Below are 57,671 nucleotides of genomic sequence, written 5' to 3'. Positions count from 1 at the left end.
GCTGCGCGGCGCGGTGGACGGCCTGTCCGTCGTCGCCCCCTACGGCGAGCGCGACTACGCAGACAGCCGCCCGCAGATCGCCCTTGGCGCCCCTGGCACCGAGGACGGCCTCATCAAGCTTGATTCGCTGTTCGGCCTGCACCCTTCCTTGAGCCCGCTCAAGCGCCATTGGGACGGCGGCCAGCTGGCCTTCGTGCATGCCAGCGGCTCGCCCGACCCGACCCGCTCCCACTTCGACGCGCAGGACTACCTGGAATCCGGCACGCCGGGCCGCAAGTCCACGCCCGATGGCTGGATGAACCGCCTGCTGGCCACGCTGCCTGGTGAGCCCGCGCCGACGCGCGCCATCTCCCAAGGCAGCACGCCACCGCGCATCTTTGCCGGCAGCGCCAGCGTCGCCAGCCTGGGCCTGGGGCCCAATGCCATGCAGCGCCGCGCCATCGACAACCCGCAGATGCAGGCCAGCCTGGCCAAGCTGTACGCCGGCGACGCCCAGCTCAGCGGCACCCTGCGCGACACCACGCAGGGCCGCGGCGACATGGCCAGAAGCATGTCGGCCGCCGAGCCGCGCTCGATGGACCCGAGCGCCGATGCCGGTGCGCCGTCAGCGCGCAGCTTTGCGGCCGATGCGCGGCGGCTCGGCACGCTGATCCGCAAGGACCCGCACACCCAACTTGCCTTCACGGCGGTGGGCGGCTGGGACACCCACGTCAACCAGGGCGCCGCGCGCGGCCAGCTCGCCAACCGGCTGGCCAGCCTGGGCGAGGGGCTGGACGCGCTCAGCTTGGGCCTGGGCGATGCGCTGAAGGACACCGTCATCGTCGTCGTCAGCGAGTTCGGCCGCACGCTGCGCCAGAACGGCAACGGCGGCACCGACCACGGCCGCGGCAACGTCATCTGGCTGCTGGGCGGCCCGGTGGCCGGCGGCCAGGTGCTGGGTGAGTGGCCGGGGCTGGACCCCAGCGCGCTGGCCGATGGCCGCGACCTGGCCGTGCGCACCGATTTCCGCCAGGTGCTGGGCCCGCTGCTGCAGCGCCACCTGGGCCTGTCGGAAACCGCACTGGCAGCAGTGTTTCCGAATGGCCCGCAGACTTGGCGTTATTCCGACAAGCTGTTGCGCGCCTGATTCCACCCCCTCACCGACTGGAGAACCGCATGAGACGCAACTCGACCCCATTTGCGCTCTGCCTGGCTGCAGCGGTGTTGGCCTATTGGTTTCTGGTGGCGACGCTGAGCGTCTGAGATCGTCTACGCGTTGCCCTTGAGATCGATGCGCACCTCGGTCTGACCGCCGGCCTGCTCGAAGGCGAGCCTGCCGCCGTGCTGCGCCAGCAACCGCTGCACGATGCCCAGGCCGAGGCCTGATCCGCCCGTATCGCCGGCGCCCGGGTTGCGCAGCGACAGGCTGCCGCGCTGCCAGTCGATCTCGATGCAGCCGCCCGCCTGACCTTGCGTCAACGCGTTGGCCAGCAGGCTGGCCAGCACCAGCTGCAGCACCGGGGCGGGCAGCGCCAACGCATCGGCCGGGGCGAGGCGGCAGTCGATGCGCAGTGCGCGGGCGTCCAGCGCGGCGGCATGCGCCAGCACCCAGTCCTCCACCAGCGGCAGGATGGGCGTGGGCGCCACCGGTGCCGCGGCCGGCTCGCGGGCCAGCATCAGCAGCGTCGCGACCGTCTGCTCCATCAGCCGCACCGCCGTCTGCAGTGGCAGCAGCTCGCGGCGCTGGGCGTCATCGGCTTGGGGCTGCAGGCGGTCAAGGCCGATGCGCAGCACGGCCAGCGGCGTGCGCAGCTCGTGGCTGGCATCGCGGCTGAAGGCCTGCTCGCGTTCGATGAAGTCGCGCGTGCGTTCCAGCAGCGCGTCCAGGCTGCGCGTCATGTCGCCGATCTCATCACCCGGTGCCCCGCCGGGCAAACGCGGCAAGGCCTGCGGCCGCGCCGCACGCATGTGCTCGGACAGCTGCGCCAGCGGCCGGCTGACGCGGCGCGCCAGCAGCCAGCCCAGCAGACCCGCCAGCGCCACCACCGCCAGCCCCCAGCCGGCCAGCCACTGCAGCAGCTCGCCGCGCATCGGCCGCACGATCAGCTGGCTGCTGACTTCGGCCAGCAGCCACGGGGGCTGGCCCTGACGCACCAGCGGCATCAGGTGGTAGTGGCGCCCCTGCGTGCCGGCAATCTCGGTCCGCCGCGGCTCGTCGGCCAGCGCGGCCGCAACGTCGGCGGGCAGCGTGGCGGCGCTCTCATGCACCTGCATCGGCATCGGCAGGCGCATGTCGGCGGCCGCAGCCTGCCAGCGGCCGTGCCGCGCATGCTCGGCGCGCAGCCGGGTGGCTTCGCGCTGCAGCAGCTGCTCGATGAAGCGGTCCTCCACCGAGTAGGTGAAGGCCATCGCGAACAGCCCGAACAGCGCCGCCACCCCCAGCGTGAACGCGGCGAAGGTGAGCATCAGGCGGCGCTGCAGCGTCATGCGGCGTCGGCATCCAGCCGGTAGCCGATGCCGTGCACGGTGGTCAGCAGCGGCCGGTCGAAGGGCTTGTCCATCGCCTGCCGCAGCAGGTGGATGTGGCTGCGCAGCGGGTCGGACTCGGGCGGCTCGTCGTCCCACAGGCGCTCGATCAGGCGGCTGCGCGTCAGCGCGCGCGGGTGGGCCTCCATCAGCAGGCGCAGGATGGCCAGCGGTGTGGGCGGCAGCGCCAGCCGCTGCCCGTCGCGAAAGGCTTCCTGCGCGCGCCGGTCCAGGCTCAGCGGACCGACGCGCAGCAGGTAGTCCTGCCCGGCCTGGCCGCGCCTGGCCAGCGCCTGCACGCGAGCCAGCAGTTCCTCGCTGGCAAAGGGCTTGACGAGGTAGTCGTCGCCGCCGGCCGCAAAGCCCGCGAGCTTGTCGGGCAGGGTGTCGCGTGCCGTGATCATCAGCACCGGCACATGGCTGGGCGCGGCGGCGCGCAGCCGCTCGCAGAGCTGCAGCCCGTCCAGGCCGGGCAGGCCGATGTCGAGCAGCAGCACGTCCGGCGCGTCGCCGAGGGCGGCCTGCAGTGCCAGCCGGCCGTCGCTGGCCTCGGTCACACGGTGGCCGGCCGCGCGCAACAGCGCGGCGATCTGCTCGCGCAGCGGGGCGTGGTCCTCGACGAGCAGCAGGTGCGGCATGCGGGCAAGTGTCACCCGTTGAGCTGGCTGAGCGCGACGCGCGCCTCGGCGTTGGCCGGCTCGGCGGCCAGCAAGGCGGTCAGCACCTCTCGCGCCTTCTGCGGCTGGGCCAGCTGGGCGTAGGCCTGCGCCAGGCCGAGGCGGAACTTGGCATGCGCCATGTGCGGCGCGGCCAGCTCCATGACGGACAGCGCCTGCCGGCGTGCGGCATCGTCCACGGCGGCTTGGGACTGGTAGTAGCCCAGCATGGCGATCAGATCGGTGTTGAAGCGCTTGGGTTCGGCGGCCAGCGCGGCGCGCACGGCGCCCTGCTCGCCCGCCAGCCAGCGCGTCACCAGCTGCATGCTGGCCTCGTCGCGGTGCAGCGTGCGCGGCTGCGGCGTGCGGCCCAGCTGCCTGACGATGGCCTCGGCCACCAGCGTCGTCGAGAACGGGTTCTGGCCGGTGACCAGCGGGCCGTCGACCACCAGCTTGGGCATCATCAGCGGCGCCTCTTCCCACTGCGCGCCCAGCTCGCGGGCTCGCGTCTCCAGCCAGAACGGGTACTCCTTCGCCCACTTCTTGCCGAACAGCTTTTCTTCCTCGTCGCTGAAGCCCGTCATGCGGCGGCCGGCCACCAGCGGGCGGCCGTCGGGCGTCCTCACGTTCAGCAGCGCGGCCGGCCCGTGGCAGACCGCGGCCAGCACGCCCTGGTGAGCGGCCAGCAGCTGCAGCAGCGCGGTATCGCGCGGCAGGTCGAACATCGCGCCCTTGCCGCCGATCAGGAAGATGGCCGCATGCTCGCCGGGCTTCACGTCCTCGGTGCGGCGGGTCTGCTGCAGTTGGCGTACGCCGTCGGCATCGGCCAGGAAGGCGGCGATGTGGTCCTCACGCGGGTTGTGGCGGTCTGCCACCACGGCGCCGCCGGCCGGGCTGGCAATCTGCACCTGCAGCCCATTGGCACGCAGCGTCAGCCAGGCCATGGCCAGCTCGTCCATCTCGAAGCCGGGGCGGTTGATGGTCGTGCCCTCGGCGCGGCCCTCGCTGGAAACGACGAGCAGCACGCCCGGCGCCGTGGTGGCGGCTGCGGCAGGCAGGCCAAGGGTGGCCGCCAGGCTGGCGGCAAGCAGGAGTCGGTGCATGGTGGCGGCCCGGGAAAGTTGAGGTGCCACCAATGTGCTGGGCCGATGTGAAGCCGATGTCAAGAGACGACGGCAGATGGCAGCCCCCGCGCAGGCCCTGCATCGGCAGCAGGGTCTGCGCCTCGGGGTTGCGGCTGCGACCGGTGTCAGTTGCGGTCGGCGCGCGGAGGCAGCGGTTGATCGGTGGTGTAGCCGCTGCTGTTCGTCGCTGTGGTGGTGGTCGCCGTGTCGGTGCTGGCGCTGCTGTTGGCCGGCCAGCGGTTGGTGTCGTTGGGCATCGGCGCCGGGTTGGGTGCGGCCATGGGGCTGCTGTTGTCGGCCATGGACGACGTCGTCGTGTCGGTCGTCGTGCCCGCCAGCGTGCTGTCGGCCGGCTGCGCTGTGGTCGAGGCGGTCGAGGCCGTGGTGGTGTCGCTGTATGGCGTGGTCTCCGCAGTCTGGGCGCTAGGCAGCGTCACATGGGTCGTGCCCGCGGCCGGCTGGTCGAGCGGGTTGGTCTGGCTGACGACGTCCGATTGCCCGGCAGCTGCGTTGTCCGCACTGGCGTTGTCGGACGTGGACTGGCTGGCGCAACCGGCGGCCAGCAAGGCCGCGAGGGCCATGGCAGTCACGGTCGGGGTGGATTTCAACTGGGTGCTCATGATGACTCTCCAACAGTTGGCAAGCCGTTCGCCCTTGGGCGCGACGGTGCGGCGGATGCCGCTGCATCAGCGGGCAACGGTCATTCCTGCGCGGCGGTGCGCAGCGGCCGCCCGACGTCGCCCTGGCGTGGTGGTGGAGGCCGTTGCCCTGGACGTGACCTGCCCGGTAGGCCTGAGCCTACGAAGAAAGCCGCTGTCGATGACGGCCGGTGGCTGCCTGGCCGGACTGTCCGCACACTGTCCGCGGACGCCTTTACATGGGCCAAGTGCTTGATTTACATGCCGGGCGTCGTTGGCACAGGGCTTGCGAAAAGTCAGGCATGAACACCCGCTTCCGCGACACCTCTGAACAGGACCGACCGCTCGCTCCCAAGTCCCGCCGCTGGCCCTTGCTGGCCGTCGCCGGGGTGGCCATCGCCGCGGCCATCGCGCTGCTGGGCGGAGGGCGCGTCAAGCAGATGCTGTCGGCCGATTCGGCCATCAGCACCTCGCGGCTGTCGCTGGCCACGGTCGGCATCGGCCCGCTGACGCGGGACGTGGCCGGCGAGGGCCGCGTCGTCGCCGCACAAAGCCCCACGCTGTTCGCGCCCGGCGGCGGCACCGTGACGCTGGCCGTGCAGGCCGGCGACCCGGTCAAGCGCGGCCAGGTGCTGGCGCGCGTCGAATCGCCCGAGCTGACCAACCGACTCGCGCAGGAGCGCAGCAATGTCGACGCCGTGAAGGCCGAGCTGGCGCGCGCCGAGGTCGAGGCCCGCCAGCAGACCGCCGCGCTGCAAAGCGCGTTTGAGAACGCCCGCATCGACCAGCAGACCGCCGCCAACGACCTGGCGCGCCAGACCCAGGCCTTCGAGGCCGGCGCCACTGCGCGCATGCAGGTCGAGCGCGCGCAGGACGCGCTGGCCAAAGCCAAGCTCGCGCTGGACCAGGCCGCCGGCCTGCGTGGCCTGAAGAACGACAGCCTGGCGCTGGACGTGCAGGCCAAGAAAAGCGCGCTGGCGCGCCAGCAATTGATGGTGGCCGACCTGGAGCGCCAGGTGGCCGACCTGGCCGTGCGCTCGCCAGTGGATGGGCAGGTCGGCCAGCTGTTCATCGCCGACCGCACCAACGTCGGCCGCGACGCGCGCCTGCTGTCGGTCATCGACCTGTCAGCGCTGGAAGTGCAGATGCAGGTGGCCGAGAGCTTTGCGCGCGAGCTGCAGCCGGGCATGCCTGGCGAGATCAGCGGCAACGGCCAGCGCTGGGCGGGCCAGGTCAGCTCGGTGTCGCCCGAGGTGGTCAATGGCGAGGTGGCGGCGCGACTGCGCTTTGCCGGCCAGCAGCCGGAGCAGCTGAGGCAGAACCAGCGTCTGTCGGTGCGTGTGCTGCTGGACAAGCGCGACAAGGTGCTGGGCGTGGCGCGCGGCAGCTTCGTCGACGAGGGCGGCGGCAGTTATGCGTATGTGGTGCGCGGGGGCTATGCGGAGAAGGTGGCGGTGAAGCTCGGTGCTCGCTCGTTGGATCGGGTGGAGGTGGTGTCGGGGTTGGTTGCCGGCGACCGTGTCGTGATCTCGGGCACGGACAACTTCAAGGGCGCGGAGCGCGTCTTGATTGCGGATTGAGTGATGGGTAAGCAGGTTGCTTTCCCGAAGAGTGCGCGCGCTCGTTGCATTGCCGAGAGTCCGTCCCGGCGGCCGGGTAACTTTCTTCTGCGGGGCCAGAAGAAAGTCACCAAAGAAGAGGCCCTGAACCGCACACCAGCACCACGTGTACGAGTTGCGCCGTGCAACAGCCCCTTGGTGGATGGGAAGACGCGACCCGCTGCGCTCTCGCTGCTGTCCTTGTCACGAACATCATCCATCGCACCAACTGCCCGCTTAACGCGCGGCTGCACGCCGTGCTCACGAGAAAACCTAGTGCAGCGTCGCTCGGGCGACGCGGTATCCCCTGATGAGCCCGGCGTGCAGCCGGCGTTAACCGGCGTGAAGGGGCGATGCGTGGCGCTTTTCACAGGGACAGCAGCGAGAGCGAAGCGGGTCGCGTCTTCCCGGAATCGCAGTGACCGTTTTCGCGCGCCGCTGATGGCGGCGCCGCGGTCGTGTGCGGTTGAGCGCCTCTTCTTTGGTGACTTTCTTCTGGCGCCGCAGAAGAAAGTTACCCCGCCGCCGGGCGGGACTCCCGGCACCTTGCCAATAGGCAAGTGCCACTTAGACAACCAAGCCGACGGCAAAAACTGACGACCAGGACAACAACATGCTCCAGATGGAAAAACTGCAGAAGGTCTACCGCACCGAAATGGTCGAGACCTACGCCCTGCGCGACTTCAACCTGACCGTCAACGAAGGCGAGTTCGTCGCCGTGACCGGGCCGTCGGGCTCGGGCAAGACCACCTTCCTGACCATCGCCGGGCTGCTGGAGGCCTTCAGCGCCGGCACCTACAAGCTCGATGGCATTGACGTCAGCCGCATGGGCGACGGCGAGCGCTCGCGCATCCGCAACCAGAAGATCGGCTTCATCTTCCAGGCCTTCAACCTGATCCCCGACCTCAACGTGCTCGACAACATCGAGGTGCCGCTGCGCTACCGCGGCTATGGCAGCGCCGAGCGCAAGAAGCGTGCGCTGGAGGCGCTGGGCCGCGTCGGCCTGTCGGCGCGCGCCAAGCACTACCCGGCCGAGCTGTCGGGCGGCCAGCAGCAGCGCGTGGCCATCGCCCGCGCGCTCGCCGGCGAGCCGCGCCTGCTGCTTGCCGACGAGCCGACCGGCAACCTCGACAGCGCGATGGCGCGCAGCGTCATGGAGCTGTTGGAAGAGCTGCACCGCGACGGCGCCACCATCGTCATGGTCACGCACGACCCGCAGCTGGCGGCGCGTGCGCAGCGCAACGTGCATGTCATCGACGGCCAGGTCGTGGACCTGACGGCCGACCTCACGACGGCCCTGGCGGCCTGAAGCGGATGCGGCGATTGATCCTTGTCCTCGCGCTGCTGGCCGCCACGGCCGCCCGCGCCGACGACCTGCTGCAGGTCTGGGCGCAGGCGCGCGCGGCCGACCCGCTGCTGCGCCAGGCCGCCGCCTACAGCGGCGCGCAGGAAGCCGCGGCCCGCGAGGCCCGCGCGGCGCTGCTGCCGCAATGGCGGCTCAACAACAGCGAGCTGCGCGAGACCGGCGGCGCGCGCTGGAACCAGACCACCAGCAGCATCACCCAGGCCCTTGTCGACCTGGCCGCGCTGCGTGAATGGGATGCCGGCCGCAGCCAGGCCTCGGCCCAGGCGGCGCGCCTGGCGGCAGCCGAGCAGGGCGCGCGCCAACGTGTCGCCGAAGCCTATTTCGGCCTGCTGTCGGCCGAGGCCCAGCTTGCGACGGCACGCGCCAATGAAGAGGCGTTCGCGCGCCAGGTCGGCGAGGCGGAGACGCGCTTCACGGCCGGTATGTCGGCGCAGGTCGAGGCCGACCAGTCGCGCGCCTACCGCGAGCTGGCGCGCGGCAACACGCTGGCCGCCGATCTGAACCTGGCCGACGCCCGCGAGGCGCTCGCCCAGCTGACCGGCACGCCGGCCGCCGCGCTGCAGCCGCTGCGTCGCAGCTTGGATGCACAGCTGCTGCCCGACGACGTGGACGCCTGGACGCAGCGCGCGCTGCAGGCCAACCCCGAGCTGCGTGCCCTGCAGTTGGACGTGCAGGCCAGCGAGCAGCGCATCTCCGCCGCCCGCGCCGGCCATCTGCCGACCTTGAGCGTCGGCGTCGACACGCAGCGCCTGCGCGGCGACGGTGTGTCGGCCTTCGACGCCGGCCGCACGCCGACCCAGGTCGCGCTGCGCCTGACCGTGCCGCTGTTCGCCGGCGGTGCCACCAGCGCCGCCGCCGACCGCGCCGGCTTCCAGCGCGAGGCCGCGCGCGAGCAGCTCGAAGCCGGCCGCCGCGCCGTGCTGCGCGAGGTGCGCGCCCAGCACCTGGCCGTGGGCCAGGGCGCGGCGCAGCTGCGCTCGACCCAGGCCGCCGTTGAAGCCGCCCAACGCGCGCTGGACGCCACCCGCACCGGCCTGACGCTGGGCACGCGCAGTACCACCGACCTGCTGCTCGCCATCCAGACCCTGGCCGGCGCGCAGAACGCGCAGACCCAGGCCCGCCACCGCCATGTGCTGGCCCTGCTGGCCCTGCACCAGGCGGCGGGTTCCCTCGGTGATGCCGAACTCGCTTCCGTCAACGCCTTGCTGGAGCAACGCTGATGTTTCTTCATTACCTCGAACTCGCCTGGCGCAACATCCTGTCGTCCAAGGGCCTCAGCGCCTTGATGGTGTTGGCGCTGGCCCTGGGGATCGGCGCCTGCATGACGACGCTGACCGTCTATCACGTGCTGTCCGGCGACCCGATCCCGCACAAGAGCGACCGGCTCTTCAACGTGCAGCTCGATGCGTCCGACATGGTGGGCTGGAAGGCCGGCGACGAGCCGACCTTCGACCTGAGCCGCTTCGACGCGACGGCCCTGCTGCGCGACAAGAAGGCCATGCGCCAATCCATGTCCAGCGGCTTCAACACCGCCGTCGGCCTGCCCGACGGCGACACCAAGCCGATCTTCTCCAGCGTGCGCTACTCGTCGGCGGACTTCTTCGCGATGTTCGACGCGCCCTGGCAGCACGGCGGTGGCTGGAGTGCCGCCGATGACGAGGCCGAGGCGCGCGTGGCCGTCATCTCGGCGTCGCTCAACGAGAAGCTGTTCGGCGGCGTCAACAGCATCGGGCGCGAGGTCATCGTGCGCGGCCAGCCGCTGCGCATCGTCGGCGTGCTGAAAGCCTGGAAGGTGCAGCCGCACTTCTGGGACCTGACGCTGGGCAGCTACACCGAAACCGAGGAGTTCTTCCTGCCGTTCTCGACTGCGATGGCGCTCAAGATGGGCCACTGGGGCAACATGGACTGCTGGGGCCGCGGCGCCAATGGCGGCACCTCGCTGGACCTGAACGCGAGCTGCTCGTGGATCCAGTACTGGGTTGAATTCGAGAAGCCCGGCGACGCCGCCGCCTACCGCGATTACCTCGTTTCCTACTCGGAGGCGCAGCGCAAGGCCGGCCGCTTCGAGCGCCCGACCAATGTGCGGCTGCGCAATGTCATGGACTGGCTGGGCGCGCAGAAGGTGCTGCCCGCCGATGTGCGGCTGCAGACCTGGCTGGCTTTCGGCTTCCTGGCCGTCTGCGTGGTCAACATGGTGGGCCTGCTGCTGGCCAAGACGCTGCGCCGCAGCGGCGAGATCGGTGTGCGCCGCGCTTTGGGCGCCACGCGCGGCGACATCTTCCAGCAGTTCGTCGTCGAGGCCGGCGTGCTTGGCCTGGCCGGCGCGCTGCTGGGCCTGCTGTTCGCCCAGGGCGGCCTGTGGCTGGTGCGCCAGAGCCCCAACGACTACGCCCGCCTGGCCGAGCTGGACGCCAGCATGCTGGCGCTGACGCTGGGCCTGTCGCTGCTGGCCAGCCTGCTTGCCGGCCTGCTGCCGGCCTGGCGCGCGGCCCTGGTCACCCCGGCCGTTCAACTCAAGGTGTCGTGATGGACCTGCTGCCCATTCTTTCCACGCTGCGCCGCCACAAGATCGCGGCCGGCCTCATCGTGCTGGAGGTGGCGCTGACCTGCGCCATCGTCACCAACGCGCTGCACCTGATCCAGACGCGCGTCGAGGCGCTGAACGCCGACAGCGGCCTGGCCGAGACCGAGATCGCGGTGTTGAACCTGCGCGGCAGCAAGCCGCAGCCGCCCGAGCGCACCGCCGGCATCGTGGCCGAGGACGTGGCGCGGCTGCGCGCGCTGCCGGGCATCAAGGCGGCCACGGTGGCCAACCAGATCGTCTACGGCAACAACAGCAACAACAGCGGCGTGACGCTGGAGCCGGACAGCAAGGGCTTGCGCGTCTCCGCCGCCCAGTACGCCGCCGACGACCAGATGCTGCCCACCTTCGGGTTGAAACTGCTGGAAGGTCGCAACTTCACGGCCGAGGAGGTGCTCGACAGCTTCCAGGCCTTCAGCGTCTCCGACCCCCGCATCGGCCAGCTCATCGTCAACAAGGTGATGGCCGACAAGTTGTTCCCGGGCCACTCGGCGGTGGGCCAGACGGTCTACATCTTCGGCCGTTCGCCGTCGACCATCATCGGCGTGGTGCAGACCCTCACCCCCACGCAGCTGCACCGCTCGCGCTCCGAAGGTGGCGGCGCGGCCATGATCCTGCCCCTGCGCGGCGGCGGGTCCTACGTGATCCGCGCCGAGCCGGGCCAGCTGGACGCGCAGATCAAGGCGGCGACCGCCGTGCTGGAGGAGGGCGCCAAGGGCCGCGTCGTCACCCAGGCGCGGCCGCTGACCGAGATGCGCGCCGCGTTCTATGCCCAGGACCGTGCGATGGCCTGGCTGATGGGCGGCGTCTGCGTGGCGTTGCTGCTGGTCACGGCCATGGGCATCGTCGGCCTGGCCAGCTTCTGGGTGCAGCAGCGCACCCGCATGATTGGCACGCGCCGCGCTCTGGGCGCCACGCAGCAGCAGATCCTGCGCTACTTCCAGCTCGAGAACCTGTTGCTGACGACCACCGGCATCCTCATCGGCCTGGGCGGCGCCATCGCCCTGAGCCAGCTGCTGATGCAGAGCTATGCGCTGCCGCGGCTGCCCTGGCTGTATCTACCGGCGGGTGCGCTTTCGCTGTGGCTGCTTGGGCAGCTGGCCGTCTGGGTGCCTGCACGCCGGGCCGCACGGCTCTCGCCTGTCGCCGCATTGCGAAGTTAGGTTAGGCCCACGCCTGAACGGTTTCTCTCAAGCTGGCAGCATGCGCGCATGCCGTTGAAACCGTTCTTCCGCCGCTCGCGCCTGGTGGGCCTGGCGCTGCTGGCCGCCGCGACGCTCGCCCTGCAGGTGGGCTGCACCACGCTGGACGAGCGCCAGCGTGGCTGGATCTTCCAGCCCGGCGACCGCACCTGGGGCGGCGGCCTGGCTGCCGCCGAGGGCATGGAAGATGTCTGGATCCCGTTCGAGAGCCGTCTTGACGAATCGCGCGGCGCGGCGGTGCGCCTGCATGGGCTGTGGCTGCCCCAGGCCGACCCGAACGCGCCGGTGCTGCTTTACCTGCATGGCGCGCGCTACGACGTGCGCGGCAGCGCGCCGCGCATGCGCCGCATGCACGAGCTGGGTTTTTCGGTGCTGGGGGTGGACTACCGCGGCTTCGGCCGCAGCACGGCGGGCCTGCCGTCCGAAGCCATGGCCGCCGAGGACGCCCGCGCTGCCTGGGACTGGCTGGCGCGCCAGCATCCGGACAAGCGCCGCTTCATCTTCGGACATTCCCTGGGCGGCGCGATCGCCGTGCAGCTGGCCAGCGAGGTCGGCGACGAGAACGGCCTCATCGTCGAAGGCAGCTTCACGTCCATCCCCGACGTCGTCGGCAGCTTCCGCTGGGGCTGGCTGCCGGTGTCACCGTTGATCACGCAGCGCTTCGATGCGGCCGCGCGGGTGGCCGAAGTGGGCTCGCCGCTGCTGGTGGTGCATGGCAGCCGCGACAGCCTCATTCCCTACCGGCTCGGCCAGGGGCTGTACGAGCGGGCCCGCGGGCCGAAGCGCTTCGTGCTGGTCGAGGGCGGGTCGCACCACAACACCAATGCCGTCGGGCAGGCGCAATACCGCGAGGCGTTGACCGAGCTGTTTGGACTGTGAGCGCCGGATTGATGGTGCTCAGCCGCCCTGCAGGCTGCGCAGCTCGGCCGTCCAGTTGGCCCAATGCTTGCGCACCTGTTCGCGCTGCTGCGCGTCCAGGCCGTTGAGCAGCTTCAGCACGCTGGCCATCACCTCCTCGCGATAGGCCTGCTCGGTCGGCAGCGGCTGCATGTTCCGCATCAGCGTGGCCGTGCCGCCGGCCAGGTCCTGGCGCGACCAGGCCCGCAGCGCCTCGACTGTGCGCGTTTGGCGGGCGGCGCGGCCCTGCGACATGGCGGCCAGGTCGAAGTGCCAGGCCTGGGCATCGGCGCTGGCCAGCTTGCGCGTCGGGCGGTCCAGGTCGCCCAGCCAGCGCTCCAGGTTCTTGGTGTAGCGCTTGGCGCGCTCGTCGCTGGCGTCACTGCCGGTCTGTTTCTCGCGCCATTCGGCCGTCTTCTCGTCCAACGTCTTCTGCAGGTGCTGCCACTGCTCGGGCTTGAGATCCGCCAGCAGCGGTGCCGCCAGCGGTGCGGCGTGCTGCAGGCTGCGCTCGGCGCTGGCCCGGGCGCCGCGCTCCAGGGCCAGCAGCTCCTGCCGGGTCACACCGTCTTCCAGCGCGGTCTGGGCCTGGCGCAACAGGGACTGCCACTGCGGCAGTTCCTCGCGCCGGTGCCAGGCCTGGAACGCCAGCAGTTTGTCCTTGAGCCGGGCCTTCTGGTCGCTGTCCAGGTCCAGGTATTTGTCGGCCCACAGGCCGCCCAGCAGCGGCAGCTGGTTGTAGGCCAGGCTCAGGCTGGAGCAGCCGACCAGGCCGAACAGCAGGATGGCGAAGAGGAGGGCGGTGAATCGCTTGAGCACGTGCATCCGGGCATGGTGGCAAGGCCTGCGCAACATAGCAGCGCGGCGATGGCCTGATCTTCCGGTAGGACATGGCGCCGCCGGTGCGCCCGCGCCAGGGCTCAGGGGCAGGGCACCCGCCGCATCGCGAAATCGATGCCGCGCGGCTGGCCTTTGCGCTCGCCCTCGATGCGCGCCGCCAGCTGGTCGGGCGCGGCCAGGCGGTAGATGACCCGCTGGGGGAAGTCGTGCGCCGCGTTCTCGAACACCGCTTCGTTCTCACCGCGGCGCAGCAGCTTGAAGACCGTGGGCGGGCGGCCCTGGGGCTGGGCGACGTAGCTGAGCTGGCCGTCCGGCTCGGCGCGGATCTGCATGAACTCGAACTCGATGACGCGGCCGTTCTTCAGCGTGCGTGACATGCCCAACATCAGCCCGCCGGCCGGCGCCATCCACTGTTCGACCGAGCCCGCCTCGCGATTCTGCTGAGCCCAGCAGCCGGCCATCCAGGCCACAGGCGCGAAGGGGTCGGCCTGGGCGGTGGCGCTGGTGACGGCCAGCAAAAGGGGCAACAGGGTGGCGATGGCCTTCATGCCGCCGATTCTGGTGGGGCCGGTTATCGTGCGTGGCCGCGCAAACCCTAGCCCACCGCCCGTCCGCCCGTGTCCCAGAAGGAATTCCCCCACACTCTCAAGCTGATGACCGTCTGGCTGCTGGTCGGGCTGGTGATTTTCCTGGGCATCAAGGCCTGGGAGCGGCACCGTGAGGCCAGCCGCTTCCAGTTGGCCGGTGAGGTCATCGTGCTGACGCGCGCCGGTGATGGCCACTTCCACTGGCCCGGCCGGGTCGACGGCATCGAGGTGGACTTCCTGGTCGACACCGGTGCCACCGCCACGGCCCTGCCGCAAAGCCTGGCCGAGCGCGCCGGCCTCAAGCCGCTGGGCGCCGTGCGCGCGCAGACGGCGGCGGGCGCCACGCGCGGCTTCGTCGCACGGGCCGACGTGGCGCTGGAGGGCGGCGTGCGGGCCGACAAGCTGATGGTGACCGTGCTGCCCGACCTGGCCGCGCCGCTGCTGGGCATGGACGTGCTGGGCCGCCTGCACTTCAGCCAGAAGCCGGGCGAACTGCGCATCACGCCCGAACCATGATCCGTGCCGTTCTCTTCGGGCTGCTGTTCGTCGGCAGCGCGCACGCGGCCTGCCCGCCCACACCCGCCCCGCCCAGCGCCGAGCAGTCGGCCGCCTGGGCCGCCAAGGCGCCCGACCGCGGCCTGCTGTGGCGCATCAGCCGCGGCGGCCACAGCAGCTATCTGTTCGGCAGCCTGCACATCGGCAAGGCCGACTGGGCCTACCCCGGCCCGGCGCTGCGTGCAGCCTGGGCGCAGACCGAGGTACTCGCCGTCGAGCTGGACCCCGCCGATGTCGGCGCCGCGCTGGCCGCCATGCCCAGGCCCGAGCCACTGGCACCGGCCCAGGCCAGGCGCCTGGATGCTCAGGCCCGTGCCGCCTGCCTGCCGCCGGCGGCGTTGAGCGCGCTGCCCGCCATGCTGCAGCTGGCCACGCTGACGTTGATGGAAGCGCGCCGCGACGGCTTCGACGCCGGCTTTGGGCAGGACATGATGTTGCTGGGCTGGGCCAAGGGCGAGGGCCGGCCGGTGCAGTCGCTGGAGACCGTGCAGGAGCAGCTGGACGCGATGGCACCCGACGCGGCCGAACTGCCCGCGGTCATCGACGGCACGCTGCGCCAGCTGCGCAGCGGCCAGATGCGCGCGCCGCTGCGCCGGCTGGCGGGCGCCTGGTCGCGCGGCGACCTGGCCACATTGGGCAATTACGCGCGCTGGTGCGCCTGCGCCGACACGCCGGCCGAGCACGCCTGGCTCAAGCGCATCAACGACGACCGCAACCTGCAGCTGGCCGCGCGCATCACCGCCCTGCACGGCGCCGGTCAGCGCCTGCTGGTGGCCGTGGGCGCCCTGCACATGAGCGGGCCGCAGGCCCTGCCCCGGCTGCTGGCCGAGCAGGGTTTTACCGTCGAGCCGCTGCTGCCCAGCAAGTAGCATTCAGGCGCCTTCACCGGAGACAAGCCATGACCGACAACAGCTTCACCAAGTTCGTGCCCGGTTTCGAGTTCCTGCAGGGCCTGGTCAAGAACGCCGGCTCGGCCTTGCCCGGCATCGGCCAGTGGGTGGCGCCGACGCTCAACCCCGAGGAGCTGAGCAAGCGCATCGAAGAGTTGCGCACCGTGCAGTTCTGGCTGGAGCAGAACGCGCGCATGCTGGCCGCCACCATCCAGGCGCTGGAGGTGCAGCGCATGACGCTGTCGACGCTGCAGAGCATGAACGTGCCGCTGGCCGACCTGCGCGAAAGCCTCAAGCTGCCGACCGGCGACGGCACGTCCTGGCCCGGCATCCCGGCAGAGCTGATGGCCGCCGCCGCGCCGGCGGCCCAGGTGGCCGCGAAGACGGCCAGCAACACGGTCAAGACCGCCGCCAAGGTGGCCACCAAGACCGTGAAGACGGCGGGCGACGCGGCCAAGGCCGTCGCCGACAACCCGGCCGCCGCGGTCGACCCGACCCAATGGTGGACGGCGCTGAGCCAGCAGTTCACGCAGCTCGCCACCTCGGCCATGAAGGACACCGCCACCGACGCCGCCAAGAACCTGGCCGGCACCCTGGTCAAGCAGAGCTTCGACGCTGCCAGCGACACGCTGCGACGCGCGGCCAGCGTGCCGGGCGCCGTCGTCGGCGGCGTTGCCAAGGGCCTGGCGGGCGCTGCACCCCAGCCGGCCGCCAAGTCCGTCAGCAAGCCGGCAGCCAAAGCGGCGAGCAGGACCACCGCCAAGCCGCGCCCGACCGCTGCTCGCCGCAAGACTTGAACTCACCCAACGACCTCCCCACCCGCCGCGCCGCGCTCGTCGCCGCGTTGGCGCCGCTGCTGCCGGCGCACGCGCTGCTGTACCAGGCCGAGCAGACGACGCCCTATGAATGCGACGGCCTGACGGCCTACCGTCAGCGCCCGCTGGCCGTGGCCCTGCCCGAGACCGAGGCGCAGGTGGCCGCCGTGCTCAAGGCCTGTCACCGGCTGGCCGTGCCCGTCGTCGCGCGCGGCGCCGGCACCGGCTTGTCGGGCGGCGCGATGCCGCATGAATTCGGCGTCACGCTGGCACTCGCCAAGTTCAACAAGATCCTGTCCATCGACCCGCTGGCCCGCACGGCGCGCGTGCAATGCGGCGTGCGCAACCTGGCCATCAGCGAGGCCGCCGCCGCACACGGCCTGTACTACGCGCCCGACCCCAGCAGCCAGATCGCCTGCAGCATCGGCGGCAACATCGCCGAGAACTCGGGCGGCGTGCACTGCCTGAAGTACGGCTTGACCCTGCACAACGTGCTGCGCGTGCGCGGCTTCACGGCCGAGGGCGAGGCGGTGGAGTTCGGCTCGGAAGCGCTGGACGCGCCGGGCCTGGACCTGCTGGCCCTGGTCATCGGCAGCGAGGGCATGCTGGCCGTCGTCACCGAAGTTACCGTCAAATTGGTGCCCAAGCCGCAGCTGGCGCGCTGCCTGATGGCCAGCTTCGACGATGTGCGCAAGGCCGGCGACGCGGTCGCGGCCATCATCGCGGCCGGCATCATTCCGGCGGGCCTGGAGATGATGGACAAGCCGATGACCGCAGCCGTCGAGGACTTCGTGCATGCCGGCTACGACCTGGGCGCCGAGGCCATCCTGCTGTGCGAGAGCGACGGCACGCCGGAAGAAGTGGCCGAGGAGGTCGCCCGCATGGAGGCCGTGCTGCTGGGCAGTGGCGCGACGGCCGTGCAGGTCAGCGCCGACGAAGCCCAGCGCCTGAAATTCTGGAGCGGCCGCAAGAACGCCTTCCCGGCGAGCGGCCGCATCAGCCCCGACTACATGTGCATGGACTCCACCATCCCGCGCAAGCACCTGGCCACCATCCTGCTCGACATCCAGCAGATGGAGAAGAAGTACGGCCTGCGCTGCGCCAACGTCTTCCATGCCGGCGACGGCAACCTGCATCCGCTGATCCTGTTCGATGCCAACGACCCGGATCAACTGCACCGCTGCGAGCAGTTCGGCGCCGAGATCCTGGAGCGCAGCGTGGCGCTGGGCGGCACGGTGACCGGCGAGCATGGCGTGGGTGTCGAGAAACTCAATTCGATGTGCGTGCAGTTCAGCGAGCAGGAGCGCGAGCAGATGCTGGCGCTGAAGGCCGCCTTCGACCCCGCCGGCACGCTGAACCCGGGCAAGCAGATCCCGTCGCTGTCGCGCTGCGCCGAGTACGGGCGCATGCATGTGAAGCGGGGGCTGCTGGCGTTTCCTGAGTTGGAGAGGTTTTGACGTTCGACGATCTTCAAGCCCGCATCCGCGAGGCGCGCACGCCGCTGCGCATCACCGGCCACGGCAGCAAGGATTTCTACGGCGAGGCGCCGCAGGGCGAGCCGCTGTCGACGCTGGCGCTAAACGGCATCACGGCCTATGAACCCAGCGAGTTGTTCATCAGCGTGCTGGCCGGCACGCCGCTCGCTGACGTCGAGACCGCGCTGACCGCCAACCGCCAGCGCCTGGCGTTCGAACCACCGCGCTTCATGGGAGGTTCGGGTGGGCGCGGCACGGTGGGCGGCATGGTGGCTGCCGGCCTGTCCGGCCCCAGCCGTGCCGCGCTGGGCTCGGTGCGCGACCACCTGCTCGGCGCGGTGCTGATCAATGGCCAGGGCGAGCTGCTGAGCTTTGGCGGCACGGTCATGAAGAACGTCGCCGGCTTCGATGTCAGCCGCGTGCTGGCGGGGTCGCTGGGCGTGCTCGGGCTGATCACCGAGGTCACGCTGAAGGTGCTGCCGCTGCCCGCCGCGACGGCGACGCTGCGCTTCGAGTTCGACCAGGCAGCGGCCTTGATGGCGGTCAACCGTTGGGGCGGTGAGCCCTTGCCCATCGAGGCCAGCGCCTGGTGGGACGGCGCGCTGCTGCTGCGGCTGGCCGGTGCGAAGGCGGCTGTCGAAGCAGCGGTGCGAAAGCTGGGCGGCGACGTCATCCCGGCCGACATGGCGGCGCCGTTCTGGACCGGCCTGCGCGACCAGAGCGACGAGTTCTTCATCGGCGCCGATCGCGCGGTAGCGGGTGGTGCGAGGTTGTGGCGGCTGTCGCTGCCGAGCACGACGCCTGCGCTGAAGCTGCATGGCGAGCAACTTGTCGAATGGGGCGGCGCCCAGCGCTGGGTCGTTACGCCGCTGCCGCCGGCGGCTGTGCGGGAGGCGGCAGCGGCGGTGGGCGGGCATGCGACCTTGTTCCGTGCGCAGGACAAGAGCTGTGGCGTGTTCGCGCCGTTGAGCGCGCCGCTGGCGGCGATTCATCGGCGGTTGAAGGCGTCGTTTGATCCGCAGGGGGTGTTCAATCGCGGGCGGTTGTATGTTGGCTTGTGAGATCGGCTTGGTGGCAAGGCCCAGCCGGGATTTCGTCCCGGCGGCCGACCTACTTTTTGCGCCGCCAAAAAGTAGGCAAAAAGCTCTCCCCTGCAAAACCGGCCCTGCGGGCTGCCCTGCGATGCTCGAAGCCCAGGGCTCGCGCAGAACTCGCTTCGCTACGCGCCGCTCAAACAGCTGCGCGAAGTCAGTCGTCGAAGCGCGCTGCGCGCGCGCCCTGGCCTTCTGCGCTTCTCGGCGGTTTAGAAGGGGAGGCTCCGAACAGCCGAATACAACAGCCAAGCCCGACAGCCGTTCCCACCGAGGTATTTCTCTTTCCCCCTTTAGCACCGCTGAGCATCGCAGGGAACCCGAAGCGAAGCGGAGGGCGGTGCGGTCGGGGGCGACTTCTTTGCTTACTTTCTTGTTCGCACAGGAAAACCAAAGGTTTCGGCGAAGCCAAAGTGAGTCGCCCGCCGGGGCGAACTCCCGGCATGGGCCTGGCCTGCAACGCAACTCGTCGCCAAAGCCTCTTTCTACCCAATCGCCATGCAAACCAAGCTAGCCCCCGAGTTCGCCGGCACCTCCGACGGCGCCGAGGCTGAGGCCATCCTGCGCCGCTGCGTGCACTGCGGCTTCTGCACGGCAACCTGCCCGACGTACCAATTGCTGGGCGATGAACTGGACGGTCCGCGCGGCCGCATCTACCTGATCAAGCAGGTGCTCGAAGGTGAGACGCCCACGCGCGAGACGCAGCTCCACCTGGACCGCTGCCTGACCTGCCGCAACTGCGAGACGACCTGCCCGTCGGGCGTCGAGTACGGCCATCTGGTCGACATCGGCCGGCGCGTCGTCGATGCCAAGGTCGAACGCCCGGCGGCCGAGCGGCGTGCGCGCTGGCTGTTGAAGGAGGGCCTGACCTCGCCGCTCTTCAAGCCGGCGATGAAGCTGGGCCAGGCGCTGCGGCCGCTTGTTCCGGCATCGCTGAAGGACAAGGTGCCGGCCAAGGCCCCGGCGACGGCGCACGACTGGCCCACGCGCCAGCTCAACCGCAAGGTGCTGCTGCTGCTCGGCTGCGTGCAGCCCGCGATGGCACCCAACATCAACAGCGCGACGGCGCGAGTGCTGGACGCGGCGGGCATCCAGACCGTCGTGGCCGACGGCGCCGGCTGCTGCGGCGCGATACGCGCCCACCTTGGCGACCACGAAGCCGCGCTGGACGACATGCGCCGCAACATCGACGCGTGGTGGCCGCTGGTGGCGGGGCCGGGCGAACGGGTCGAGGCGCTGGTCATGAACGCGTCGGGCTGCGGCGTGACGGTCAAGGAATACGGCCACGCGCTCAGCGCAGACCCGGCCTACGCCGACAAGGCGAGGCGCATCAGCGAGGTCACCAAGGACTTGAGCGAGTTGCTGCCCGACCTGGTGCCCGCGCTCAAGCCCCGGCTCAAGGCCAAGGGGCGCTCGCTGGCTTACCACCCGCCCTGCACGCTGCAGCATGGGCAGCAGTTGCGCGGTGGCGTGGAGGCTTCGATGCGTGAGTTGGGCTTTCGCATCGCCTGCGCGCCGACCGACAGCCATCTCTGCTGCGGCTCGGCCGGCACCTACTCGGTGCTGCAACCCGAGCTGTCCAAGCAGCTGCGGGACCGCAAGCTGGCGGCGTTAGCCCCGCTGCAGGCCGAGCAGATCGTGTCGGCCAACGTCGGTTGCATCCAGCACCTGCAAAGCGGCACGACGCAGCCGGTGCGGCATTGGGTGGAAGTGCTGGACGACGCGCTGCGAGGCGTCTGAGGCTCGGCCGCTGCATGCCGATGTCGGCTCAGGGCGCCTTGACGACGATCCGGTCTCCCGAATAGCTAACGGCAACAGCTGGCGCATCGAAGTCGACGGTGCGGTCACCGGGCTTGAGGAAGCGGACGTTGAAGGTCCGCTTCGTGACCATGCCGGCATAGCTGCCTGTGCGCGGCCCGATGGTGACTTCGCCGCGCTTGTCGTCGTAGGCAAACGGGATGCGCGTGTACCGGCCGGCCTTGTACGAGTTTGAGACGCCGTCGTCTTCGTAGAGGCTGTAGCTGCCATCGGCGCCGGTGTAGACAAGGACGCTCAGCGGCGCGTCGGGCTTCTCGTCCACGTATTGCGTGACGGGCCCCATGGGGACGATGGCGCCCGCTTTGACGAACAGCGGCATCTGATCCAGCGGGGCGGCCACGGTGTGCGTCTCGCCGCCCTTGACCGTCTCGCCCGTCCAGGCGTTGAACCAGGTCGACGAGCCCGGAAAGTAGACCGAGCGGGATGTCGCGCCATACCGCGTCACCGGCGCCACCAGCATCGATGTGCCGAACAGGTACTGGTCCGCGATCCTCTTGGCCCTGGCGTCTGCCGGGAAGTCCAGCGCCAGGCCGCGCATGATGGGCGCGCCCTCGTAGTGGCTGTCCGCGGCGGCCGTGTAGATATAGGGCATCAGCCGGTAGCGCAGCTCCAGGAACCACACCAGGTTGGCGCGCATGGCGGAGCCCTCGGGCGAGATCTCGTGGATCTCGCGCTTCACGCCTTCGCCGTGGCTGCGCATCAACGGCGAGAAGGCGCCGAACTGCCACCAGCGCTGGTTCAGCTCCTGCCACTCCTTCAGGTCCTCGGCGGTCCGCTCGCCGCCTGCCACGCGGTTCTCCTGCAGCCCCGCGACCGACTTGTCCTGGAAGCGGGCTTCCTGCGAATAGCCGCCGATGTCGTGCGTCCAGTTGGGCACGCCCGAGAACCCGGTCTGAACCCCTGCCGAAATCTGCTTGTGCAGGTTGTCCCAGGTGCCGACGATGTCTCCCGACCACAGGGCGGCCGCGTTGCGTTGCACGCCCCCGAAGCCGGAGCGGGTCAGGATGAAATGGCGGAGGTCCGGTCGGTCGCGTTTCAGGCCGTCGTGAACGGCCTGGGTGGCCATGGTGGCGTAGGCGTTGGTCACCAGCGCACCCGGCCCCATCTGCGTCGGCGTGATCAGCTCGGCGAGTTCTTCGGGGCTGGCGTTGGAGCGCACGTCGGGTTCGGTGTTGTCCATCCACCAGGCGTCGAAGCCGAGGTTGACGAGGGGCTTCTTCATCTGGCGGTAGAAGATGTCCCGCGCTTCCTGGCTGTAGGGCGAGAAGTGGCTGTTGAGATAGCCGGGGCCGACCCAGTCCTTCATGCCGAGTTCGACATTGCGGCGCCACATATGGCCCTTGGCGTCCAGCTCCTGGTAGTTGGCGGTGTTGGGATAGAACTTGCCCCAGATCGAAATCATGATGCGGGCGTTCTGGCGATGGACTTCATCGACCATGCCCTTGGGGTCGGGGAAGCGTGCCGCATCGAAGCCATGGCTGCCCCACTGGTCCTGCGGCCAGTAGAACCAGTCCTGCACGATGTTGTCGATGGGCCACCGATTGGCGCGGTAGGTCTTGAGCACGCCGAGGAGCTCGGCCTGCGTGCGGTAGCGCTGCCGGGACTGCCAGAAGCCATAGGCCCACTTGGGGCTAAGCGGCGGAACGCCGGTGACGTGGTGGTAGCCGCGGATGACGCCCTGCATGGAATCGGCGCCGATGAAGTAGTAGTTCAGGCCCGTGCCGGCCTCGGACGCGAAGCGCAGTGAATGCTTGTCTGCGGCCGGCTCGGGGTCGGAGTGGTGCAGCGAGATCAGGCCGCTCGTCGGCCGCCATTCGACATGCAGGCTGACCGGCTTGCCCTTGCTGAACGGCTGCTCGAAATTGTTGTACCAGCCGTTCCAGTTCATGCGCCAGATGCCGTGGTCGAAGACGGTCTTGCCGTCGACCTTCAGCGTCACGTAGTCGGACGCGAACAGGCGCATCTTGTGCAGCCCCGGCTTGTCGGATGCGGCGGTGCCTTCCCAGACGACCTTGACCTTCTTGCCGCGGGTGGCTGCCTTGCTCAGCGCGGCGTCGGCGGGCCAGTGCTTGCTGACATCGCTGAGGAACTGGTAGCGGATGTCGGGCTCGACACGGGTCAGGATCAACTGATCGTCGACGTAGTACTTGGCCGTCAGGCCGCTGCTGCCGTCCAGCGCGGTGAGCGTCAGGTCGCGGCTGGCCAGCCCGAAGCGCTGCGGGTTGCCGAAGCGCGTGACGGCGTTGTTGTCCCAGAGCACGCCGTAGTTCCTGTCGGACACGACGAAGGGGATGGCGATGTCCATGTTGTGCTGGCGCAGCTCGATGTCTTCGCCATTCAGGTCCATCTGCGCGTTCTGGTGCTGCCCCAGGCCGTAGAACGCCTCGGTCGTGCCCCGGTTGAACTGGACGGAGGGCGCCACGAACGACTTGCCTTCGACCATGATTGGCTGGATGTCGGCTCGCTCGGTCGTCAACACGACGGCACCCCTGGCGTCACGAAAGGTGACCCGGCCGTCCTTCAGCGACACCTGGGCCGACGCCTTGCCGGCATCGAGCGTCACGGTGTCCGCGCCGGCCTTCACGGTGAAGCGCCCGCTCGGCTTGGCGACGGCCATCAGCGATTCCAGCTGCGGCCGCGCCGGATCGTCGACGCCAATGACCTGGATGATGGCCTCGGTGATGGCATTGAGGCGCAGTTCCTTCACGCTGCCCGTATCGGGTCTCACCACGACGCCCGTCGGCGTTTGCTCATAGGTGCCGGCGAAGGAAGCGGTCGTCGCCAGCAGCATCGCGGCGAGCAGGGAAAGCGAAAGGGATGGTGTCATGTCGTTCAGGCTGCGGTGACCGTCAATGTGGTGGTCTTCAGATCGACGCTGTTCGGGCCGACCATGATGGTGAAGCTGCCCGGCTCGACGACGCGCTTCATGTCCATGCCGTAGAACTGGAGTTCTGCCGGCGTGATGGTGAGAGTGACGGTGCGCTTCTCGCCCGGCGCCAGCGTCACGCGGGCGAAGCCCTTGAGCTCCTTGACGGGCCGTGTCACCGACGAGATGTCGTCGCGGATGTAGAGCTGCACCACCTCGTCGCCTGCGCGCTTGCCGGTGTTGGTGACGTCCACCGAGACCGTCACGCTGTCCGCTGGAGCGATGGTCGCCTTCGACAGACGCGGTTCCGACAGCGAGAACGTCGTGTAGCTGAGGCCGAAGCCGAAGGGATAGAGCGGCGTGTTGTCAGCGCCGAGATAGCCGCGGCTGGCCGTCGGTTTGGCGTTGTAGTAGACCGGCAGCTGCCCCACGTTGCGGGGAATGCTGATCGGTAGCTTGCCGCCCGGGTTGGCGCGGCCGAACAGAATGTCGGCGGCCGCATGGCCGGTCTCCTGCCCGAGATACCAGCCTTCGATGATGGCGCTGGCCTTGGCCTGCAACAGGTTGATCGACAGCGGCTTGCCGTTGAGCAGGAACACGACCGTCGGCTTGTTCAGCGCAAAGATGGCGGCGGCCAGGTCGTTCTGCTGGCCGATCAGGTCCAGCGAGTCCCGGTCGCCGAGGTGGGTGTCCGACCACGCCTCGCGGGTGGTCTGTTCGTTGTCGCCGAGCACCATGACGATGGTGTCCGCCGCCCTGGCCGCCTCGACCGCCTCGGCGATGAGCTTGGCGTTGACCGCCGGCGCGATGAAGCGCACTTCGTCCGTCGCCCACTCGCGCTTCTCGGTCAGGCGTACCGCCTCGCGGTACTCGAAGGCGAAGCCCTGCGCCTTCGCCTCGCCGGCCAGCGCGTCGTGGATGGACACCACATGGCGAGGAATGTCGGAGTAGCCGCCGATCGGCGTGTCCCTGGCATGCGTGCCGAGCAGCAGCAGCTTGCCCGCCTTCTTGCCGTCGAGCGGCAGCACGCCGTCGTTCTTCAGCAGCACGACCGAACGCACCGCAGCTTCGCGAGCCAGCGCGACAGCGTCCGGCGTGGCGGTCAGTGCGTCCGCCTTGCTGGCGTCGACATACGGGTCCTCAAACAACCCGGCCAGGAACTTCCACTCCAGGATGCGGCGCACGACCATGTCGATGTCGGCCTCCTTGATGCGGCCGGCCTTCACCAGGTTGACGAGTTCGGAAAAGCCGTCGCTGTCAGGCGTGTCGACGTCGACCCCCGCCGTGAAGGCGCGATACGCCGCCTCCGTGATGTCGGGCACCAGCCGGTGGCGCGACACCATCTCCCTGATCGCGAAGTAGTCGGAGACCGTCAGGCCCTTGAAATTCCATTCGCCGCGCAGGATGGTCTTCAGCAGCCACGGGTTGGCATGTGAGGGCACGCCGTCGATCTCGTTGTACGAGGGCATGACGGCCGCGATCGGCGTCTCGCGGATGATCTTCTCGAACGGCGGAAAGAAGACCTCGCGCAGCACCCGCTCGGAGATCTGCGCCGGCGCGGTGTTGATGCCGCGCTCGGGCTGGCCGTGGCCGGTCATGTGCTTGAGCGTCGCCAGCACCTTGCCCGGCGCGAGCTTGCGCTCCGTGCCGGAAAAGCCCATCACGGCGGCCTTGCCCAGCACGCCCATCAGGTAGGGGTCTTCGCCATAGGTCTCCTCCACGCGGCCCCAGCGCGGATCGCGGCAGACATCGACCACCGGCGCCAGCGCCAGGTTGGCGCCCCGCGCCCGCATCTCGCGCGCGCAGACCGAGAAGATCCGCTCGATCAGCGCCGGGTCGAAGGAGGACGCCAGGCCGATGGCCTGCGGGAAGCACGTCGCGTCGCGCGCCGCGTAGCCATGCAGGCTTTCCTCGTGCATGAACAGTGGAATGCCCAGCCGCGTGCGCTGCATCGCCCAGGCCTGCGCGGCATTGACGTAGGCCGCCGTCTCGGCCGCCGTGCGGTTGGCGGTGCTGGCATCGGCACCGGCGTTGGTGTTGGCCACGCCCTTGCGGTCGCTCGGGCGGCCCAGCATGCCCAGGCCGTGCGGCAGCGCCTGCGCGGCCCGCGCCGCGTCGAAGTCGCCGGCTTCGTTCTGCACGCGGTTCTTGCCTATCCAGATGCACATCGTCTGGGCCACCTTTTCCTCCAGCGTCATGCGGGGGAGCAGGTCGTTCACGCGCGACTCCACGCTCGCAGAAGTCTGCTTGTAGAGCGGCTGATCGGCGGGGGCGGCCGCCGCATGGCCTGCCGTGGCAAGCCCGACGGCACCGACACCCTGGACAAAGTTGCGACGCGTCACACCGGCAGTACTCATGGGGCTCTTTCGTGGGCTGTTCAGTCGTGGCGCGCACGCTACCGCATCGCGGCGGGCGCTGCTGAACGACTGAGCCGCCCCCGAACGCTGCGACCCTCAGGTCTTGAACGTCGACACCAGCTTCACCAGCTCGCTGGCCTGATGCTTCAAGCTCTCGGCCGCCGCCGCGCTTTCTTCCACCAGCGCGGCGTTCTGCTGCGTGGCCTGGTCCATCTGCGTGATGGCCTGGCCGACCTGGCTGACGCCGGTGCTCTGCTCGCGGCTGGCCGAGCTGATCTCGCGCACGATCTGCGCGACGCGGTCGATGGACGTGACGACCTGCTCCATCGTCGCGCCGGCCTTGTTCACCAGCACGGCGCCCTGTTCGACGCGCTCGACGCTGTCGCCGATCAAGCCCTTGATCTCCTTGGCCGCGTCGGCGCTGCGCTGGGCCAGCATGCGCACCTCGCTGGCGACGACGGCGAAGCCCCGGCCCTGCTCGCCGGCCCGCGCGGCCTCGACGGCGGCGTTGAGCGCCAGGATGTTGGTCTGGAAGGCGATGGCATCGATGGTGCCGATGATGTCGCCGATCTTGCGCGAGCTTTCCTCGATGCCGCGCATGCGCTGCACCGCCTCGCCGACCACCTCGCCGCCCTGGCGCGCCACGGCGCTGGCGTCATGCGCGAGCTGGTCGGCCTCGCCGGCGTTGTCGGCATTGAGCCTGACGGTGGCCGACAGCTCCTCCATCGACGCGGCGGTCTGCTGGATGGCGCTGGCCTGCTGCTCCGTGCGCGACGACAGGTCGTTGCTGCCGTGCGAGATCTCGGAGCTGGCCGTCGCGACGCCATTGGCGTTCTCGCGCACCGAGCCGACCAGGTGGCGCAGCGCCTGCTGCATCTGCGCCAACGCCTGCGTCAGCTGCGCGGTCTCGTCGCTGCCGACGCTGCGGATGTCGCGCGACAGGTCGCCGCGGCCGACCTCCTCGGCCTCGTGGATGGCCGCGCGCAGCGGGCCGACGACCGAGCGCGTGATCAGCCAGGCCGCTGCAACCCCGAGGCTCAGGCAGATGGCCGCGAGCGTGCCCATGACCACCTGGGTGCGCCGGGCGGCGTCCAGCACGGCGCGGGTCTCGTCGCGCACGCGTTCGCCCTGGTAGTCCGCAATGCGGCTGATCGTCCCGACATAGGCCTCGGCGGCCGGGCGCATCTTGCCCTCCAGCGTCTGCAGTGCGGCGTCGGATTCGCCGGCCTTGAGCTGCTCGAACACGCCGTTGCGGATGTCGATGTAGGTCTTGCGCGCCGCGCCAATCTCCTTGAGCGTGGCCTTGCCGCGGTCGGTGTCGGCGGCCTTGGTCAGGGCTTCCTGCAGCTCATTGATGCGGGCGCTGGTGGTCTTGATGACGGGTGCGAAGAACTCGGCGACCGGCCCGGCGCCGCCCGCCCGCGCGACGGCGTCGGTGCGTGTGACGTTGAGCTGGGTCTGGGTGCGCCAGTCCTGCGCCAGGTCCTGCTGGCGCTGCAGCTCGACGAGCAGGTCGATGTGTGGCCCGACCGTGGCCATCTGCCGCCAGCTCAGGCCCACGGCCAGGGCGAGCAGCAACAGCACCAATCCAAAGCCGAGCGCCAGCCGCGTCCCGATACGAAGGGATTGCATCTTCATCACCGCCTCCAGTGTTTTCATGCCGGGCCGTGATGCACCCAGCTGGTGCGCCAACTCTACAGGTCGGTGGGTTTGGCGATGCAAAGAAAAACACCGCCTCAGGCGGCGGTGTTTCGTGAGGCAGCCCGTACTTTGCTGCCGACTGCCGGCTTACAGCCCGGCAGCCGCGCGCAGCGCAGCCGCTTTGAGTTCTTCGCTCACATCGCTGCGCGATAGAAACTGCGCCCCAAACCCCAAGGTTTGCTGGCGCAAACGCGTGGCTTACAGCCCCGCCGCTGCGCGCAGCGCTTGGGCTTTGTGGTCTTCGCTCACATCGCTGCGCGATATGAGCTGCGCCCCAAACCCCAAGGTTGCTGGCGCAAACGCGTGGCTTACAGCCCCGCCGCTGCGCGCAGCGCTTGGGCTTTGTCCGTCTTTTGGTCTGCGCTCACATCGCCAGGCGATATGAGCTTCGCCCACGCACCGAACCGCGCTTTGCGCGGCGGCCTTTACAGGCCGGCCGCAGCCCGCAGGGCTGCGGCTTTATCGGTGCGTTCCCAAGTGAACTCCGGCTCTTCACGACCGAAGTGACCATAGGCTGCCGTCTTGGAATAGATCGGGCGCAGCAGGTCCAGCATCTGGATGATGCCCTTGGGCCGCAGGTCGAAGTGCTCGTTGACCAGCTTGGCGATCTGGTCGTCGGGGATGACGCCCGTGCCTTCGGTGTAGACCGTCACGTTCATCGGGCGGGCCACGCCGATGGCGTAGGCGACCTGGATCTGGCACTGGCGCGCCAGGCCGGCGGCAACGATGTTCTTGGCGACGTAACGCGCGGCGTAAGCGGCGCTGCGGTCGACCTTGGACGGGTCCTTGCCGCTGAAGGCGCCACCGCCGTGCGGGCAGGCGCCGCCGTAGGTGTCGACGATGATCTTGCGGCCGGTCAGGCCGCAGTCGCCCTGCGGGCCGCCGACGACGAAACGACCCGTCGGGTTGATCAGGTACTTGGTGTCGGCGGTCAGCCAGGCCTTGGGCAGCACCGGCTTGATCAGCTCTTCGCGGATGGCTTCGTAGAACTCGTCCGTCATGCGGTCGCCCAAGGAGTACTCGGGCGCGTGCTGGGTCGACAGCACGACGGTGTCGATGCTGTGCGGCTTGCCGTCCACATAACGCATCGTGACCTGGCTCTTGGCGTCGGGACGCAGGAAGGGCAGCCGGCCGTCCTTGCGCAGCTGCGCCTGGCGCTCCACCAGGCGGTGGGCGTAATAGATGGGCGCCGGCATCAGCTCGGGCGTCTCGTCGCAGGCGTAGCCGAACATCAGGCCCTGGTCGCCGGCGCCGATGTTGAGGTGGTCGTCGGACGCGTGGTCCACGCCCTGGGCGATGTCGTTGCTCTGCTTGTCGTAGGCGACAAGGACGGCGCAGCCCTTGTAGTCGATGCCGTACTCGGTGTTGTCGTAGCCGATGCGCTTGATGGTGTCGCGCGCGACCTGGATGTAGTCGACGTGGGCGTTGGTCGTGATCTCGCCGGCCAGCACCACCAGACCGGTGTTGCACAGCGTCTCGGCGGCCACGCGGCTGCGCGGGTCCTGCTCGAAGATGGCGTCGAGGATGGCGTCCGAGATCTGGTCGGCCACCTTGTCGGGGTGTCCTTCGGAGACGGATTCAGACGTGAAGAGGAAATCGTTGGCCACTTTTAAACTCCGGTTGCTTTTGATGGCGGCTCGCCGTGGCTCCAGGAGGTGCGGCGAACGCTTTAGCGGGATTTATGGATCGCCCCGCAAGTAGTTCAGTAACTCGGCGATGCGCGAAGTATAGGAAACATGGGCCTCGTCTTTCGTTGGTTGTCCCGGGTGCCGCTGGCGCTTTTGCACGCTTTGGGTGCGCTGCTGGGCTGGGTCGTCTATGGCGCCTCGGGGGACTACCGTCGCCGCTTCAAGGCCAACGTGGCCCAGGCCGGCATCCGCTGGGCGGACGCGCGCCCCGCGATTGCGGCCGCCGGGCGCATGGCCGCGGAGCTGCCCTGGCTGTGGATTGCCACCAAGCGCGAGCCGCTGGGGGCGAAGCTGCGATGGGACGGTGCCGAGCTGCTGGCCGCCACGCTTGAACAAAAGCGTGGCCTCATCGTCATGACGCCGCACATGGGCTGCTTCGAGATGTGCGCGCAGGCGATTGCCGAACGTTTCACGACGCCCGAGGCGCCCATCACCGTGCTCTACCGCCCGGCCCGCCAGGCGTCGATGCGCGAGGTGATGGCCGGCTCGCGCGAGCGGCCGGGCCTGGCCACCGCGCCCGCGTCGCTGGCCGGCGTGCGGCAGATGATCCGCGCGCTGCGCAAGGGCGAGGTCATCGGCCTGCTGCCCGACCAGGTGCCGCCCGACGGCCTGGGCGTGTGGGCGCCGTTCTTCGGCAAGCCGGCCTACACGATGACGCTGGCCGCGCGTCTCGTGCAGCAGACCGGCGCGGCGCTGTTGCTGATCTGGGGCGAGCGGCTGCCGGGCGGCCAGGGCTTTGTCGTGCATGTGCTGCCAGCGCCCGAGATCGCCAAGGACGCATCACCCGAGGATGCGGCGGCCACCATCAACGCCGCGATGGAAAGCGTCATCCGCCGCGCGCCCGGGCAGTACCTGTGGGGCTACAACCGCTACAAGGCCCCCCGTGGCCTCGACATCGGCGCGGCGCCGGCTACACCGGAAGGCTGAGGCAGGCTTCCAGACCGCCGCCGTCGCGCGGCTGCAGCACCAGCGTCCCCCCCAGCGCCAGCGCCAGCTTTTGCGCAATTGCCAGTCCCAGGCCCGTGCCGCCGCTGTCGCGGTTGCGTGACGCCTCCAATCGCACGAAGGGCTGCCCCGCGGCTTGCAGCTGGTCGGCCGGAATGCCGGGGCCGCGGTCCAGCACGGCGATGTGAAGCACGCCATCGCCCGGCGTGACGACCACCTCGGCCGCGCCGGCGAACTTCACCGCGTTGTCGACCAGGTTGCCGATGACGCGGCGCAGTGCGCGGGGTCGGGTCTTGAGAGGCGGCAACAGGGCCGGCATCTCCAGGCTGATCTGCTGGCCGGCGTCCTGCCCGTCGCAGACCAGCCCGTCCAGCAGCGCGGCGATGTCCACCGGCTGGGCTGCCTCCTCGGCTGCATGCGCGCTGGCGGCGTAGTTCAGGCCCTCGCCCACCAGCCCGCGCATCTCGTCGATGTCGGCCAGCAGCTTGTCGCGGGCCTCGGCGTCGGCCAGCAGTTCGCTGCGCAGGCGCATGCGCGTCAGCGGGGTCTGCAGGTCGTGCGTGATGGCGGCGAGGATTTCCGAACGCTCGCGCAGGTGGTGCTTGATGCGCGCCTGCATGGCGTTGAAGGCGCGTGCGGCGCTCGCCACCTCGCGCGGGCCGTCTTCCCGCAGCGGTGCGGTGCCCGGGTCGTCACCCAGGCGCTCGGCCGCGTCGGCCAGGCGGTGCAGCGGCTTGGTGGCCAGCCGCACGGCGGCGACGCCGCACAAGGCCAGCACGGCGATCTGCGCGGCCAGCACGGCGAGCGTCGCACCGGACAGCTTGAGCCGCGGCGGCTGCGCGCGCAGTGCCAGCGCGCTGCCGTCGGCCAGCACCAGCGCAAACACCAGCTCGCCATCGGGCCGCGCGCCAGCCGCGCCGACACGGGCAGCGCCCAGCTCCGCAGCCAGTGTTTGCGCGAGTGACCCGGCCAGTTCATCCGCCGCGAGCGCCTCGGCCGGTGCGCCCAGTTCGTAGCGGTAGTTCGGTCGCTCCAGCGTGGGGAGCCAGGCCGCGCGCTCGGTGGCAGGCAGGCGGTCCAGCACGGCGACGGCCGTGGCCACGTCACGGCCCAGGTAGGCGTTCATCATTCGGCCCATGGCCTCACGGCGCTCCGCCAGCCAGACCAGGCTGGCCAGCGCGTAGGCCAGTAGCAGGCCGACGATCAGCAGGGCCGCGATGCGGCCTGCAAGGCTCATTCGACGGCCTCGACATCGGCACAGAACACATAGCCTTCGTTGCGCACCGTCTTCACCAGCTGCGCCTCCTTGGCGTCGTCCCGCAAGCGGCGGCGCAGGCGGCTGACGAGCAGGTCGATGGAGCGGTCGAAAGGATCGGCATCGCGCCCCTGCGTCAGGTTGAGCAACTGGTCGCGGCTGAGGATGCGCTGCGGGTGGTCCAGCAGCGTGCGCAGCAGCCGGTACTCGCCGCCGGTCAGCGGCACCAGCGTGCCGGCCGGGTCCAACAGGTGGCGCGCCGTCGTGTCCAGCACCCAGTCGTTGAAGGCCAGCCGCCTGGCCTGACGCTGGGGCGTGAGCCGGGGCGGCAGCTGGCGGGTACGGCGCAGCACGGCGCGGATGCGGGCCAGCAGCTCGCGTGTCGCGAACGGCTTGGCCAGGTAGTCGTCGGCGCCCATCTCCAGCCCGAGCACGCGGTCGGCCTCGTCGCCGCGCGCGGTGAGCATCAGGATGGGCAGCGGCTCGACCTCGCGGGCGCGCAGGTCGCGGCACAAGCTCAACCCGTCCTCGCCGGGCAGCATCAAGTCCAGCACGACCAGGTCGATGGCCTCGGCCGCCAGCACGGCGCGCATCTCGCGGCCCTGGGTGGCGGTGCTGACGCGATAGCCGGCGGCGCGCAGATAGTCGGCCAGCAGGCTGAGCAACTGGCGGTCGTCGTCGACAAGCAGCAGGTGGTCGGGGCGCAGGTCCATGGCGGCGCACGATAGCGGACGAGGTCGTGCGTTTGTATCGCTCTTTGTCTGCGCGCCCGGCCTGTGTCCGGTGGCGACACATCGACATCCGGGCGATACCGCCGCTCGCTGCAATGGGCGCCTCTTCCACTCCCACGAGGTGCCTTCATGCGAACCTTTCTTCTCGTCCTGCTGCTTGCCGCCGGCGCCGCCCGTGCGGACGCCGACCCGCGCGGCCTGTGGCTGACCGCCAGCGGCAACCTGGAGGTGCGCATTGCGCCCTGCGGCGCTGCGCTGTGCGGCAAGGTGGCGCACGTCATCGCCAACCATTCCATGAGCCGGCCCGGCGAGGCCATGGCCGAGGGCGCCCAGCCGGCGCAGGAAGGCATGGACATCCTCAGCGACTTCCTGCCTTCCGCGCGCGAGACCACGCCCGACGGCGCCAGCGTCGTCACCGAATGGCGTGGCCGCATCTTCAACCGCGAGAACGGCAAGACCTACAACGCGCTGATGTCCGTCGGCAAGGGCGGCGAGCTGAGGCTGCGCGGCTATGTCGGCCTGCCGCTGTTCGGCAAGACGCAGGTCTGGCAACCGGTGGTGGAGGCCAAGCCGTGAGCGCGCTGTTGCCGCTGACGGCTGCCTTCGGCGCGGGCCTGGCCACCGTCGCCAGTCCCTGTGTGCTGCCGTTGCTGCCGGCGCTGCTCGGCAGCAGCCTGGGGCGCAGTGACCCGTGGCGGCCGCTGCTGATCGTGCTGGGCTTCGTGGCGTCCTTCAGCGCCTTGGCGCTGGCCTTTGCAGCTTCGGCCAGCGTGCTGGGACTGTCGGCCGGCGCGCTGCGCGACATCGCCGCGGTGCTGCTGCTGGCGTTCGGCGTGCTGCTCGTCTGGCCGACAGGCTGGGAGCGGCTGGCGCAGCCGCTCGGCCGCCTGGCCGACTGGGCCCAGCGCTTCGGCCATGGCGGCGGGTGGCTCGGCGCGCTGGCGTTGGGCGCCAGCCTGGGTGCGCTGTGGACGCCTTGCGCCGGGCCGGCCTTGGCCAGCATCCTGGCGCTGGTGGCCAGCGCGTCGGACGCGCAGCAGGCGGCGGCCCTGCTCGTCGCCTATGCCGCCGGTGCCGGTGGGCCGATGTTGGCCGTGGCCTATGGCGGCCAGCGCATCGCGCAGCACCTACGCGCCTGGTCGGGCCGGTTGCGCCGCGGGCTGGGCGTGCTGGTCATGCTGATGGCTGGCGCCAGCCTGGCCAATGTCAGCTCCGCCTGGGTCGCCGCGCTGACCGGGCCGGCCGAGTCAGCGCCGAGCCAGGTCGTTGGCAAACCCGCGCCCGAGCTGAGCGGTACGGGCGCCTGGATCAACAGCCCGCCGCTGCAGCTGCAGGCGCTGCGCGGCAAGGCCGTGCTGATCGACTTCTGGACCTGGGACTGCGTCAACTGCCTGCGCAGCGTGCCGGTCATCGAGCGCCTGCACCAGCGCTATGCCGCGCGCGGCCTGGTCGTCATCGGCGTGCACACGCCGGAGTTCGCGCACGAGCGGCCGCTGGAAAGCGTGCAGGCGGCGGTCAAGCGCCTGGGCCTGCACTACCCGGTCGTGCAGGACAACGGCTACCGCGTCTGGCAGGCCTTCGGCAACCGCTACTGGCCGGCGGCCTGGGTGATCGACAAGGAGGGGCGCATCGTCTACCGCCATGAAGGCGAAGGCGGCGAGGCCGAACTGGCCGCTGCCATCGAGCGGGTGCTGGCAGCCCCTCCCTGATAATCGCCGCCCATGAGATTGCGCTTCACCAAGATGCACGGCGCGGGCAATGACTTCGTCGTCATCGATGCCACCCGCGAGCCGTTCGCGCTGACGGCCGCGCAGATGCGCCTGCTGGGCGACCGGCGCTTCGGGGTCGGTTGCGATCAGATCCTGGTCATCGAGCCGAGCACGGACGCCGGCGCCGACTTCCGCTATCGCATCTTCAACAACACCGGCGACGAGGTGGAGCACTGCGGCAATGGCGCGCGCTGCTTCGTGCGCTTCGTGGTGGATGCCGGGCTGACGAGCAAGCGCGAGATCCAGGTCGACACGATGAACCGCCGCCTGGCGCTCAAGCTGCAGGACGATGGCCGCGTGACGGTCAACATGGGCGCGCCGGTGTTCGAGCATGCGGCACTGCCTTTCGATGCAAGCGGCCTGAAGCCGCGCAGCGAGAACGGCTTCGAGCTCTGGCCGGTGGAAGGCGTCGAGCTGGCCGTCGTGTCCATGGGCAACCCGCATGCGGTGCAGCGCGTGGCCGATGTCGAGACCGCGCCGGTGCTGACGCAAGGCCCGCTGATCGAGCGCCATGCGCGCTTTCCGCGCGGCGTCAATGCCGGCTTCATGCAGATCTTGAGCCGCGACCGCATCGCGCTGCGCGTCTATGAGCGCGACGCCGGCGAGACGCTGGCCTGCGGCACGGGCGCCTGTGCGGCGGTTGTCGCCGGCATCCGCGCCGGCTGGCTCGACGCAGCGGTCGAGGTGCAGACGCGCGGCGGCCTGCTGCGTATCGAATGGGCGGGTGGCCAGAACCCGGTGTTGATGACCGGCCCCGCGACCCAAGTTTTTGACGGAGTAATCGACCTGTGAGTTCCAACCCGGCCGCTGACGCGGTGCAAGGCATCACCGAAACCGACATCGCCAACTACCTGGCGACGACCCCCGGTTTCTTCGAACGGCATTCGGCGCTGCTGGCCAGCGTGCAGTTGCAGCACCCGCATGGCGCCCGCGCCGTGTCGCTGCAGGAGCGCCAAGCCGAGATGCTGCGCGACAAGATCAAGGGCCTGGAGCTGCGCCTGATCGACATGATCCGCAACGGCCAGGACAACGTGGCCATCGCCGACCGCCTGCACCGCTGGACGCTGGCCGTCATGCGCGCTGTCGGCACGCCCGAGCTGCCGCATGTGCTGCTGGCCGAGCTGCGCCACCAGTTCATGATCCCGCAGGCCGGCCTGCGGCTGTGGGGCGTCAAGCCCGAGCACGAGGCCAGCGAGTTCGCGGCCTCGGTCAGCCCCGACGTGAAGAGCTTTGCGTCCAGCCTCAGCCAGCCCTATTGCGGCGTGAACTCGGGCTTCGAGGCGGCGCGCTGGCTGGGCCTGTCCGAGAGCGGCGGCACGGCGACCTCGCTGGCGCTGATCCCGTTGCACCAGCCCAGCGCCAACCAGGACAAGCCCTTCGGCCTGCTGGTGCTGGGTTCGCCCGACCCGACGCGCTACACGGCCGAGATGGGCACCGACTTCCTGACCCGCGTTGGCGAGATCGCCAGTGCGGGGCTGGCCGGATTGCTCGCTACATGAAGGAGTTGGTGCCGGACTTCCAGGAGTTCCTGCAGCACGCTCGCGTGCAGCAGCGCCTGAGTCCGCGCACGTTGCGCATCTACGCCGACGGCCTGGAGCGCCTGCAGGCCATGCTGGCCGAAGCGGCCATCGACGCGCCGACCCTGAGCATTGCGCAGGCCCGCCGTCTGGCCGCCCTGCTGCACCGCGAGGGGTTGGGGCCGAAGTCGATTGCGCTGCTGCTGTCGGTCTGGCGCAGCGCCTACCGCTGGCTGGGCCTGCAGGGCCGTGTCGCGCTGAACCCCTTCGACGGCTTGCGCGCGCCCAAGGCGCCCAAGCCACTGCCCAAGGCGCTGGGCGTGGATGACGCCGTGCAGCTGGCGGCCTATGCGCCCGAGGCACCGGCCGACCCGGTGCTGGAGGCGCGCGACCGTGCGATGGTTGAGCTGCTGTACGGCGCCGGCCTGCGCGCAGCCGAGCTGGTCGGTCTGGACGTGCAGGCGAGCGGCCAAGCCGAAGGCTGGGTCGATCTTCAATCGAACGAAGTGCATGTGCTGGGCAAGGGCGGCAAGCGCCGCAGCACGCCGCTGGGCAAGGCCGCCGCGGAGGCGCTGCGGGCGTGGCTGACGGTGCGGCCCCAGCGCGCGGCGGCGGACGAGGCGGCGCTGTTCGTCGGTGCGCGCGGCCACCGCATCGCGGGCTCCACGCTGCGCAACATGCTCAGCGCGCGCGCCGTCGCGGCCGGCAGCCCAGCCCATGTGCACCCGCACATGCTGCGCCACAGCTTCGCCTCGCACCTGCTGCAGTCCAGCGGCGACCTGCGCGCCGTGCAGGAACTGCTGGGCCACGCCCACATCACGACGACCCAGGTCTACACCCAGCTCGACCACCAACACCTGGCGCGCATCTACGACGCGGCGCACCCGCGAGCCAAGAAATGAGATTCCAAAACACGGCTTTGGCCGCGCTGGCAGCCCTGCTGCCGACGACGACCTGGGCCACGCCCGACGACGCGCCTTTCGCGCGCATCCAGACGATCCGCCCCGCTGCCGTCGAGGGCAACTGGACCAAGATGAAGATGCCCGACGGCGGCCGCACGGCCTTCGCGTCGATCAGCTACCTGATGGCCCTGGACGACGACTGGGGCTTTGGTCCCGGCTTCTACGGCGCGGCCAAGGGGAATTACGGCGGCATCTTCACGGTCGGTTTCACGGGCCAGCGGCGTTGGCGGCTGAGCGGCAACACCCACCTGGCCGCCAGCCTTTACGTCGGCGCGGGCGGCGGGCTGTCGAGTGAGCAACTGCGCTTTGGCGGTGGCCTGATGCTGCGGCCCGAGCTGTCGCTGCGCACCGAGACGGGGGCCTGGTACACGGGCGTCGGCGTCTCGCAGATCCGCTTTCCCAGCGGCAATGTGAAGAGCGGCGTGGGGCTGAGCTTCACGCTCGGCCGTGCCTTGGGCTTTCCGAGCTTCTCGCCCGAGGACGCCGGGCGACCGGCCCGCGCGACACAGCGCACCGGCCTGGGCTTCGACGAGATCGCGCTGACGGGTGGCTTCGAGAAGCCGCGCGGCGGCAGCCGCGACCGCAGCGACGCACCGCTCAACCGCCGCATTGGCAAGGCCGGCGCCGAGCTGCGGCAATACATCGTCGACGGCAGCTGGTGGGGCATCGAGGCCTCGGGCGCGGCCCAGGGCGGCGCCGACGGCTACATGGAAGTGCTGGGCCAGATCGGCCAGGACTGGGCGCTGTTCGGCACGCCGCGGCTGCGCGCCGGGGGCCAGTTGGCGGCCGGCCTGGGCGGTGGCGGGGCCCTGGACACGGGTAACGGCTGGCTGCTGCGCGCCGGGCCGACGCTGCGCTGGATCACGCCCTGGGGCCCGAGCCTGCGCCTGGACGCCGGTTTCACCTATGCGCCGAGCGGCGCCTACAGCGCGCCCTATCTGCGCGCCGTGCTCGCCATGCCGCTGGACCGCGCGCCGACGCTGATCAACGACGCCGCCCCGGGCACGGTGCGCGTGCAGCAGCTGGGCGCCAGCGTCATGCACCTGCCGCGCGTGCGCTTCAAGGATGGCCGCCAGGAGGCCGTGAGCCACCTGGCCATCAACATGTCGCGCGAGTTCTCGCCGCGCTTCTACGGCGCAGCCCAGGCCGGCAGCGCCGCGGCGGGCAGCGCGGGCGCCTATTCCTTTGGCCTGTTCGGCCTGGGCGTGCAGAGTGACCCGCTGTGGCGGTCGCTGCGCGTCGGTGCCGAGCTGCTGGTCGGCGCGGCGGGCGGCGGCGGCGTCAAGGTCGGCGGCGGTGCGGTCACGCAGGGCGAGTTGTGGGCCCAGTGGTCGGTCAGCGAGCGGCTGCGGTTGCGCGCGGGTGTCGGCGAGTTCCGCACCATCCGCGGCAACGACCAGTCCACACCGCTGACGCATCTGCAGCTCAGCTACGCCTATGGCACGCTGCAGCGATGAAGAAGATCACGCTGCGCCCCGGCAAGGAGCGTTCGCTCGTCAAGCGCCACCCCTGGGTGTTCGAAAGCTCCATCGCCCGTGGTGGCGCCGACGCGGGCGAGACGGTGCGTGTCGAGTCGGCCGACGGGCAGTTCCTCGCCTGGGCCGCCTTCAGCCCGCAGTCGCAGATCCGCCTGCGCGCCTGGAGCTTTGACGAGGCCGAGCGCATCGACGCGGCCTTCTTCGCGCGCCGCATCGACAAGGCCATTGCGATGCGCGCACGGCTCGCCGTCGCCTCCGATGCGGTACGGCTCATCCATGGCGAGGCTGACGGCCTGCCCGGGCTGATCGTCGACCGCTATGTCGACACGCTTGTCGCGCAGTTCGGCAGCGCCGGTGCCGAGCGTTGGAAGGCGACGATTGCCGATGCGCTGCTGGCAGCGACCGGCCTGACGCGGTTGTACGAACGCTCTGACGCCCAGGCCCGTGAGTGGGAAGGCCTGCCGCAGCAGACCGGCTGGCTGCGGGGCGAGGGCGACACCGCGCTGACGATTCGCGAGCACGACTGGCAGCTGACGCTGGATGTCGCCGAGGGCCACAAGACCGGCTACTACCTCGACCAGCGCGACAGCCGCCGGCGCTTTGCCGATGCGGTCAAGCAATACGGCGTCAAGAGCGTGCTGAACTGCTTCAGCTACACGGGCGGCTTCTCGGTCGCTGCGCTGGCGGGCGGCGCGACCGAGGTCATCAGCGTGGACTCGTCCGGCCCAGCGCTGGCGCGGGCGCACGCCCATGTGGCGTTGAACGGCTTCGACGCCAGCCGCCACCAGGCGTGGGACGCCGATGTGAATGCGACTTTGCGACGTTGCTTGCAAGAGGGCCGTCGCTTCGACGCCATCGTGCTCGACCCGCCCAAATTTGCGCCGACGGTGGCGCACGCCGAGCGCGCCGCGCGCGCCTACAAGGACATCAACCGGCTGGCCTTCATGCTGCTGAACGACGGCGGCCTGCTCTACACCTTCTCCTGTTCAGGTGGCATCGCGCCCGACCTCTTCCACAAGATCGTCGCCGGCGCCGGCCTGGATGCGGGGGTCGACGGCTACATCGTCGAACGTCTCTCGGCGGCGGCCGACCACCCGCAGACGGTGTGCTTCCCGGAAGGGGACTATCTGAAGGGCCTAGGCATCCTCAGGCGCTGATGCCTGCCTCCCTTTGAATGGGGGGTGGATTTACGCCAGGTTGAGGGCGCGCGTGCCGTGGGGACGGAGCCCCAAGCGATAGAGTCAAGGCTGGTTTCGTGACGAATTGCGACGTAGTGCAAGTTTTGTGCTGCCGCCGTCCGTCGACGCCCGTTGCTCTCAACTTAAGGATGTGTATGTCCCGCCCCGTTTCATATGTCGTTGCCATGCTGGCAGCAGTTTCCAGCGTGGCTGCGGTCGCTGCCCCGAGTGGCAACATGGCGGCTTCGACCTTGCCTCTGCCGGTGAGCGGTGCGGGCATCGCGGGCTTGAACTACGTCGCCGCGCCGATGTATGTGACGACCGAGGTGGCGACCGCGGCAGGCCTGGACACGGCCTACAACGACCGTCATCGCCCTGAGTACGGTGGCGCGCTGTCCGGTGTCGGTCGACTGCGCCTCAACGAAGACAAGGTGAGCGGTTTCGGCACATCCTGTTCCGGTGCGCTGCTGTCCGGCGGCATGCATGTGCTGACCGCCGCGCATTGCGTGACGAACGCCAGCGGCACGCTGGAGGTTGATCTCGTTGGCACCAACAACTATGTCAACTTCCCCATCGTGTCGACGGGAGCGCACGGCCTGGGCAACTTGAATGCAGCCGCCGGCAAGGTCGCGATCCAGTCCGTCACGGTCCACCCCGGTTGGACGGGTGACTACGTCTTTGGTGGCAACGACATTGCCATCATCACGCTGGCCAACGTTGCGCCGACCGCGGCTGCCCGCTACGACATCTACACCGGTAGCGACGAGGTTGGCAGTGTGAACACCAAGTCCGGCTGGGGCCGAGTCGGTGATGGCAATACAGGCGCATCCACCGGGTCCGGCTGGCGCCAAGGTCAGAACGTCTGGGACATGAATGCCCAGACCTTCTGGGACGGCCTCGCAGTTGCCAACAGCAATATCCTGATGTACGACTTCGACAACGGCGTCGCGGCGAACGATGCCTTCGGCTACTACTTCGGCGCCGGCGCCGCAGACCTCGGCCTGGGCAATATTGAGGTGCTGTCGTCGAACGGTGACTCGGGCGGCCCCTCGTTCATCAACGGCAAGGTTGCCGGCATCACATCCTTTGGCATCACGTTCACCGACACCACGGGTGGCGGTTGTGTCGCGGCCAACCCGGACCTCTTGTGCGGTCTGGACAACAGCTTTGGCGAATTTGCTGGCGATACGCGGGTCGCTGGCTACGCATCGTGGATCAACGCCCAGATCGGCGCGCCGGTGCCCGAGCCCGAAACCTATGCGCTGATGCTGGCAGGTCTTGGCCTGCTGGCTGCCGCACGGCGTCGTCGCGGCTGAGCCGAATCCGCCACGAAAGACAAGCGGCCTGTGGGCCGCTTTTTTCATTGGGACGCCGGATGGGGCAGGGCGATGCGCGTGTCGAACTTCGCCCGCTTCACGCTGAAGAAGGCCTTGATGTTGCGCACGTTGGCGTCCTGCGTCAGCAGGCGCTGCGTGAGGGCGTGATAGGCCGGCATGTCGGCCACCTGCACGACGAGGACGAAGTCGGGGCCGGGGGAGACGCGCCAGCATTGCTGCACGGCGGCCTCCTCCACGGCGCGCGCCTCGAAGGCGTCCAGATGCTCGGCGCCCTGGCGGTCGAGGGTGATCTCAAGGATGGCCGACAGGCCCGCGCCCAGCTTGTCCGGCGACAACAGGGCCACGCGGCGCTCGACGACGCGGCTGTCCAGCAGCCGTTTCACGCGCCGTAGGCAGGTGGCGGGAGACACGGCGACACGGGCCGCCAGGTCCTGGTTGCTCAAGGAGTCGTCGCTTTGCAGGCTGTCAAGCAAGCGGAGGTCTATCGCGTCAAACCGCTCATTCATCGCTGTCATGAGAAATTAAATTTCATCTTCAATGATCGAGGAAATTTCCAATCATCAAGCGATAAATTTTGCACGCATATGCCGCCGCCGCTTGCCTAGGATGCGCCACCCCTCAACGGAGAGCTATCCATGTGCGGCATCGTCGGCGCGGTCAGTCAGCGCAATATCGTCCCCATCCTTGTCGAAGGCCTGAAGCGCCTTGAGTACCGCGGCTATGACTCCTGCGGGGTTGCCGTGCACCAGGACGGCGGCCTGAAACGCGCTCGCAGCACCTCGCGCGTGGCCGAGTTGCAGGCCCAGGCCGACCAGGACGGCATCTCCGCCGGCACCGGCATCGCCCACACCCGCTGGGCCACGCACGGCGCACCGGCCGTGCACAACGCACACCCGCATTTCTCGCCAGGGCCTAACGCATCGGTCGACAGCATCGGGCGTATCGCGCTGGTGCACAACGGCATCATCGAGAACCACGATGAGTTGCGTGCCGAGCTGAAGTCGCGCGGCTATGTCTTCACCAGCCAGACCGACACCGAGGTCATTGCCCACCTCGTCGACCATCTGTACAGCGGCGACCTGCTCGACGCTGTTCAACAGGCCCTGCCGCGGCTGAAGGGCGCTTACGCCGTGGCGGTGTTCTGCCGTGACGAGCCGCACCGCGTCGTCGCCGCCCGCGAGGGCTCACCGCTGGTGCTGGGCGTGGGCGAGAGCGACGGCGAGAACTTCGTCGCCTCCGACGCGATGGCCCTCGCCGGCGTCACCAACCAGATCGTCTACCTTGAAGAGGGTGATGTCGTCGACCTGCAACTGGGCCGCTACTGGCTGAGCCGCCTGGACATGACGACCGGCCGCTACGGCGCCGTGCAGCGCGAGGTCAAGACCGTGCACGCCCACAGCGGCGCGGCGGAGCTGGGCCCCTACCGCCACTACATGCAGAAGGAGATCTTCGAGCAGCCGACGGCCATCGCCAACACGCTCGAAGCCATCACCGCCATCAGCCCCGAGCTTTTTGGCGACGGCGCCTACCGCGTCTTCAAGGAGATCGACAGCGTCCTCATCCTGGCCTGCGGCACCAGCTTCTACTCCGGCTCCACGGCCAAGTACTGGCTGGAAAGCATCGCCAAGATCCCGACTTCGGTCGAGATCGCCAGCGAGTACCGCTACCGCGAGAGCGTGCCCAACCCGCGCACCCTGGTCGTCACCATCAGCCAGAGCGGCGAGACCGCCGACACCATCGCCGCGCTCAAGCACGCCCGCGGTCTGGGCATGAAGCACACGCTGACCATCTGCAACGTGGCCACCAGCGCCATGGTGCGTGAGTGTGAGCTGGCCTACATCACCCGCGCCGGCGTCGAGATCGGCGTGGCGTCCACAAAGGCGTTCACCACGCAGCTCGTCGGACTCTTCCTGCTGACGCTGGCATTGGCGCAGACGCGTGGCCACCTCAGCGAAGCCGACGAGGCCGAGCACCTGAAGGACTTGCGCCACCTGCCCGTCGCCGTGCAGGCCGTGCTGGCACTGGAGCCGCAAGTCATCGCCTGGAGCGAGGAGTTCGCGCGCAAGGAGAACGCGCTGTTCCTGGCGCGCGGCCTGCACTACCCCATCGCGATGGAGGGTGCGCTCAAGCTCAAGGAGATCACCTACATCCACGCCGAGGCCTACGCGGCGGGTGAACTCAAGCACGGCCCGCTGGCTCTGGTCACGGCCGAGATGCCGGTCGTGACCGTGGCGCCCAACGACGCGCTGCTGGAAAAGCTCAAGAGCAACATGCAGGAAGTCCGCGCCCGCGGTGGCCAGCTCTATGTGTTCGCCGACGGCGACACATCCATCGAAAGCGAGGCCGGCCTGCACGTCATCCGCATGCCGGAGCACTACGGCGCGCTGTCACCGATCCTGCACGTGGTACCGCTGCAGCTGCTGGCGTATCACACGGCCTGCGCGCGCGGCACCGACGTCGACAAGCCACGGAACTTGGCGAAGAGCGTGACCGTCGAATGACGTGGCGCGGGGAGGCGCGTGGTGTTGTTTCGTGCCATCAGAGTCTGAGGCCTGCCATTGAGGTCTGAGGTTCGAGACAGGGCAAACGAAGGGGCGCATCAAGCGCCCCTTTCCATTTGTCAGTACGCCCGTTTTCGTGGCGGACCAGGCTTCACGCCCTTGCTGCAAGCAGTGCTCGCGATGCTCATCACAGAACTGCTGAACGGTCTGGGTGGGGCTCTCCCGACTTAAGTCGAGCCTAAGGCGCTGCAAGCATCCCTATTGGCTTTGCTGGGAGCGGGCACTTGTGGCTGCTGAGCCTCATCGCCTGGAACAGGACCAGCAGGTGCCTGGCCATCCGCTTGACGCCCATGTCGGTATGCCCATGAATCTATAGCCGGGCTCGCTGCAGAGAAGCAGGAATCGTTCTCGCGACCCACCCATATTTAGTGGCATTCAAACCCTTGCGTTCGATACGAATGATTGCGCTACCAATCTGATGGCGATAACTTTGCGTGCGCGTGAAGAAATTCTAATGTTTTAGGTGCGAACAACCAAGGGTAACCACTCAGTTAGCGATACCAAAAATGAGGGACTGGCACGGGCTTACCCCATGCGGACGGCCGCCATGCTCCATTAGATTCGCCGCGATGGTTGTGCGCTACAACAAAAAGAGAGCGCAATCATTTTTGGCATTCGTGGTGGCCAGAAGCATCGCGGATATCGAAACGCCGCCAAATCCACAGATAACTAGGAGACAAAAATGCATGCTGATAGATCTCGAGGAGTAAGCAAAAACGGACGCCGTCCTACGCCGGTCGCGATTGCCTGCCATCTGACGGCAGCGCTGTTTGCCGCTTCGGCCGCGCAGGGCCAGGAGGCGAAGCAAGCTCTGGAAACCGTGGTCGTGACGGGTATCCGCAGCTCTCTGGAGTCGTCAACCAACCTGAAGCGCCAGGCCACCGGCTTGGTCGACGGGATCGTGGCCGAGGACATCGGCAAGTTCCCTGACACCAACCTCGCCGAGTCGATGCAGCGCATCGCCGGCGTGTCCATCGACCGCAACATGAGCGGCGAAGGTTCGCGAGTCACCGTTCGCGGCGTCGGCCCCGGCTTCAACATGGTGCTGCTGAATGGCCGGCAGATGCCGACCTCCGACGGCGCTGGGCGCGCCTTCGACTTCGCCAACCTGGCGTCCGACGCGATTTCCGCGCTCGAGGTGTACAAGACCGCCCGCGCCTCGTCGCCAACGGGCGGCATCGGCGCCACCATCAACGTCAAGACGGCCCGCCCGCTGGACGTGCGAGAGCGCATCGCCAGCATCGGCGTCAAGGCCAACTATGACCAGTCGGTCTCCCGCCTGCCGGATGAGATCTCAGGCGACAAGGTCACGCCCGAACTCTCCGGCCTCTACAGCGAAAGCTTTGGCAACCGCACGATCGGCATCGCGATCAGCGGCAGCTACTCCAAGCGCAGCTCGGGCTCCAACAACGCGTTCACCGGCAACGGCTGGGAAACCCGGCGCATCACGACTGGTACCGACGGCACTGCGTATGCGGGCGCTCCGGCCTCCAACCTGGTCAACTTTCCCACCAGCGGCTTTATCTCGCACACCAATGACGTGCGCTACCGCACGAGCGGCCTGGAGCGGGAGCGCCTCAACGGCCAGGCCGTCCTGCAGTTCGCCCCGTCCAAGGATCTGAAGTTCACGCTGGACCACACGCTGGCCATCAACGCCACCACGAACCGGGCCATCGAGAACTCCTCGTGGTTCGGCCCGTCCTTCTCCGGCAACTTGAACGGCAGCCCCCCCACGACGTTTGTCAGGGCGGGTGACGTCTCCGACCCGGTGATCCAGACGGCCACCTGGGACGGCACGCACGACTACGCGATGTACGCGGCCCTGTTCGCGAACAAGACCAAGCTGAACTCCACCGGGTTCAACGCCGCATGGAAGGTCAGCGAGAACCTGGCCATCGATCTCGACGCTCACTCGTCGAAGTCGCGCACGCGCCCGGACAGCCCCTATGGCTCGGGCAACGTCATTGACCTGGCGCTGTTCAACCAGGGCAACACGACGATGTACTACGACCAGAAGTTCCCGGTCATGGAGTCGAAGGGCCTCGCGTACGACGCGAACAAGACGACCGTCACCGGTTCCCAGTTCGAGAACAACATTTCCGACCAGGATGTCGACCAGGCGCAGTTGACTGGCACCTACCGCCTGAGCGCCGACGACAAGCTGCTCGTTGGCCTGGGCTTCACCAAGCTGAAGAACCGTTCGGCAGGCGCCAACAACTTCCACGGCGACTGGGGCGGCATCGGTCCCCAAGGCACGTTCAAGAACATGACCGTGGGGCAGTACGGCCTGTCCAGCTTCTTCAACCGCATCCCCGGCAGCGGCGACCCGCGCCAGTTCTCGACGTTCTTCGTGCCGAGCTTCGAGGAACTGCGTACGCAGGCCATCAAGAACGCCCAACAGTACCGGCCGACCTCGCTCGGTGCCGGTGCGCCGCTGAGCGCGGCCGAGGCCGAGGCCTACTTCTCGCCTTACAAGGACTTCACCAACGGCAACGATTGGCGCACCACGGAAAAGTCCTCTTCGGCGTATGGCCAGTGGGACCACTCGTTCGACACGACCATCCCGATGAATCTGTCGGTCGGTCTGCGCTATGAGCAAACCAAGATCACGTCGTCTTCGCAGGTCACTTCCTACACCGGCTCCTCTTGGTATGCGGAGAACGAAGTGTCACTGACAGGCGCCACCAGCACCTTTGGTACCAAGACGGGCAAGTACAGCTATTGGCTGCCGAGCATCGACTGGGATGCCGATCTGACGTCCGACCTCAAGGTGCGTGCCAGCTACGGTGTCAACATCGGTCGCCCCAACTTCGGGGACATGCTGGGCGGGATCGCTTTGAACCCGAACTCGGGACGCTACAACATCAACGGTGCAGGTTCGACGGGCGACCCGGCCCTGAAGCCGCTGAAGTCCAAGAACCTCGACTTCTCTGCCGAGTACTACTACGCCAAGTCGTCGTATGTGGCAGCGGGCGTGTTCTACAAGAAGGTGACCGACTTCTTCAGTACGAAGGTGGTTCAGCAGACTTTCCCGGGCCTGAACCAGCCCGCCAGCGGCACGTATTTCAACGCCGCGCGCGCCGCCGGTATTCCCGCCGACAGCCCCAAGCTGCTGCGCAACTACATCTTCCAGAACTACAACGGCCAGCCGGGTGTCACGGTCACCGACGCGAGCGACCCGACCTTCCTGAAGGGCGACATCCTGGGCACCGTCCCCGGCGCCCAGCCGCTGGTGTTCAACATCTCGACCCCGTCCAATGCCGGCGGCGACACCATCAAGGGCTTGGAGTTCAATTTCCAGCACATGTTCGGCACCAGTGGCTTCGGCATCTCGGGCAACTACACCCTGGTCCGGAGTGGCCTGAAATACATCAACAACGCCGCCTCCACCGATGTGCAGGCCCCGCTGGTGGGTGTCAGCGATTCCGCCAACCTCGTGGGCTTCTTCGAGAACGATGTGTGGTCGATTCGCGCCGCCTACAACTGGCGTGATGCGTTCCTCGCGGCGACCAACGACAACGGCAACAACCCGCGGTACACCGATGCCTATGGTCAGGTGGATGCCTCCATTGGCTACAAGATTGGCAAGAACCTCACCCTGCAGGCCGACTTGCTGAACTTGAACGATGGCTACATCCGCAGCTACGGCCGTACCAAGACCCAGCACATCTCCGCCATCCAGACGGGCCGTCGTTACCTGATCGGTGCCCGCTATCGCTTCTGAGCGTTAGGGCGACGTTGAATAAGTCCCCGCGATGCAGCGCGCCCTGGTTTGGGATGGACTGCAAGGCGCAAACCGCAGCCATAGCTCGCTATGGCGAGGATTTGCAACGCCGCAGGCCGCCCAAAGCAGGGATGCGCTGCGCGCGAGGGACTTGTTCAGCGTTGCCTTGAACCCTTGTCTGCCGGCTCCCGCCCGGGAAGGGCTTCGGGGGCCGGCAGACACCTCGATGTGCGAACGATATTTCCGGAGACGTTTTTGAAGTCCCTCCCCACCGCCTACCTGGCGCTCGCCATGGCGTTCAGCGGCATGGTGCATGCCGCCGATGCCGCTGATGCTGACGCCCAGGCCCGCCAGCTCGTTTCAAAGCTCACCCTCGACGAGAAGGTCGAGCAACTCCTCAACGGCGCCCCGCCCATCCCGCGCCTGAACATCCCCGCCTACAACTGGTGGACCGAGTCGCTGCACGGCGCCTTCGGCCCGGGCGCCACCACCAACTTCCCGCAGCCCGTCGGCCTGGCCGCGAGCTTCAACGACAAGCTCATGCTCGACGTGGCCGCCAGCATCAGCACCGAGGTGCAGGCCGTCTACGCGCTGGGCCGCCACAAGCCCAACCCGAACCGCATCGGCGGCGCGCTGAACACCTGGTCGCCCAACATCAACATCTTCCGCGACCCGCGCTGGGGCCGCGGCCAGGAGACCTACGGCGAGGACCCGTTCCTCACCGCCGAGCTCGGCAAGGCCTACGTGCGCGGCATGCAGGGGCCTGACCCCGCGCGGCCCCTCGTCACCGCCGCGCCGAAGCACTTTGCCGTGCACAGCGGGCCGGAGTCCACGCGGCATTCGGTGGACGTGTGGGTGTCGGCGCAGGACCTGGAAGACACCTACCTGCCCGCCTTCCGCGCCACGATGGTCGACGCGCAGGCCGGTTCCATCATGTGTGCCTACAACCGTGTCAACGGCGAGCCCGCCTGCGCCAGCAACACACTCCTGGTGAAGACGCTGCGCGAGGACTGGAAGTTCAAGGGCTATGTGGTGTCGGACTGCGACGCGGTCGTCGACATCAGCGTCAACCACAAGTACGCGGTCGATGCCGCCGCCGGGGCCGCTGCGGCGCTCAAGGCCGGCGTGGACAACGAGTGCAACGGCGCGACGCTGGCGCACAAGCCCGGCCTCGGCGAGCCCTACAAGGAAGCGCTGAAGCGCGGCTACATCCGCCAGGCCGACATCGACACGGCCCTCGTGCGCCTGTTCTCCGCCCGCATCCGCGCTGGCGACCTGCCTGGGCTGGCCGAGCGCCAGTTCCCCGCCGGTAGCGCCATCAACTCGTCAGAACACCGTGCGCTCGCGCTGCGCTCGGCCGTCGAAAGCCTGGTGCTGCTGAAGAACGACGGTGCCTTGCCGCTGAAGGCCTCGGCGCGCATTGCCGTCGTCGGCCCGCTGGCGGACGCGCGCCGTGTGATGCGCGGCAACTATTCGTCGGGCAACACCGGGCCCACGCTGACCGTCTTCGAGGGCCTGCGCCAGCAGTTCACGCCCGCGCAGGTGCAGCTGGTGCCCTTCAGCCCGTCCATCACCGACGGCGATCCGGTGCCGCGCGAGGTCTTCGTCGGGCCTGACGGCAGCGCCGGCCTGAAGGCCAGCTACTTCAAGCTGCAGGCCGGCTCGCCGAACGACATGGGCAAGCGCCGCTTCGAGGCCAAGCCGGTCGGGAGCCATGCCGTCGCGCAGATCGAATCGCGCCCGCAGGAGTTCACCGAGGTCGGCACGGTGGTTCGCACCGTCTGGACGGGCGCCTTCGTCGCGCCCGAGACCGGCAGCTACCGCCTCGGGTTGGCAGGGATGAAGGGCCATGTGCGCGTCGCCGGCCGCGACGTCGTGCTGGCCAGGAAGCCGACCCGCTGGGCCGAGCCCGTCGCGCTGACGCAGGTGGACCTGAAGAAGGGCGAGCGCTATGCGCTGCAGTTTGAGACGGAGTCCGGCGTCAGCGCCCCGCCGGGCATGATCTGGAAGCGCGTGTCGCGCCAGCCGGTGCCGGACCTGCGCGCCGCTGCGGCGAATGCCGACGTGCTGGTCGCCGTTGTCGGCCTCACCTCCGACCTCGAAGGCGAGGAGATGCCCGTCAAGATCGACGGCTTCAGCGGCGGCGACCGCACCAAGCTCGACCTGCCGGCCGATCAGCGCGCCTACCTGCAGGAAGTGGCCAAGCTCGGCAAGCCGGTGGTGGTGGTGAACCTCAGCGGCAGCGCCATCGACCTGTCCTGGGCGCACGGCAACGCGGCGGCCGTCATGCAGGCGTGGTACCCGGGCGAGGGCGGTGGCCAGGCGATTGCGCAGGTGCTGGCCGGCGCGGCCAACCCCGCCGGGCGCCTGCCGGTCACGTTCTACAAGAGCGCGGACGACCTGCCGCCCTTCGACGACTACCGCATGGCCGGCCGCACCTACCGCTTCTTCGACAAGCCGGTGGTCTACCCCTTCGGCCACGGCCTGAGCTACTCGACCTTCCGCTACGAGCCGGTGAAGGTGGAGGTGCTGGATGACGGCAAGGCGGCCCCGAGCCTCGTCGTGCGCACCGCCATCACCAACACCAGCACGCGCGACGGCGACGAAGTGGCCCAGCTCTATCTCACGCCGCCGCGCTTCGAGGGCGGCCCTAAGCTGGCGCTACGCGGCTTCCAGCGCCTGCACCTGAAGGCCGGCGAACGGCGCGAAGTGAGCTGGCGCCTCGACGCCCGCGAGCTCAGCTTCGTCGACCGTGACGGCGTGCGCCAGGTCATGCCCGGCAGCTACCGCGTCAGCGTCGGTGGGGGCCAGCCTGGCACCGGCGCGCCGACTGAAAGCGCCACTTTTTCGCTGGCCCAGCCGCTGACGCTGCCGCGCTGATCACCTTCTGCAAACCCATCGTTCAATGACCATGAAATCAATGCGTGCTTCCCTGTTTGCCGTCCTGCTCGCCACCACAGCGGGCGCCTTCGCCCAGGACGGCACCATCTACCCGCTGGCGCCGATTGCTGAGCCCAACGCGATCAAGCTGGGCACCGGCGGCGTCAACAACCAGCCGGCTTCCGAGAGCTGGTTCAAGCAGTGGGGCGAGCCCATGGTGCGCAACGTCACCACGGCCACGCTGACGCCCTATCTGCCGGCACCCGGCAAGGGCAACGGCACGGCGGTGCTCGTCGCGCCGGGCGGCGGCTTCCGCTGGCTGTCCATCAACAACGAGGGCTGGAAGGTCGCCCAGGCCCTGGCCGACAAGGGCATCGCGGCGTTCGTGCTCAAGTACCGGTTGCACCCGACGCCGGATTCGGTGGACGCATTCAAGCAGTCCATGGACCGCATGTTCTCCTCGTTGAACGACGCCCCCGGCGCTCCCCGTCCGGCCATGCCCAGCCTCGACAACCAGCTCGCCGACGCCGAGGCTGCCTATGCGCTCATCGTGGCGCGCGCCAAGGAGTGGGGCGTCGACACGAAGCGCCTGGGCATGATGGGCTTCTCGGCCGGCGCCGGCCTGACGATGCACAGCACGCTGAACTCCAAGACCATGAAGCTCGCCTTCATCGCCCCGATCTATGGCGGCATGGGCCCGGTCGACGTGCCCAAGGACGCGCCGCCGATGTTCACGGCCATCGCGGCCGACGATTTCCTGTTCAAGGGCCAGTTCGGCGTCGTGAAGTCCTGGTTCGACGCGGGCAAGCCCGTGGAGTTCCATCTGTACCAGAACGGCGGCCACGGCTTCGGCCTGGGCTACCCGGGCAACACGGCCAACGGCTGGTTCCCCGTGTTCCACCACTGGCTGGACGTGAACGGCTTGCTCAAAGCCAAGCCCTGATCCGATGCGTGAACTTGGAGTGAAACGCCGGTAAGGGATTGTTGGCCCCGGTTAACGGCGCATGGGTTCCTCACAGCTCGGTACGTTTTCCGTGAAGGAATGCCTAAAAGTCGCGCCGTCCCCACCTTACGAGCCGAACAATGTCGAAAATTTCGCCCCTGATCCTCGCCGCCGGCGCCCTGTTGCTGAGCGGTTGCGCCACCAAGGAGTTCGTCAAGGAGACCGTCGCGCCGGTGCAAACCAGCGTCGACAGCCTTGGCACCCGCGTGCAGGCGAATGATGACGGCATCAAGGCGCTGGACGGCCGCTTGCAGAGCAGCGAGACGCGCATGCTGGGCCTGCTGCAGCAGGAAGCCGCGGCGCGAACCCAGGCCTTCAACAACTTGCCCAAGCCGCCCGGCTTGCTGATGAGCACCGTGCTGACCGATGACAAGATCAAGTTCAGCTCGGGCCGCGCCCAGCTCACCGAGCAGGCCGGCCAGGAACTCAATCAGCTCGTCGCCAAGCTGAAAGCCGACAACCAGCCGGTGTTCGTCGAAATCCAGGGTCACACCGACTCGACCGGCCCCGACACGGTCAACGAGCAACTGGGCCTGAAGCGTGCCGAAGCGGTGCGCACGCACCTGGCCCGCGCCGGCTTGCCGCTCGCGCGGATGGCCACGATCAGCTACGGCGAGACTGCGCCCCTGACCGACAACAACAGCCGCGAAGGCCGCAGCACCAACCGGCGAGTTCAGATCATCGTGATGCGCTGAGTTGAAAGGGAGCCCCGCGCTCCCGCTCGGCCAGCTCAGCGCCATAGTTGTCTGTGGATGGCCGAGGCGGCGATGGCTGCCTGGCCTGCCGCCACGCTGATCTGGTCCAGCGCCCGCACGACATCGCCTGCCGCATAGAGCCCGTCGACACTGGTGCGCCCGTGGTCGTCGACCACGATGTTGCCGAGCTCGTCCAGCCGCACACCGAGGCCTGCCGTCAGTTCAACGCCGGGATCGATGCCCAGTGCGGCGTACAGCACATCGAAGCGGTGTTCGTCGCCGTTCTCCATCGTCATGGCAACACCGCCCTGCGGCCGCGTGTTGAGCCGCACCGGCTTGCCGGGCAAGGCCGCGACGCTTGCCCGTTGTAGCTGGGGGCCAAGTTCGTCGCCACGGCCGTCTACCGCGATGAAGCGGACCTGCGAGCTGAAGTGCCTGAGGAAAGCCGCCTCCCGGACACCATGGGGCGAGTTGCCCAGCACGCCAATGCGCTTGCCCGTGTGTTCATAGCCATCGCACACGGGGCAGTAGCGCAGCAAGCCGGCGGCCTCGATGGCGGCGGCTCCAGCTACAGCTGGCAGCCGGTCTCTGACGCCTGTGCACAGCAACACCGTCCGCGCCTTCAAGTCCTCGTGCGCCAGCTGGACATCAAACAGGCCTTCGTCGGTCAGCTGAAGGCCGCAGACATTGCCCCGTGACACCTGGCCCCCGACCTGGTTCAGATGCCGCTCCATGCGGCTCAGCAAGTCGGGCCCCGAAATCCCGTCTGGAAACCCGGCGACGTTGTTCGAGCGCGAGATGCGTCGGGCCCGGCCCGCGCCCGCATCGACGACGCGCACCTGCCGATGAAATCGCCGCAGATAGAGGGCGGCGACCAGACCGGCCGGACCGGCGCCGACGATGACGCAGTCCAGCACATCCTTGCGCGCTGCTGGCGCGCCTTCGTGGTCAGCGTCAGAGGCGGCCATGCAAGTTTCCGCAGGCGGTGTGGACGCTTGATCCCATGTCATCAGTCGTTCGCGAAAGGACCATGGTCGTGACGGACGACGATGCGGCCGAGGAAGAGGACTTCGAAGATGCACTCGGGAGCCGGACAAAACGGCAAGTCGCGGGGGGCTTCTTCGCCGCGCCAATAGGCGCAAACCATGTCGTCCAGCCGCTTGATGCCGGGGGGTGCCGAGCGCAGCACCTCGATCCACCCGGAGTCGTGCCAAGACCACCGGGCCCTGCCGCAGGGGTGCTGGCATAGCGCCAGGCGTCGCCTTCGAACCCGAACAGGAAGATCGCGCTCATCCGGCTGGGATGGCTCAGGAACTGGCGCAGACGGTGCAGCTCCAGCCGGTACTCGACGGCGTAGTCGCGCACGACATTCAGGCCGAACGGCGACAGCTGCCCCAGGAAGCCCGGGTTCTCGACGAACGGCAAAGCCGCCACCTTTTCCTCGACCCGCGCCGCCGACACGAACTCGCCCGAGCGCTGCAGCCCCTCGCGGACCAAGGGCTCGTGCATGTCGGCCCAGACCCAGAAATCGCGGGGCCCGTCCTGGCTGATGAGATTGGACCGCGGCGGCATGCGGCCGGTCGGTCCTTCAAGCGCCGCCGGCATCGCACGACATCCCTCGAACAAATGACGACATCGAATCCTCCGTCTGTTGTGACCTTGGGGCGGCAAGCGCCGTTCCCTGACGCAACGCCAGACGGCCTGGCCCAGCGTCATCGCGCACAAGCTGCTCAGGCAGGAAAGCCGATTGCCATCGACCGCCAATGCGCACCCGCTGGACCCCATGAGCCGACAGCACCTGCCCCGCCATGTGTGCTTCATCCCCGACGGCAACCGCCGCTGGGCAACGCTGCGCAATCAACCGAAGGAGGCCGGCTACGCGCATGGCATCGCACCGGGCTTGGCGTTGTTCGAGCGCTGCCAGCGCCTGGGCATCGAGGAGGTGTCGGTGTACGGCTTCACACAGGACAACACGAGGCGTCCCAGCGCTCAGACGGCGCAGTTCCGCATGGCCTGCGTTCGATTTGCGCTGGAGATCGCCGAGCGCGGCGGTGCGCTGCTCGTTGTCGGTGACGAGCGCTCGCCGCAGTTTCCGCCCGAGCTCGCGCGCTTCAGGCAGCGTCAAGGTCGCGGCATCAAGGTGAACTTCCTCGTCAACTACGGATGGGAATGGGACCTCCAAGGGCTGCGTGAGGGCGAGTGCCGGTCGTCCGACGTCTCGCGCATCGACCTCGTCGTGCGTTGGGGCGGCGGCCGGCGTCTGAGCGGCTTCCTTCCCATTCAGTGCGTCTATGCCGACATCTACGTCGTGGACTCGCTGTGGCCGGACTTCCATCCTGGCCACTTCGACGCAGCCTTGAACTGGTTCCGCGCTCAGGATCGCACGCTGGGCGGATGACCGTCGACACAGTCAGCATCCCCTACCGCGGCACACACCGACTTGCTGGCGAGCACGTCGGCGGTCGCGAACAGGCCTCCTGTCGAGAGCGTGACCGTGCACCGGCGGACGCTATTCCAGCGCCGCGGCCCTTGGAGGCGAAGCGGCGATTGGTTCGGGCGAAACAGCGGCCGGTGACTTCGGCCTCAATGGGCGTGCGTTCGTCGGTCAATGGGTCGACGATCTCGGCAACGCGCTCTCCGGTGACCACCCAGTCGCCAGGCGCCTTGTCGAACACGACGATGCCGCTGGCCCTTGCAGTGACTGGCTGCACGCCTTCGAGCGGTGTGTCCTTGCAGGGTACCGGCGCCGGCGCCGGCTCGCCGTCGACATGGCCGGTGACCCGAAGAAAGTCGACGATGGCCGTCGCATCGCGTTCAGCCAACTCGCGCGACACCTCACCCTGGCCGCGCAGTTCAAGCGTGGCGGCTAGACAGGCGAGCTTGTTGATCGGAAAGCGTCCATCAAAGTGGTCGGCCAGCTTGGCCCAGAAGCGCGAAGCCGCTTCTTCAAAGGGCGTCCCAGTGGACGAGTCGCTGGTCAGGAACGCCTGGACGCCCAGATAGCCGGCCAGCGGCCTGAACGCTTCCACCTGCGGCGTGCCGGTGTAGAGATGAACCGCGGCTTCCAGATCGCAGTGCATGTCGAGCACCAGGTCGGCGTCCACTGCCAGCGTCTGCAGCAGGCGCTTCAGGGCCTCCGCCTCGTCGGCGGGCTCCCACTCTTGCAGCAACTGACGGCTGGCGTCGCGGACGACACGGGTGTTCGCGGCAGGGTCCATGCCCAGGCGGTGCTCGATGCGCGGGACGAGGTCGTCCGCCAGGCTGCGGAAGTCTCGGTTGAAATTCTTGCCGCTTGCCAGCGCAAAGCGGCCGAACGCCGAACCTTGGATCTCTTGCGAAAGCCCGATCGGGTTGGCCATGGGAACCAGCACGACCTCACCTGCGATGTGTCCGCCTTGCTCCAACTGTTCCAGCTTTGCGGCCAGGGCCTGCGCCACCAGCATGGGCGGCACCTCATCGGCATGAAGCGAGGCTTGGATGTAGGCTTTTCGGCCGCTCTGCACGCGTCCGAAATGGCGGCTGCGCAAACGACGCTGGGTGCCAACGCTGCCAGTCGGCAGCTCATGAGATTGAATTTTCATGTGCGTGGTGAATGGCCAGGCTGGATCGCTCCTGGCAATCCACCTGCCATCTGCTGCAGCTCACCGGGCACGGCTGCTGCATGGTCCCTTGCTGGCACCTTGATTGCCTTCGGCTGCGTATCGACAACTCGCCACATGACATGCAGACAGCCAACGAAACGCGCCGCAGCGGCGCGCTCATCGCCATCGGTGGCAACGAAGACAAGGCTCACGACAAGGCGGTACTGAAGGCCACGCTCGCAGCCGTGGCGGGGGCGCAGCCGCCGTCCATCGGTGTATTGACCGCGGCCAGTCGCGAGCCCGAACGCCAGTGGCAGGCGTATCGCAAAGCTTTTGAAGATCTGGGCGCGGACGCGCATTGGGTGGACATCCGTGCCCGCGCCGATGCCGAATGCCCGCGGCGGCTGGAGCAGTTCGCGAAGCTGAACCTCTTGTTCATGACCGGCGGCGACCAAGAGCGCCTGGCGCGGCTGCTGCATGGCACGGCCACGCATCGCATCCTTGTCCGTCGGCAGCGCCACGACGGGCTCGTGCTCGCCGGCACCAGTGCCGGTGCATCCATTCTTGGCGCGTGGATGCCGGGCGGCGATGTCAGCGAAGACAGCGCCACCGCACTCGACCTGTCCGACGATCCCGTCCCGAGGGGCTTGGGATTCTTGCCAGGGGTCATCATCGACCAGCACTTCACGCAGCGCCGGCGGCTTGCCCGGCTGATGGATCTCGCCAGTCGACACGGCGGGCTTATCGGCTTGGGCGTCGACGAGGACACGGCCGCCGTCATTCGGTTGGGCGAGTCGCTCACGGTCGTCGGCGGCGGCTCCGTGACGCTGATCGATTGCCGCACGGCGCATGCCGTCGGCAAAGGCGAGCCGGTGGTGTCGCTACGCCGTGTGAACTTCCATCGCGCTCAGGCAGGGGCAACGTTCAAGGCGAGGTCGGGAACCGCCGCGACCTTTGCTGCATTCCTGCCCTAGGCGCCATCGGCGGCCCGCGCGATCCCTGCCGGCGGTCTGGGAACCCGGCTTGCTGGCAGGCAGGGCGCTCACTGCCCCGGGGCGCCCGCCCGGCTTGGGCGGCCTGAAGCGAGGAAGACCATGAGCAACGCCGACGACATCGCCCAACATTGCCCCCCACCTGCAAACGGATCGTCGAGCTACCGGCGCCGGCGCACGCGACCGCCGCTGGGCGGCCGAGAGTTCGAGCTTTGCGGCACGCTCGTGCTGGACGGCAAGCGCGTGCCAATGGGCGTTTGCTGGGTCAAGCAGTCTGCGCGCGAGGTGGCCCTGGCCTGGCGCAGCGCCGACGGCGCGGCGCTGGCCCGGGACATCGCGCCGTCCATGCTGCGACAACTGTTGGACGAGGGCGTGTTGCGCCAGGCCGCCAGCGCAAATGCAAGGAAATGATCGCGCTATCATTTCGCGCCTCCGCCAGCCCAGAAGCCCCATGAACGCATGCCAGAACGTTTTTCGGCGCTCCTTTCTGGGGCTGGTGCTGGCTGCTGCGCTGGCCGGTTGCGCCGCACCGCCGCCTGCGGCCCGGGAGGTCTGGTCGGCTGCCTGGGGCACGGCCATGCTGGCGCAGCCGGTGCCTCAAGCGGGCGCCAAGCCGGTGCCGGCGCCGTGGCGCCAGCCGATGCGCGACGTCAGCCTGCGCCAGATCGTGCGGGTGACTGCCCCCGGCTCGGTGCTGCGGGTGAGGGTGAGCAATCTCTTCGGCGATGAACCGCTGGCCATCGGCGCCGCCAGCGTGGCGCGGGTGCAGGCCCTGGACCCGCAGCCCGTGCTGGACGCGGCCTCCGTGCGCCTCTTGAGCTTTGGCGGCCGGCGTGACCTGACCGTGCCCGCCGGCGGCGAGGTCTGGAGCGACCCGGTCGAGCTGGCCTTGCCCGCGCTGGCCGACCTTGCCGTGCAATTGCATGTCCAGGCCGGCCCGCGGCAGGCGAGCGTGCACCCGGGCTCGCGCATTCGCAGCTGGGCCATGCCGGGCAACCGTGCCCGCGCTCTGGCCTGGCCCGACGCGGTGGCGCAGGAGGGCTGGTGGCATCTCGCGGCCGTTGACGTGCGCGCCCCCAAGGCGCTGCCGGTGCTTGTCGCGACGGGCGACTCCATCACCGATGGCTATGGCGTGCCGTCGGGCAGCTATCAGCGTTGGACCGATGTGCTGGCGGGCCGCCTGGCCGCAGTCAAGCGGGAGGCCGCCGTTGTCAACACCGGCATCGGCGGCGGGCGCTTGCTGCGCGAAGGTGCGGGTCCCAGCCTGGTGTCGCGCTTCGACCGCGACGTGCTGGCGCGCAGCGGCGCCACGCATGCCGTCGTGATGATCGGCGTCAACGATCTTGGCGTCAGCCACCGCGGCCGTGAGACGACGCCGGCGTCACGCGCCAAGCTGCTGGGCGAAATGAAGGCGGGCTTTGCCGACCTGGCGCAGCGTGCACGTGCACAAGGCGTCTGCCTGATCGGCTCGACGGTGATGCCCTATTCCGGCAGCGGCTACTACGCGCCCAAGGCCGAGAACGAGGCCGACCGCCAGGCGCTGAACGCCTGGCTGCGCGAGCCCGGCCGCTTCGACGCGCTGCTGGACTTCGACGCATTGATGCGCGACCCGGCCAGGCCGACGCATCTGCGCGCCGACGTCGACAACGACGGCCTGCATCCGTCGCTGGCCGGCTACCGCGTGATGGCCGAGGCCTTCCCGGTCGACCTGCTCGACAAGCGCTGCGCGAAGGTCAGCGGCCCTTGAGCTGGCGCCAGGCCGCAAAGTCCGCGGCCACGTCGGCGTCGGTCGGCGGGTAGAGACCCAGCACGC

Annotated in this window: 48 protein-coding genes (2 of these 48 running past the window's edge); 31 read left to right on the top strand and 17 right to left on the bottom strand. The window is 68.8% G+C overall.

Annotation, left to right across the window (positions count from 1 at the left end):
* On the top strand, positions 1-1,126 hold the 3' portion of the coding sequence (locus ASC81_RS10290; RefSeq protein WP_056266165.1) for a DUF1501 domain-containing protein. 107 nt of this gene lie to the left of the window's left edge; 1,126 of the gene's 1,233 nt are visible here — the last part of the coding sequence; its start codon lies off the left edge, out of view; it ends in the stop codon at positions 1,124-1,126.
* Between the two features lie 122 nt (positions 1,127-1,248).
* Here the strand turns inward: ASC81_RS10290 and ASC81_RS28185 are convergent, their stop codons facing one another.
* From ASC81_RS28185 to ASC81_RS10270, 4 genes are all read right to left on the bottom strand, one after another.
* The gene (locus ASC81_RS28185; protein WP_056266163.1) at positions 1,249-2,466 is read right to left on the bottom strand and encodes a HAMP domain-containing sensor histidine kinase; all 1,218 of its coding nucleotides are present in this window, start codon (positions 2,464-2,466) and stop codon (positions 1,249-1,251) included.
* A complete protein-coding gene (locus ASC81_RS10280; RefSeq protein WP_056266160.1) occupies positions 2,463-3,143 on the bottom strand; it encodes a response regulator transcription factor in 681 nt (226 codons plus the stop codon). The genes ASC81_RS28185 and ASC81_RS10280 overlap by 4 nt, the downstream gene beginning before the upstream one ends.
* A gap of 11 nt (positions 3,144-3,154) precedes the next feature.
* On the bottom strand, positions 3,155-4,264 hold the full coding sequence (locus ASC81_RS10275) for a type 1 glutamine amidotransferase domain-containing protein (RefSeq protein WP_056266157.1): 1,110 nt from the start codon (positions 4,262-4,264) through the stop codon (positions 3,155-3,157).
* A gap of 146 nt (positions 4,265-4,410) precedes the next feature.
* On the bottom strand, positions 4,411-4,905 hold the full coding sequence (locus ASC81_RS10270; RefSeq protein ID WP_156391986.1) for a hypothetical protein: 495 nt from the start codon (positions 4,903-4,905) through the stop codon (positions 4,411-4,413).
* Positions 4,906-5,225: 320 nt separating this feature from the next.
* Here ASC81_RS10270 and ASC81_RS10265 point away from each other — a divergent pair, with 320 nt between their 5' ends.
* From ASC81_RS10265 to ASC81_RS10240, 6 genes are all read left to right on the top strand, one after another.
* On the top strand, positions 5,226-6,503 hold the full coding sequence (locus tag ASC81_RS10265) for an efflux RND transporter periplasmic adaptor subunit (RefSeq protein ID WP_056266152.1): 1,278 nt from the start codon (positions 5,226-5,228) through the stop codon (positions 6,501-6,503).
* Positions 6,504-7,134: 631 nt separating this feature from the next.
* Positions 7,135-7,830 (top strand): ABC transporter ATP-binding protein, encoded by a 696-nt coding sequence (locus tag ASC81_RS10260; protein ID WP_056266148.1) that lies wholly within the window; start codon positions 7,135-7,137, stop codon positions 7,828-7,830.
* A 14-nt stretch (positions 7,831-7,844) separates the two neighbouring features.
* The gene (locus ASC81_RS10255; RefSeq protein WP_056266145.1) at positions 7,845-9,107 is read left to right on the top strand and encodes a TolC family outer membrane protein; all 1,263 of its coding nucleotides are present in this window, start codon (positions 7,845-7,847) and stop codon (positions 9,105-9,107) included.
* Positions 9,107-10,414 carry an ABC transporter permease gene (locus ASC81_RS10250; protein WP_056266141.1) on the top strand — a complete coding sequence of 436 codons (1,308 nt, stop codon included), beginning with the start codon at positions 9,107-9,109 and terminating at the stop codon, positions 10,412-10,414. Before ASC81_RS10255 ends, ASC81_RS10250 begins: the two co-directional genes overlap by 1 nt.
* A complete protein-coding gene (locus tag ASC81_RS10245; RefSeq protein WP_056266138.1) occupies positions 10,414-11,631 on the top strand; it encodes an ABC transporter permease in 1,218 nt (405 codons plus the stop codon). Before ASC81_RS10250 ends, ASC81_RS10245 begins: the two co-directional genes overlap by 1 nt.
* 48 nt (positions 11,632-11,679) lie before the next feature.
* Positions 11,680-12,549, top strand: a complete 870-nt coding sequence (locus tag ASC81_RS10240; protein ID WP_056266135.1) for an alpha/beta hydrolase — start codon at positions 11,680-11,682, stop codon at positions 12,547-12,549.
* An 18-nt stretch (positions 12,550-12,567) separates the two neighbouring features.
* Here ASC81_RS10240 and ASC81_RS10235 read toward each other — a convergent pair whose 3' ends face one another.
* Both ASC81_RS10235 and ASC81_RS10230 read right to left on the bottom strand, forming a co-directional pair.
* Positions 12,568-13,386, bottom strand: a complete 819-nt coding sequence (locus ASC81_RS10235; RefSeq protein ID WP_235533620.1) for a DUF6279 family lipoprotein — start codon at positions 13,384-13,386, stop codon at positions 12,568-12,570.
* A gap of 101 nt (positions 13,387-13,487) precedes the next feature.
* Positions 13,488-13,955, bottom strand: a complete 468-nt coding sequence (locus ASC81_RS10230) for a DUF6265 family protein (protein ID WP_056266128.1) — start codon at positions 13,953-13,955, stop codon at positions 13,488-13,490.
* 69 nt (positions 13,956-14,024) lie between these two features.
* On the opposite strand from ASC81_RS10230, the gene ASC81_RS10225 reads away from it, so the two are divergent.
* The 6 genes from ASC81_RS10225 (at position 14,025) to glcF (ending at position 20,560) form a co-directional block, all read left to right on the top strand.
* Entirely contained in the window at positions 14,025-14,510 is a 486-nt protein-coding gene (locus ASC81_RS10225; protein WP_156391984.1) for a TIGR02281 family clan AA aspartic protease, read from the top strand.
* The gene (locus ASC81_RS10220) at positions 14,507-15,418 is read left to right on the top strand and encodes a TraB/GumN family protein (protein WP_056266121.1); all 912 of its coding nucleotides are present in this window, start codon (positions 14,507-14,509) and stop codon (positions 15,416-15,418) included. The genes ASC81_RS10225 and ASC81_RS10220 overlap by 4 nt, the downstream gene beginning before the upstream one ends.
* Positions 15,419-15,447: 29 nt before the next feature.
* A complete protein-coding gene (locus ASC81_RS10215; RefSeq protein ID WP_056266119.1) occupies positions 15,448-16,236 on the top strand; it encodes a PhaM family polyhydroxyalkanoate granule multifunctional regulatory protein in 789 nt (262 codons plus the stop codon).
* Positions 16,233-17,711: an FAD-linked oxidase C-terminal domain-containing protein gene (locus ASC81_RS10210; RefSeq protein ID WP_056266117.1), complete on the top strand. Its 1,479-nt coding sequence runs from the start codon at positions 16,233-16,235 to the stop codon at positions 17,709-17,711. Before ASC81_RS10215 ends, ASC81_RS10210 begins: the two co-directional genes overlap by 4 nt.
* A complete protein-coding gene (glcE, locus tag ASC81_RS10205; RefSeq protein WP_056266113.1) occupies positions 17,708-18,790 on the top strand; it encodes a glycolate oxidase subunit GlcE in 1,083 nt (360 codons plus the stop codon). The genes ASC81_RS10210 and glcE overlap by 4 nt, the downstream gene beginning before the upstream one ends.
* Before the next feature lie 528 nt (positions 18,791-19,318).
* Positions 19,319-20,560, top strand: a complete 1,242-nt coding sequence (gene glcF / locus ASC81_RS10200; RefSeq protein ID WP_056266111.1) for a glycolate oxidase subunit GlcF — start codon at positions 19,319-19,321, stop codon at positions 20,558-20,560.
* Between the two features lie 28 nt (positions 20,561-20,588).
* Here the strand turns inward: glcF and ASC81_RS10195 are convergent, their stop codons facing one another.
* The 4 genes from ASC81_RS10195 to metK all read right to left on the bottom strand — a co-directional run bounded on the left by ASC81_RS10195 (position 20,589) and on the right by metK (position 29,169).
* Positions 20,589-23,465, bottom strand: a complete 2,877-nt coding sequence (locus ASC81_RS10195) for a TIM-barrel domain-containing protein (protein ID WP_056266107.1) — start codon at positions 23,463-23,465, stop codon at positions 20,589-20,591.
* Positions 23,466-23,470: 5 nt separating this feature from the next.
* Entirely contained in the window at positions 23,471-25,861 is a 2,391-nt protein-coding gene (locus ASC81_RS10190) for a glycoside hydrolase family 3 N-terminal domain-containing protein (protein ID WP_056266104.1), read from the bottom strand.
* A gap of 96 nt (positions 25,862-25,957) precedes the next feature.
* On the bottom strand, positions 25,958-27,499 hold the full coding sequence (locus ASC81_RS10185) for a methyl-accepting chemotaxis protein (RefSeq protein WP_056267464.1): 1,542 nt from the start codon (positions 27,497-27,499) through the stop codon (positions 25,958-25,960).
* Between the two features lie 488 nt (positions 27,500-27,987).
* On the bottom strand, positions 27,988-29,169 hold the full coding sequence (metK, locus tag ASC81_RS10180; protein ID WP_056266101.1) for a methionine adenosyltransferase: 1,182 nt from the start codon (positions 29,167-29,169) through the stop codon (positions 27,988-27,990).
* Between the two features lie 129 nt (positions 29,170-29,298).
* On the opposite strand from metK, the gene ASC81_RS10175 reads away from it, so the two are divergent.
* Complete coding sequence (locus tag ASC81_RS10175) at positions 29,299-30,177, top strand: lysophospholipid acyltransferase family protein (protein ID WP_056266098.1); 879 nt, start codon at positions 29,299-29,301, stop codon at positions 30,175-30,177.
* Here the strand turns inward: ASC81_RS10175 and ASC81_RS10170 are convergent.
* Complete coding sequence (locus tag ASC81_RS10170; protein WP_056266094.1) at positions 30,161-31,432, bottom strand: ATP-binding protein; 1,272 nt, start codon at positions 31,430-31,432, stop codon at positions 30,161-30,163. The two genes, ASC81_RS10175 and ASC81_RS10170, sit on opposite strands and share 17 nt — an antisense overlap.
* Complete coding sequence (locus ASC81_RS10165) at positions 31,429-32,163, bottom strand: response regulator (protein WP_056266090.1); 735 nt, start codon at positions 32,161-32,163, stop codon at positions 31,429-31,431. The genes ASC81_RS10170 and ASC81_RS10165 overlap by 4 nt, the downstream gene beginning before the upstream one ends.
* A 147-nt stretch (positions 32,164-32,310) precedes the next feature.
* Here ASC81_RS10165 and ASC81_RS10160 point away from each other — a divergent pair, with 147 nt between their 5' ends.
* From ASC81_RS10160 to ASC81_RS10125, 8 genes are all read left to right on the top strand, one after another.
* Complete coding sequence (locus ASC81_RS10160; RefSeq protein WP_056266087.1) at positions 32,311-32,757, top strand: DUF2147 domain-containing protein; 447 nt, start codon at positions 32,311-32,313, stop codon at positions 32,755-32,757.
* On the top strand, positions 32,754-33,890 hold the full coding sequence (locus ASC81_RS10155) for a cytochrome c biogenesis protein/redoxin (RefSeq protein ID WP_056266085.1): 1,137 nt from the start codon (positions 32,754-32,756) through the stop codon (positions 33,888-33,890). Before ASC81_RS10160 ends, ASC81_RS10155 begins: the two co-directional genes overlap by 4 nt.
* Before the next feature lie 12 nt (positions 33,891-33,902).
* The gene (gene dapF, locus ASC81_RS10150; protein WP_056266082.1) at positions 33,903-34,742 is read left to right on the top strand and encodes a diaminopimelate epimerase; all 840 of its coding nucleotides are present in this window, start codon (positions 33,903-33,905) and stop codon (positions 34,740-34,742) included.
* On the top strand, positions 34,739-35,449 hold the full coding sequence (locus ASC81_RS10145) for a DUF484 family protein (RefSeq protein ID WP_056266079.1): 711 nt from the start codon (positions 34,739-34,741) through the stop codon (positions 35,447-35,449). The genes dapF and ASC81_RS10145 overlap by 4 nt, the downstream gene beginning before the upstream one ends.
* The gene (locus ASC81_RS10140) at positions 35,446-36,369 is read left to right on the top strand and encodes a tyrosine-type recombinase/integrase (RefSeq protein ID WP_056266076.1); all 924 of its coding nucleotides are present in this window, start codon (positions 35,446-35,448) and stop codon (positions 36,367-36,369) included. Before ASC81_RS10145 ends, ASC81_RS10140 begins: the two co-directional genes overlap by 4 nt.
* Positions 36,366-37,886 (top strand): hypothetical protein, encoded by a 1,521-nt coding sequence (locus tag ASC81_RS10135; protein WP_156391982.1) that lies wholly within the window; start codon positions 36,366-36,368, stop codon positions 37,884-37,886. The genes ASC81_RS10140 and ASC81_RS10135 overlap by 4 nt, the downstream gene beginning before the upstream one ends.
* Positions 37,883-39,064, top strand: a complete 1,182-nt coding sequence (locus ASC81_RS10130) for a class I SAM-dependent rRNA methyltransferase (protein WP_056266071.1) — start codon at positions 37,883-37,885, stop codon at positions 39,062-39,064. Before ASC81_RS10135 ends, ASC81_RS10130 begins: the two co-directional genes overlap by 4 nt.
* Positions 39,065-39,162: 98 nt before the next feature.
* Positions 39,163-40,401 carry a trypsin-like serine protease gene (locus ASC81_RS10125; protein WP_156391980.1) on the top strand — a complete coding sequence of 413 codons (1,239 nt, stop codon included), beginning with the start codon at positions 39,163-39,165 and terminating at the stop codon, positions 40,399-40,401.
* Between the two features lie 44 nt (positions 40,402-40,445).
* Here the strand turns inward: ASC81_RS10125 and ASC81_RS10120 are convergent, their stop codons facing one another.
* Entirely contained in the window at positions 40,446-40,928 is a 483-nt protein-coding gene (locus tag ASC81_RS10120; protein ID WP_056266063.1) for an Lrp/AsnC family transcriptional regulator, read from the bottom strand.
* A 129-nt stretch (positions 40,929-41,057) separates the two neighbouring features.
* Here ASC81_RS10120 and glmS point away from each other — a divergent pair, with 129 nt between their 5' ends.
* The 5 genes from glmS (at position 41,058) to ASC81_RS10095 (ending at position 51,285) form a co-directional block, all read left to right on the top strand.
* Positions 41,058-42,923 (top strand): glutamine--fructose-6-phosphate transaminase (isomerizing), encoded by a 1,866-nt coding sequence (gene glmS, locus ASC81_RS10115; protein WP_056266061.1) that lies wholly within the window; start codon positions 41,058-41,060, stop codon positions 42,921-42,923.
* A 742-nt stretch (positions 42,924-43,665) separates the two neighbouring features.
* Positions 43,666-46,707, top strand: a complete 3,042-nt coding sequence (locus ASC81_RS10110) for a TonB-dependent receptor (protein WP_082536426.1) — start codon at positions 43,666-43,668, stop codon at positions 46,705-46,707.
* A 255-nt stretch (positions 46,708-46,962) separates the two neighbouring features.
* On the top strand, positions 46,963-49,587 hold the full coding sequence (locus tag ASC81_RS10105; RefSeq protein ID WP_200946781.1) for a glycoside hydrolase family 3 C-terminal domain-containing protein: 2,625 nt from the start codon (positions 46,963-46,965) through the stop codon (positions 49,585-49,587).
* A 40-nt stretch (positions 49,588-49,627) separates the two neighbouring features.
* A complete protein-coding gene (locus tag ASC81_RS10100) occupies positions 49,628-50,530 on the top strand; it encodes an alpha/beta hydrolase (protein ID WP_200946778.1) in 903 nt (300 codons plus the stop codon).
* Between the two features lie 140 nt (positions 50,531-50,670).
* A complete protein-coding gene (locus ASC81_RS10095; RefSeq protein ID WP_056266050.1) occupies positions 50,671-51,285 on the top strand; it encodes an OmpA family protein in 615 nt (204 codons plus the stop codon).
* 35 nt (positions 51,286-51,320) lie between these two features.
* Here the strand turns inward: ASC81_RS10095 and ASC81_RS10090 are convergent, their stop codons facing one another.
* Together ASC81_RS10090 and ASC81_RS27375 are read right to left on the bottom strand one after the other, a co-directional pair.
* On the bottom strand, positions 51,321-52,202 hold the full coding sequence (locus ASC81_RS10090; protein WP_162245886.1) for an NAD(P)/FAD-dependent oxidoreductase: 882 nt from the start codon (positions 52,200-52,202) through the stop codon (positions 51,321-51,323).
* Positions 52,203-52,239: 37 nt separating this feature from the next.
* The gene (locus tag ASC81_RS27375; RefSeq protein ID WP_162245885.1) at positions 52,240-52,890 is read right to left on the bottom strand and encodes a hypothetical protein; all 651 of its coding nucleotides are present in this window, start codon (positions 52,888-52,890) and stop codon (positions 52,240-52,242) included.
* Positions 52,891-53,068: 178 nt separating this feature from the next.
* Here ASC81_RS27375 and ASC81_RS10080 point away from each other — a divergent pair, with 178 nt between their 5' ends.
* Positions 53,069-53,683: an undecaprenyl diphosphate synthase family protein gene (locus ASC81_RS10080; protein WP_056266043.1), complete on the top strand. Its 615-nt coding sequence runs from the start codon at positions 53,069-53,071 to the stop codon at positions 53,681-53,683.
* A gap of 22 nt (positions 53,684-53,705) precedes the next feature.
* Here the strand turns inward: ASC81_RS10080 and ASC81_RS10075 are convergent, their stop codons facing one another.
* Positions 53,706-54,866, bottom strand: a complete 1,161-nt coding sequence (locus tag ASC81_RS10075) for a succinylglutamate desuccinylase/aspartoacylase family protein (protein ID WP_082536424.1) — start codon at positions 54,864-54,866, stop codon at positions 53,706-53,708.
* Between the two features lie 11 nt (positions 54,867-54,877).
* Here ASC81_RS10075 and ASC81_RS10070 point away from each other — a divergent pair, with 11 nt between their 5' ends.
* From ASC81_RS10070 to ASC81_RS10060, 3 genes are all read left to right on the top strand, one after another.
* On the top strand, positions 54,878-55,840 hold the full coding sequence (locus ASC81_RS10070; protein ID WP_056266037.1) for a cyanophycinase: 963 nt from the start codon (positions 54,878-54,880) through the stop codon (positions 55,838-55,840).
* Between the two features lie 120 nt (positions 55,841-55,960).
* The gene (locus ASC81_RS10065) at positions 55,961-56,269 is read left to right on the top strand and encodes a hypothetical protein (protein ID WP_056266034.1); all 309 of its coding nucleotides are present in this window, start codon (positions 55,961-55,963) and stop codon (positions 56,267-56,269) included.
* A 40-nt stretch (positions 56,270-56,309) separates the two neighbouring features.
* Positions 56,310-57,605: an SGNH/GDSL hydrolase family protein gene (locus ASC81_RS10060; protein WP_056266032.1), complete on the top strand. Its 1,296-nt coding sequence runs from the start codon at positions 56,310-56,312 to the stop codon at positions 57,603-57,605.
* On the opposite strand, the gene ASC81_RS10055 is transcribed toward ASC81_RS10060, so the two are convergent.
* Positions 57,592-57,671: the 3' end of a ribonuclease activity regulator RraA gene (locus ASC81_RS10055; RefSeq protein ID WP_056266029.1), read on the bottom strand. Its footprint extends 631 nt past the window's final position; only the last 80 of its 711 coding nucleotides appear in the window; its start codon lies beyond the right edge, outside the window — the gene reads right to left on this strand; its stop codon occupies positions 57,592-57,594. The genes ASC81_RS10060 and ASC81_RS10055 overlap by 14 nt on opposite strands.

Origin of the sequence: Pelomonas sp. Root405 (genome assembly GCF_001425165.1) — a bacterium.
In the GTDB taxonomy this organism is placed as follows: domain Bacteria; phylum Pseudomonadota; class Gammaproteobacteria; order Burkholderiales; family Burkholderiaceae_C; genus Pelomonas.
The sequence above is the reverse complement of the archived record's forward strand: the minus strand, read 5'-3'. Positions and strand labels throughout refer to the sequence as shown.

Coding starts and splice junctions, on each gene's coding strand:
- ASC81_RS10280 (WP_056266160.1), bottom strand. CDS start 3,143: ATGCCGCACCTGCTGCTCGTCGAGGACCACGCCCCGCTGCGCGAGCAG.
- ASC81_RS10195 (WP_056266107.1), bottom strand. CDS start 23,465: ATGACACCATCCCTTTCGCTTTCCCTGCTCGCCGCGATGCTGCTGGCG.
- ASC81_RS10220 (WP_056266121.1), top strand. CDS start 14,507: ATGATCCGTGCCGTTCTCTTCGGGCTGCTGTTCGTCGGCAGCGCGCAC.
- ASC81_RS10130 (WP_056266071.1), top strand. CDS start 37,883: ATGAAGAAGATCACGCTGCGCCCCGGCAAGGAGCGTTCGCTCGTCAAG.
- ASC81_RS10060 (WP_056266032.1), top strand. CDS start 56,310: ATGAACGCATGCCAGAACGTTTTTCGGCGCTCCTTTCTGGGGCTGGTG.
- ASC81_RS10075 (WP_082536424.1), bottom strand. CDS start 54,866: ATGAAAATTCAATCTCATGAGCTGCCGACTGGCAGCGTTGGCACCCAG.
- ASC81_RS10265 (WP_056266152.1), top strand. CDS start 5,226: ATGAACACCCGCTTCCGCGACACCTCTGAACAGGACCGACCGCTCGCT.
- ASC81_RS10275 (WP_056266157.1), bottom strand. CDS start 4,264: ATGCACCGACTCCTGCTTGCCGCCAGCCTGGCGGCCACCCTTGGCCTG.
- ASC81_RS10170 (WP_056266094.1), bottom strand. CDS start 31,432: ATGAGCCTTGCAGGCCGCATCGCGGCCCTGCTGATCGTCGGCCTGCTA.
- ASC81_RS10095 (WP_056266050.1), top strand. CDS start 50,671: ATGTCGAAAATTTCGCCCCTGATCCTCGCCGCCGGCGCCCTGTTGCTG.
- ASC81_RS10240 (WP_056266135.1), top strand. CDS start 11,680: ATGCCGTTGAAACCGTTCTTCCGCCGCTCGCGCCTGGTGGGCCTGGCG.
- ASC81_RS10160 (WP_056266087.1), top strand. CDS start 32,311: ATGCGAACCTTTCTTCTCGTCCTGCTGCTTGCCGCCGGCGCCGCCCGT.
- ASC81_RS10140 (WP_056266076.1), top strand. CDS start 35,446: ATGAAGGAGTTGGTGCCGGACTTCCAGGAGTTCCTGCAGCACGCTCGC.
- ASC81_RS10270 (WP_156391986.1), bottom strand. CDS start 4,905: ATGAGCACCCAGTTGAAATCCACCCCGACCGTGACTGCCATGGCCCTC.
- ASC81_RS10110 (WP_082536426.1), top strand. CDS start 43,666: ATGCATGCTGATAGATCTCGAGGAGTAAGCAAAAACGGACGCCGTCCT.
- ASC81_RS10135 (WP_156391982.1), top strand. CDS start 36,366: ATGAGATTCCAAAACACGGCTTTGGCCGCGCTGGCAGCCCTGCTGCCG.
- ASC81_RS10215 (WP_056266119.1), top strand. CDS start 15,448: ATGACCGACAACAGCTTCACCAAGTTCGTGCCCGGTTTCGAGTTCCTG.
- ASC81_RS10070 (WP_056266037.1), top strand. CDS start 54,878: ATGGCCAGGCTGGATCGCTCCTGGCAATCCACCTGCCATCTGCTGCAG.
- ASC81_RS27375 (WP_162245885.1), bottom strand. CDS start 52,890: ATGCCGGCGGCGCTTGAAGGACCGACCGGCCGCATGCCGCCGCGGTCC.
- ASC81_RS10230 (WP_056266128.1), bottom strand. CDS start 13,955: ATGAAGGCCATCGCCACCCTGTTGCCCCTTTTGCTGGCCGTCACCAGC.
- glcF (WP_056266111.1), top strand. CDS start 19,319: ATGCAAACCAAGCTAGCCCCCGAGTTCGCCGGCACCTCCGACGGCGCC.
- ASC81_RS10185 (WP_056267464.1), bottom strand. CDS start 27,499: ATGAAGATGCAATCCCTTCGTATCGGGACGCGGCTGGCGCTCGGCTTT.
- ASC81_RS28185 (WP_056266163.1), bottom strand. CDS start 2,466: ATGACGCTGCAGCGCCGCCTGATGCTCACCTTCGCCGCGTTCACGCTG.
- ASC81_RS10100 (WP_200946778.1), top strand. CDS start 49,628: ATGCGTGCTTCCCTGTTTGCCGTCCTGCTCGCCACCACAGCGGGCGCC.
- glmS (WP_056266061.1), top strand. CDS start 41,058: ATGTGCGGCATCGTCGGCGCGGTCAGTCAGCGCAATATCGTCCCCATC.
- ASC81_RS10175 (WP_056266098.1), top strand. CDS start 29,299: ATGGGCCTCGTCTTTCGTTGGTTGTCCCGGGTGCCGCTGGCGCTTTTG.
- ASC81_RS10250 (WP_056266141.1), top strand. CDS start 9,107: ATGTTTCTTCATTACCTCGAACTCGCCTGGCGCAACATCCTGTCGTCC.
- ASC81_RS10245 (WP_056266138.1), top strand. CDS start 10,414: ATGGACCTGCTGCCCATTCTTTCCACGCTGCGCCGCCACAAGATCGCG.
- ASC81_RS10260 (WP_056266148.1), top strand. CDS start 7,135: ATGCTCCAGATGGAAAAACTGCAGAAGGTCTACCGCACCGAAATGGTC.
- ASC81_RS10080 (WP_056266043.1), top strand. CDS start 53,069: ATGAGCCGACAGCACCTGCCCCGCCATGTGTGCTTCATCCCCGACGGC.
- ASC81_RS10065 (WP_056266034.1), top strand. CDS start 55,961: ATGAGCAACGCCGACGACATCGCCCAACATTGCCCCCCACCTGCAAAC.
- ASC81_RS10165 (WP_056266090.1), bottom strand. CDS start 32,163: ATGGACCTGCGCCCCGACCACCTGCTGCTTGTCGACGACGACCGCCAG.
- ASC81_RS10190 (WP_056266104.1), bottom strand. CDS start 25,861: ATGAGTACTGCCGGTGTGACGCGTCGCAACTTTGTCCAGGGTGTCGGT.
- ASC81_RS10120 (WP_056266063.1), bottom strand. CDS start 40,928: ATGAATGAGCGGTTTGACGCGATAGACCTCCGCTTGCTTGACAGCCTG.
- dapF (WP_056266082.1), top strand. CDS start 33,903: ATGAGATTGCGCTTCACCAAGATGCACGGCGCGGGCAATGACTTCGTC.